This is a genomic window from Collinsella aerofaciens, assembly GCF_025289055.1.
In the GTDB taxonomy this organism is placed as follows: Bacteria; Actinomycetota; Coriobacteriia; order Coriobacteriales; family Coriobacteriaceae; genus Collinsella.
On the sequence record NZ_JAESIQ010000003.1, the window covers coordinates 1 to 42,506 of the forward strand.

At 56.3% G+C, this 42,506-nt stretch carries 37 protein-coding genes, 2 tRNA genes and 1 pseudogene (1 of these 40 running past the window's edge); 36 read left to right on the forward strand and 4 right to left on the reverse strand.

Annotated features, from left to right (window positions below):
* The first annotated feature begins 409 nt into the window (after nt 1-409).
* From JMJ97_RS01455 to JMJ97_RS01500, 10 genes are all read left to right on the forward strand, one after another.
* Entirely contained in the window at nt 410-1,000 is a 591-nt protein-coding gene (locus tag JMJ97_RS01455) for a hypothetical protein (protein ID WP_260698904.1), read from the forward strand.
* 12 nt (nt 1,001-1,012) lie between these two features.
* A complete protein-coding gene (locus tag JMJ97_RS01460) occupies nt 1,013-1,783 on the forward strand; it encodes a sugar transferase (protein ID WP_260698905.1) in 771 nt (256 codons plus the stop codon).
* On the forward strand, nt 1,784-2,890 hold the full coding sequence (locus JMJ97_RS01465) for a glycosyltransferase family 1 protein (RefSeq protein WP_260698906.1): 1,107 nt from the start codon (nt 1,784-1,786) through the stop codon (nt 2,888-2,890).
* Nucleotides 2,891-3,895 (forward strand): glycosyltransferase family 2 protein, encoded by a 1,005-nt coding sequence (locus JMJ97_RS01470; protein ID WP_260698907.1) that lies wholly within the window; start codon nt 2,891-2,893, stop codon nt 3,893-3,895.
* 179 nt (nt 3,896-4,074) lie between these two features.
* Nucleotides 4,075-5,121 (forward strand): hypothetical protein, encoded by a 1,047-nt coding sequence (locus JMJ97_RS01475; protein ID WP_260698908.1) that lies wholly within the window; start codon nt 4,075-4,077, stop codon nt 5,119-5,121.
* 10 nt (nt 5,122-5,131) lie between these two features.
* Nucleotides 5,132-6,220, forward strand: coding sequence for a polysaccharide pyruvyl transferase family protein (locus JMJ97_RS01480; protein ID WP_260698909.1), 1,089 nt, complete (start codon nt 5,132-5,134; stop codon nt 6,218-6,220).
* A gap of 4 nt (nt 6,221-6,224) precedes the next feature.
* Nucleotides 6,225-7,412: a Coenzyme F420 hydrogenase/dehydrogenase, beta subunit C-terminal domain gene (locus JMJ97_RS01485; RefSeq protein WP_260698910.1), complete on the forward strand. Its 1,188-nt coding sequence runs from the start codon at nt 6,225-6,227 to the stop codon at nt 7,410-7,412.
* Nucleotides 7,409-8,404: a glycosyltransferase family 4 protein gene (locus JMJ97_RS01490; protein ID WP_260698911.1), complete on the forward strand. Its 996-nt coding sequence runs from the start codon at nt 7,409-7,411 to the stop codon at nt 8,402-8,404. The genes JMJ97_RS01485 and JMJ97_RS01490 overlap by 4 nt, the downstream gene beginning before the upstream one ends.
* Entirely contained in the window at nt 8,405-9,829 is a 1,425-nt protein-coding gene (wzx, locus tag JMJ97_RS01495; protein WP_260698912.1) for an O-unit flippase-like protein, read from the forward strand.
* Nucleotides 9,830-9,941: 112 nt separating this feature from the next.
* The gene (locus JMJ97_RS01500; RefSeq protein ID WP_260698913.1) at nt 9,942-11,009 is read left to right on the forward strand and encodes an acyltransferase family protein; all 1,068 of its coding nucleotides are present in this window, start codon (nt 9,942-9,944) and stop codon (nt 11,007-11,009) included.
* 91 nt (nt 11,010-11,100) lie between these two features.
* On the opposite strand, the pseudogene JMJ97_RS01505 reads toward JMJ97_RS01500, so the two are convergent.
* The 3 genes and pseudogenes from JMJ97_RS01505 to JMJ97_RS01515 all read right to left on the reverse strand — a co-directional run.
* A pseudogene (locus tag JMJ97_RS01505) lies at nt 11,101-11,385 on the reverse strand (transposase); the annotation flags it as partial.
* Nucleotides 11,386-11,741: 356 nt separating this feature from the next.
* The gene (locus tag JMJ97_RS01510; RefSeq protein WP_260698914.1) at nt 11,742-12,452 is read right to left on the reverse strand and encodes a hypothetical protein; all 711 of its coding nucleotides are present in this window, start codon (nt 12,450-12,452) and stop codon (nt 11,742-11,744) included.
* A gap of 10 nt (nt 12,453-12,462) precedes the next feature.
* The gene (locus tag JMJ97_RS01515) at nt 12,463-12,642 is read right to left on the reverse strand and encodes a hypothetical protein (protein ID WP_260698915.1); all 180 of its coding nucleotides are present in this window, start codon (nt 12,640-12,642) and stop codon (nt 12,463-12,465) included.
* 453 nt (nt 12,643-13,095) lie between these two features.
* On the opposite strand from JMJ97_RS01515, the gene JMJ97_RS09645 reads away from it, so the two are divergent.
* The 13 genes from JMJ97_RS09645 (at nt 13,096) to JMJ97_RS01575 (ending at nt 25,198) form a co-directional block, all read left to right on the forward strand.
* Entirely contained in the window at nt 13,096-13,551 is a 456-nt protein-coding gene (locus JMJ97_RS09645; RefSeq protein WP_422110714.1) for a 3'-5' exonuclease, read from the forward strand.
* A 283-nt stretch (nt 13,552-13,834) separates the two neighbouring features.
* Nucleotides 13,835-15,439, forward strand: a complete 1,605-nt coding sequence (locus JMJ97_RS01520; RefSeq protein WP_260698916.1) for an AAA family ATPase — start codon at nt 13,835-13,837, stop codon at nt 15,437-15,439.
* Between the two features lie 228 nt (nt 15,440-15,667).
* Complete coding sequence (locus JMJ97_RS01525; protein WP_260698917.1) at nt 15,668-16,810, forward strand: AAA family ATPase; 1,143 nt, start codon at nt 15,668-15,670, stop codon at nt 16,808-16,810.
* A gap of 1 nt (nt 16,811) precedes the next feature.
* Nucleotides 16,812-17,477 (forward strand): RloB family protein, encoded by a 666-nt coding sequence (locus JMJ97_RS01530; RefSeq protein ID WP_260698918.1) that lies wholly within the window; start codon nt 16,812-16,814, stop codon nt 17,475-17,477.
* Between the two features lie 229 nt (nt 17,478-17,706).
* Complete coding sequence (locus tag JMJ97_RS01535) at nt 17,707-17,853, forward strand: hypothetical protein (protein ID WP_260698919.1); 147 nt, start codon at nt 17,707-17,709, stop codon at nt 17,851-17,853.
* A gap of 3 nt (nt 17,854-17,856) precedes the next feature.
* Nucleotides 17,857-18,240, forward strand: coding sequence for a hypothetical protein (locus JMJ97_RS01540; protein WP_260698920.1), 384 nt, complete (start codon nt 17,857-17,859; stop codon nt 18,238-18,240).
* Between the two features lie 147 nt (nt 18,241-18,387).
* Complete coding sequence (locus JMJ97_RS01545) at nt 18,388-18,795, forward strand: hypothetical protein (protein WP_260698921.1); 408 nt, start codon at nt 18,388-18,390, stop codon at nt 18,793-18,795.
* Between the two features lie 39 nt (nt 18,796-18,834).
* A complete protein-coding gene (locus tag JMJ97_RS01550) occupies nt 18,835-19,227 on the forward strand; it encodes a helix-turn-helix transcriptional regulator (RefSeq protein ID WP_055251172.1) in 393 nt (130 codons plus the stop codon).
* The gene (locus tag JMJ97_RS01555; RefSeq protein WP_260698922.1) at nt 19,224-19,673 is read left to right on the forward strand and encodes a hypothetical protein; all 450 of its coding nucleotides are present in this window, start codon (nt 19,224-19,226) and stop codon (nt 19,671-19,673) included. Before JMJ97_RS01550 ends, JMJ97_RS01555 begins: the two co-directional genes overlap by 4 nt.
* A gap of 230 nt (nt 19,674-19,903) precedes the next feature.
* Complete coding sequence (locus tag JMJ97_RS01560; protein ID WP_260698969.1) at nt 19,904-20,875, forward strand: LacI family DNA-binding transcriptional regulator; 972 nt, start codon at nt 19,904-19,906, stop codon at nt 20,873-20,875.
* Between the two features lie 185 nt (nt 20,876-21,060).
* Complete coding sequence (locus tag JMJ97_RS01565; RefSeq protein WP_260698923.1) at nt 21,061-22,461, forward strand: PTS transporter subunit EIIC; 1,401 nt, start codon at nt 21,061-21,063, stop codon at nt 22,459-22,461.
* Between the two features lie 106 nt (nt 22,462-22,567).
* On the forward strand, nt 22,568-24,109 hold the full coding sequence (locus tag JMJ97_RS01570; protein ID WP_260698924.1) for a glycoside hydrolase family 32 protein: 1,542 nt from the start codon (nt 22,568-22,570) through the stop codon (nt 24,107-24,109).
* A gap of 96 nt (nt 24,110-24,205) precedes the next feature.
* Nucleotides 24,206-25,198, forward strand: a complete 993-nt coding sequence (locus JMJ97_RS01575; protein ID WP_260698925.1) for a PLP-dependent transferase — start codon at nt 24,206-24,208, stop codon at nt 25,196-25,198.
* Nucleotides 25,199-25,331: 133 nt separating this feature from the next.
* On the opposite strand, the gene JMJ97_RS01580 is transcribed toward JMJ97_RS01575, so the two are convergent.
* Nucleotides 25,332-25,676: a winged helix-turn-helix domain-containing protein gene (locus JMJ97_RS01580; RefSeq protein ID WP_260698926.1), complete on the reverse strand. Its 345-nt coding sequence runs from the start codon at nt 25,674-25,676 to the stop codon at nt 25,332-25,334.
* A gap of 193 nt (nt 25,677-25,869) precedes the next feature.
* Here JMJ97_RS01580 and JMJ97_RS01585 point away from each other — a divergent pair, with 193 nt between their 5' ends.
* From JMJ97_RS01585 to JMJ97_RS01645, 13 genes are all read left to right on the forward strand, one after another.
* Nucleotides 25,870-27,381, forward strand: coding sequence for an IMP dehydrogenase (locus JMJ97_RS01585; RefSeq protein ID WP_006234046.1), 1,512 nt, complete (start codon nt 25,870-25,872; stop codon nt 27,379-27,381).
* A 373-nt stretch (nt 27,382-27,754) separates the two neighbouring features.
* Entirely contained in the window at nt 27,755-30,331 is a 2,577-nt protein-coding gene (gene leuS, locus JMJ97_RS01590) for a leucine--tRNA ligase (protein WP_260698927.1), read from the forward strand.
* Nucleotides 30,332-30,589: 258 nt separating this feature from the next.
* The gene (locus JMJ97_RS01595) at nt 30,590-31,084 is read left to right on the forward strand and encodes a ribosome maturation factor RimP (RefSeq protein ID WP_195620734.1); all 495 of its coding nucleotides are present in this window, start codon (nt 30,590-30,592) and stop codon (nt 31,082-31,084) included.
* A 1-nt stretch (nt 31,085) separates the two neighbouring features.
* Nucleotides 31,086-32,333 carry a transcription termination factor NusA gene (gene nusA / locus JMJ97_RS01600; protein ID WP_006234042.1) on the forward strand — a complete coding sequence of 416 codons (1,248 nt, stop codon included), beginning with the start codon at nt 31,086-31,088 and terminating at the stop codon, nt 32,331-32,333.
* A 91-nt stretch (nt 32,334-32,424) separates the two neighbouring features.
* The gene (gene infB / locus JMJ97_RS01605; protein WP_035138110.1) at nt 32,425-35,139 is read left to right on the forward strand and encodes a translation initiation factor IF-2; all 2,715 of its coding nucleotides are present in this window, start codon (nt 32,425-32,427) and stop codon (nt 35,137-35,139) included.
* Nucleotides 35,140-35,150: 11 nt separating this feature from the next.
* Nucleotides 35,151-35,561, forward strand: a complete 411-nt coding sequence (gene rbfA, locus JMJ97_RS01610) for a 30S ribosome-binding factor RbfA (RefSeq protein ID WP_006234038.1) — start codon at nt 35,151-35,153, stop codon at nt 35,559-35,561.
* Nucleotides 35,554-36,597: a DHH family phosphoesterase gene (locus JMJ97_RS01615; protein WP_055286380.1), complete on the forward strand. Its 1,044-nt coding sequence runs from the start codon at nt 35,554-35,556 to the stop codon at nt 36,595-36,597. The genes rbfA and JMJ97_RS01615 overlap by 8 nt, the downstream gene beginning before the upstream one ends.
* 15 nt (nt 36,598-36,612) lie before the next feature.
* Complete coding sequence (truB, locus tag JMJ97_RS01620) at nt 36,613-37,545, forward strand: tRNA pseudouridine(55) synthase TruB (RefSeq protein WP_260698928.1); 933 nt, start codon at nt 36,613-36,615, stop codon at nt 37,543-37,545.
* The gene (gene ribF / locus JMJ97_RS01625; protein ID WP_260698929.1) at nt 37,542-38,549 is read left to right on the forward strand and encodes a riboflavin biosynthesis protein RibF; all 1,008 of its coding nucleotides are present in this window, start codon (nt 37,542-37,544) and stop codon (nt 38,547-38,549) included. Before truB ends, ribF begins: the two co-directional genes overlap by 4 nt.
* Complete coding sequence (dnaG, locus tag JMJ97_RS01630) at nt 38,542-40,650, forward strand: DNA primase (RefSeq protein WP_260698930.1); 2,109 nt, start codon at nt 38,542-38,544, stop codon at nt 40,648-40,650. Before ribF ends, dnaG begins: the two co-directional genes overlap by 8 nt.
* A 110-nt stretch (nt 40,651-40,760) precedes the next feature.
* A complete protein-coding gene (gene rpoD / locus JMJ97_RS01635; protein ID WP_260698931.1) occupies nt 40,761-42,110 on the forward strand; it encodes an RNA polymerase sigma factor RpoD in 1,350 nt (449 codons plus the stop codon).
* A 235-nt stretch (nt 42,111-42,345) separates the two neighbouring features.
* Nucleotides 42,346-42,420: transfer RNA gene (locus JMJ97_RS01640), tRNA-Asn, on the forward strand.
* 33 nt (nt 42,421-42,453) lie between these two features.
* Nucleotides 42,454-42,506, forward strand: a tRNA-Asn gene (locus JMJ97_RS01645) (it continues 122 nt past the right edge of the window).

Genomic DNA, 42,506 nt, shown 5'->3' on the forward strand with positions numbered 1-42,506 from the left:
CGGCTGCATCGACAGGGCCAGGGCCGCGAGGGGCGAGGGGCCGCTGGCGGGATAGCCGGCGCGCCGGGACATGGGCCGGAGGGCCCGTTGCGCTGAGTCCGGAACGGCCGCGCAGCGGGCTGGCGGAGCATGCCGCGGCAGGGTGGGGACGCCGGCCTCCATAGCCTCTCCACCTGCGGAAACGAGGCGACGGCCAGGTGCCGGGAGCTAGTTCCGCGTTGCGCTAGCTGCGGAAACGCGGGGTCCGTTCAGGCTGTTGCGTTGAGATTGAAAATCAACCAATGGGTGCATCTCCATACCCCTCTACAAAAACCTGTACTTTTGCGACTGCGCCTAGCTGCGAGCGAGAAGTCTGTTCTTAACGCCCTTGCATCCGCGTGCGTCGCGGAGCAAGAAAAGGGGGCGAGAGATGGAGCAGACAATGCGGCGCCAAGAGCAGCTGCCGGGCGCCTTTAGCGGCGCCACCACCAACAGCCAGCACGGCCGCGTGCGCTGGTATCTGGTCCACACCCCCCATGGTAAAGAGCGCGAGACCTGCGAAAAGGTCCGCCGCATTATCCCGCACGAGCTGATGCAGGACGCTTTTGTGATGCAAAAGGAGTTCTGGTTTAAGCGGGACGGCGCCTGGTCGCTCCAAACCAAACCTATGTACAAGGAATACTTCTTCGTCGCCACGCGCGATGCCGCCATGCTCGACAAGGCTTTAGCCCAGTTGAGCTTTGGTTGTCGCATTGCCGGCAGTAGGGAGCGGGCGTACATGCCCATGCCGGACGATGCGCAGGACTGGTATCGCAGCGTGCTCGACGACGACGGCGTGGTGCGCAACAGCGTAGCCCGCATAGCAGACGGCGTGCTGCATATAGAGCAAGGGCCCTTGGTGGGGCAAGAGGCCCGTGTAAAGAAGATCGACCGTCATAAGCGCTGGTGCCTGGTAGACGTAGGCGAAGGCGACTCCGCTTTTAGGGAGCTGCTTCCGTTAGACGTGCCCAGTAAGACGTAAGGGGACGTCGCATTGGCAATTCGTTCGTATTTTGAATTCATCGATTGGGGGACCCCTGGGGACATGGACGTGGATTTGAACTTGACTACCAAAGAAGTGACTGAATGCGGTGCGTCTGTTGGGAATGCACTGGCGGTTCGGGAGATACAACCGAGCGGTACGTTGGCTTACCGTTTTTTGAAGAGATTGTTTGATTTTGTTTTCAGCCTTTGTGTGAGTATGGTGCTGTTCATTCCTGTTGCCGTTGTATGCGTGCTCATCCGCCTCGAGTCTTCGGGTAGCCCTGTGTATGCGCAGGAGCGCGTTGGCAAGGGCGGAAAGACCATCAAGATCTTTAAGCTTCGCAGCATGGTCGCCGACGCTGGCAATGTACAGAAGTATCTGAGCTCTGAGCAGCTACATCAGTGGGAAGTCGAGCGCAAGGTCGATGATGATCCTCGCATTACCAAAATCGGCCAGTTTATCCGTAAGTGCTCGATTGACGAGATACCGCAGTTCCTGAATGTGCTGAACGGTGATCTTTCCGTCATCGGACCGCGCCCAATTACAAGAGACGAACTTGAGCAGCACTTTTCTGATGAAGAAAAGGCCGAACTGCTCTCCGTTCAGCCCGGCATTACGGGCCTTTGGCAGGCGACTGACCGTAACGCTGCGACCTTCGAGAGCGGCCTGCGCCAAAAGATTGAGCTTCATTACGTGCGCAACCGATGCTTCAGCATGGACTGGAAATGCTTTACTGGCACCTTTGGCGCCATGTTCGGCAAGAAGAGGACGGGGCGTTAGATGGCTAATCCAATTCGTGTCGCACAGATAGTCGGAAAAATGAATGGCGGCGGCGTTGAGGCCGTCGTCATGAATTACTACTGTCATATTGATCGTAGCAAAGTGCAGTTTGATTTCCTTATCGATTCCGATTCGACGCTTGTTCCCCGCGAGGAGATTGAATCGCTCGGTGGCAGGGTCTTCGAGATTCCGCCCTATCAGCATGTTGTTGAATACCAGCGAGAGCTTCAGCGTCTCTTTAAGCAAGAGGGCTGGAAGATTGTCCACAGTCACATCAACGCGCTTTCGGTCTTTCCACTTCGTGCCGCGAAGAAGGCGGGCGTCCCCGTGCGTATCGCCCATAGCCATTCTACGAGTGGTAAGGGGGAGTATGCCAAGAATGCCCTGAAGGCCGTGCTGAAAACGCAATCGAATCGGTATCCAACACATCGATTTGCATGTAGTCAATTCGCTGGTGAATGGCTTTTTGGTATAGCTTCGCACTTTGAGGTCGTATACAACGCAATTGATTTGGATCGCTTCCGCTTCAATGCGGAGGCTCGCGCGCAAGCGCGAGCCGACCTGGGCCTCGTCGGCAACCAGTTTGCCATTGGGCATGTGGGGCGTTTTACTGCTCAGAAGAACCATGCGTTTTTGATCGATGTTTTTACTGAGGTCGCAAAGCGCCGCGACGATGCCGTCCTGTTGCTTGTCGGTACCGGCGAAGCCGGGGCCTCCGTAAAGGCCTTGGTGGACGAACGCGGTCTTACCGATCGCGTTAAGTTTCTGGGACAAAGAAGCGATGTCAATCGTTTGTACCAGGCGTTTGATGCGTTCGTTCTGCCAAGCCTTTACGAAGGCCTGTGCCTCGTCGGCGTCGAGGCACAGGTGTCTGGCTTACCGTGTTTGCTGAGCGATGCAATTACGCGTGAAGTGGACGTAACGGGGGAATGCAAGTTCTTGCCGATTGATAGTCCTGCCGTGTGGGCCGATGAAATCGATTCACTCTTGCCGTACTCGTATGAGGGTCGATTGTCTATCTCAAGTGGGCAATTCGCTGATTACAACATTGAGTTGCAAGGCAAGCAGCTGACTTATAAATACCTAGATCTCTACTCAAGGAATTAGATGGCAAACAGTAACTTGGTATCGGTGATTGTGCCGGTATATAACGTTAAGCCTTATCTGCGGGAGTGCTTTGATAGCATTTGCCGTCAAAGCTATCGTAACATCGAGATCATTCTTGTCGACGACGGCTCGACTGATGGTTCTGGCGAGCTTTGTGATGTTCTTGCTGCAATCGACGACCGTACCACCGTTTTGCATAAGGAAAATGGCGGTCTTTCCGACGCTCGTAATGCAGGGCTGCGTATTGCTCAGGGCGACTGGATTTCCTTCGTTGATAGCGACGACTACATTTCTCCTGTTTTTATCGAGGTTCTTTTTAACGCCTGCCGCGATACGGGATGTCAGATATCTGCTGTTCCATTTGGCAAGCCGTTCAATGATGGTGATGCTTGCCCTTTGGTGGAGTCTCTTGACCCCGTGGCGCCTGCGAAGGCACTGCCTTCGCCCGATGTCCAGCGTCTGATGTTATATCAGACGCTGGACACCGGTGCCCAGTGGCGCCTTTACGCAAAGGCGCCACTGGGCATTGACCCGTTCCCTAAGGGGCTGTATTACGAGGATCTCGCTAGCGTCTATAAGATTATTCACAAGGTCGATTCCGTTGCCGTTGTCGATTGCCGTGAGTTGTATGCATATCGCATGAGAAGTAACAGCATTATCAGGCAAGAATATCGACACATTAAAGGCGAGTCCGCATTGATAATTGCCGATCAGCTCTACCACGATATTTGTAATTGGTATCCGGACCTAAGTAAAGCCGCCGCTTCGCGCTGCTTCTCAGTTTGCAGGATGGTGTTTGCGCAGATTCCAACTAAAAATAATCATTCGAGGCAAATTCAAGATGAGGATTTGTTGTGGTCGGTGCTGTCACTACATCGAAAGGCCGTTCTTAGAGATAGGGAAGCTAGGCCGCGTGAGCGCTTTGCGGCCTTTGTTTCTTATTTCGGAAAAAGCGCATTCAGCTTGTTCTGTTGCGTGGCCCGAGGTCTTGGATTGCTTCGCTAACGCTTAACCTCAGAGCTAATTGAAACTACTCAAGGGGCTGTTTCATAAAAATGATGACTGATTTCAAGGAAAGCCTGAAGCTAAATGCTGCTGATTCATGTTATTACGCAGCCTTTACTATGTACTGTTTTTTTCATTTAATGGAGCGTACGAATTATGTGTACATGTTTGGAGTCCCGATGGACACCATTGGCAAAATCGCCAATGCACTCATGCTCATCCTGCTCCTAGTACGGTTTTTCAGTATTCGATTTTCAACTGAAGCCCTAGTTTGTTCAGGCGTCGTTTTTCTTACAACGCTAATTACTTTAGGTGTTACTAAGTCGTGGATACCCCTTTCTGTCTGCTTATTTATTATTGCTGGGAACGATATTGATGTTCGCCGGTTGACGCAGATCGTCTTGGCTGTAACTGTTCTAGTTTTTTTAATCGTTGCGTTTGGTTTGATTTCTGGATCAATCGGTTCGATTGATTCAATCCGTCCCGGCGAAACGAGGGTGCGCCATTCGCTCGGCTTTAATCAGGTAAATGCTCTCGGTGCTGTTTTGGCTCGTATTTGTACGTGTGTTGTTTATCTACGTTGGAATAAAGAACCCTTTCTTTCGGCACTTTTAACTGTTGCTTCGGTTTCTTTCCTTGAGATGGTCGCCAACTCAAGGACTGCGGAGCTGTACCTTCTGGTGCTGATTTGTTTCCAATTTTATTGTTATATTAGACGGCATTCTTTTGCTAGGGCCAGTATGTCAAGGATGTGCCTTGGCCTTATTATCGGTTCCTTTCTATTAACGATAATTTTGCTTTTTGTCTTTTCTCCTTCTAATGGCATTCTGATGGCTTTTAGTGAGTCTCTTAGCAACCGTATTTATTCAATGTGGTATCTATTTGAGCAGTATTTGATACATCCTTTCGGTAATGGGTCAATGCTTCTTGGGGCTACGGTCTGGACAGGATCCTCTTATGCCATGCTCACGATTGATAATGCTTGGGCACTTTGGCTTATCAATTACGGGTTTGTTCCTACTTCATTTTTATTAATCGGTTTAATACTACTTTATGCAAGGGCGCCCGAGGAGTATTTCGATGATGGGTCCCTCATAGTCCTTGCTCTCTATGTTGCATTATTTGGATTCTGCGAGTCGACTGCTTTGGCTGTCGACTATAACCCGCTCCTAGTTTTAATCAGCTATTCCATATTTCGGAATAGAGACACACTTTCCGTTTCTTGAGAGGGATGCAATGAAAAAAGTTTCAATTATTACTCGTCATAACGTTCTCAACTACGGGTCTGTCCTCCAGGCTTATGCTACGCAAGAAGTTGTTAAAAACCTGGGGTACGATCCTGTTGTTGTTGACTATCGGAGATGCGCTGAGACCCTTGATTCTCTTGTGAAGCGTTATTCGGAAGGTAGGTCTCTGCCTCATCGCATCTATAGGAACACGGTTTGGCGTTTGCTGTACGGTGCAGGTGAGAAGCGTTTTAAGAGCATGAGAGAGCAGTATCTGACTCTTTCTCCGCATTGTGATGAAACAAGCATCGACGCATTGCTACCTAACACAGATATCTATTTGACTGGCAGCGATCAGGTCTGGAATGAACTTGGCGATGGCTCTCTAGATCCGGTATTCTTTTGGGACGGGCTTTCTAAGGTCGAGGGAAAGAAAGTCGTATCCTACGCCGCTAGCTTTGGACGTGGTGGCGTTGTAAAGGGATATGAGTCGCAAATCGGTAGCTGGCTCAAGCGCTACGATGCCATTTCCGTCCGCGAGGATTCAGGTAAGGATATCGTTGAGAGCTACGGTCTCAAAGCCGAGCAGGTTTTGGATCCGACCCTGCTTCTCAATCGCTCCGAGTGGAACAAGATTGCCAGTGAAAAGGCTCCCGTTGAAAAGCCCTACGCCCTCGTCTATAACCTCCATCCTGATTCAGATATGCTGCAGTACGTTAAAGATAAGACCGCTGGCTCCAATCTTGAGATTGTAAGTGTTTGCCCTACGTTTAGGAGAAGGGTAGGAAAACAGGTCGTTCTTCCGCCCCTGGAGGATTTCCTTGCGCTGTTTAGGGATGCATCCTGCGTATACACGGATTCATTCCACGGCACTGCTTTTTGTATCAATCTCGGCACCCCATTTGTTGAGATCTTCCCAAAGGCTAATGCCGCGCGAAATAAATCTGTTCTTAGGCTCTTTGGCCTAGAGCATAGGGCCTGGGATACGTTCCAAGGCAATGCCTGGGACGACGATATCGATTGGCAGCATGTTGGTGAGGTTCTTGACGGGGAGCGCAGCCGCAGCCTCTCCTGGCTTGATCGCGCGTTGAAGGATTAGATGAATGCAAAGTATCTGCGAAGACAAAATGTGTGCGGGCTGCATGGCATGTGTCGATGCCTGCCCTAAAGATGCAATCGCTGTTCTCGAAAGGCGCGAGTACTATACCCCCAGTATCGATCAGAACAAATGCATTGATTGCGGTAGGTGCACGGCTGTATGCCAACAGTGCAATCCGCCTCAGGGTTCTAAACCTAGTAAATGGTTGCAAGGATGGGATTCTAACTCGGAGAGCAGGGGAACCTCCTCATCGGGTGGCTTGGCGGCCGCGATTATCCGAGGGTTTATTTCTGCCGGCGGAGTAGTTTGCTCTTGCTGCTTCCGGGACGGCCAGTTTGGGTTTGAGTTTTCTAGCTCGATCGCGGATGCCGTTAAATATAAAGGATCTAAGTACGTAAAAAGCAATCCAATTGGCTCTTACGCTCGTATAAAAAAATTGCTGGTTGAGGGTAAAGAAGTCTTATTTGTAGGATTGCCTTGCCAAGTGGCCTCTCTTAAAAACTTTGTCGGCAATAAGCTTCTTTTGAGTTTATATACGGTCGATTTGATTTGCCACGGTACTCCTTCGCCTGCGATTCTCCGTCAATTTCTGAGTGAAAATGGGATTGACATGGATCAGCTTGAGTCGATTGAGTTTCGTTCTAAAGGCAGCTTTCAGCTAAGGGAGAACGAGCGAACGATTGATTTGCCCGGTGTTTTGGATGGGTATACAGTAGCTTTCTTGGCGGGGCTGGACTATACGGAAAACTGTTATCACTGCAGGTATGCAAGCATTGAAAGAGTTTCTGATGTTACATTAGGCGATTCCTGGGGGACGAATCTTACCGAAGAAATGCGTCGGGGTGTCTCCCTGGTTTTAATCCAGAATCAAAAAGGACAGCGACTGATAGACCTTGCTGGTGCTGAGTTAATGACTGTTGATATCGAGACCGCCATTAAGAATAACGGTCAGTTGAGGAGTCCCTCCGAGAAGCCATCTTCGCGAGCGCGATTCTTCGAGGACCTTTCATGCGGTAGATCAATTACCGATGCGGTAAGAAGGTCTTTGCCCAAAAGGTATTTCAAACAATCGCTTAAACGTCTTCTAATTCGCATTGGTTTGCTCAAGCGCGCGGGGGGGGGGTACGGAATTAAGGTCTCATTAGCACCTGATTCCAACCCCTTGCATAACATTAAAGGAAGCATTCAATGAAGATTCTTCTAATTGGTGAGGTCACAGGCAATACTGGACCTTCAAATGTACATAAGTCATTAGTGGAATATTGGCCTTCTTGCGATTCGATACGGCCGCTATATTCAAAAAGCAAAATCTCCAAGCTATATGAGGCTATTTCTGAGGGTCTTAAGAGCGATGTGATTGTCTCTTGCGGCGCTGGTTGGACGGATATCATTGCGCATCGGGTGCTTTCTGCCTTTGGTAAACCTGTCATTTGCTTTAATCATGGGTACGTCCCTTTTGAGAATGAGATCAACGGTCTCGGATATAGCGATAGAACTGTCAAGGCAATCATTAAACATTTGCGTACTGCGGATTTGATCGTTGCGAATTCTTCCCTCCAGGAAAACTTTGTTAAAAAACAGCTGCCTGAATGCTCCGATAAGGTTAAGCACGTTTGCCTTGGGGTCAAAAGGTTTAAACAATGCAGCTTCGAAGGCCAACGTGAAAATATCGTTGCTGTTAGCGGGGGCACCCGTCCAATTAAGGCCAACGAAATAGTCGCGAAGGCCGTCTCGATTCTCAGAGATCGCGGTGTCGATTGCTCTTTAAGGGTGTACGGGCGACGGTACTCCGATAACTCTTCCTTAGATAATCTCATGACCTCGGCTGACGGTGAATATAGGGGCCAAGTTGCCTCCGATCAGTTTGTGAACGAGCTTCGAGATTGCTCGGTATTCGTTATGAATTCTAGGCATGAGTCCTTTGGTCTTTCTGCCCTTGATGCGATTGAGGCCGGATGCTCGCTCCTTCTTTCGACTAACTGCGGAATTGCCGAAGTGATGTCGATTCAGGGACCCGATGTCGTGGAAAACTGCGAGGACCCGATCGAGGTTGCCGATAAGATCGAGGGATTGCTTCGAGCTCCTAACTCCAAGCGGCTGTTTGATTCCATTGATTTTGATGAATGTAGCTGGACCAAAACGGCCGAGACGCTACGAAATTACTGTGCGGAGGTATTAGGGTAAATGGCCGAAAGCAAGAAAGTGACCGTCTCCAAAAGAGATGTGATTTGGAATTATGTCGGCACGATCGCGTCTATGGGCAGTAACTTTTTGCTCTTGCCGCTACTCCTATCTTTTTTATCGAGTGCTCAAATCGGTCTCTGGTATGTGTTCGTAGCCATTTCGGGTTTTGCGCAGCTGCTTGAATTCGGTTTTACTTCTACCTTATCCCGCAACATTCTTTATTGCCTGAGCGGGGCAAAGAAACTGACCAAACAAGGCTGCGACTATTCTTCTGTTGATGGAGAAGTTGACTGGCACTTGATGCGCGTCGTTCTTGATACGTCTAAAACGATATACGCTGTCTTGGGTCTCATCGCGTTATTTGTTGCGGCAACGTTGGGAACTTTCTACGTTTCTTATGTCACCGATTCTTTTTTAATTGAGGGTTCGTTGCCTGCATGGATTGTGTTTGTCGTTTCCATTTTCACTAACTTGTATTTTCTTTACTGTCTCACGTTTCTCCGTGGGCTTGGAGACGTTGCCGGTGAGAACAGGGCTAAAACGCTTGCCAGGATTGGGCAGCTTGCTATTACGGCGGTCCTTCTGTTTTGTGGCTTGAGCCTTCTCGCTGCCGCACTCGGCTTCTTGGCCTACAGCACTTTGCTGAGGTTATTTGCGATTAGGACGTTTCGGAGCCATCATGACGTCGAAGAGGGGATTAAATCCGATGCCGCAGCTGTTGCTAAGGACGAAATGCTTGACGTTCTAAAGACGGTTTCGTTTGTGGCGTGGCGCGATGGTGTCGTATCTCTAGCCTGGTATGGCGCCACGCAGGCAACATCGCTGCTTTGCTCGGCTTTCCTGGGGCTTGAACAAACTGGTACGTATTCCGTTATGTTGCAGTTCGCGACGGCGATTCACCAGATTTCAAGCGCCTATTTACGTTCATGCTTTCCCACCTTCCAGTCTGCCTATGTCAGGGATGACAAGCAGACTCAGAAGGCGGTGGTCGAACGCGGTATTTCCTGCTATGTGTGCATGTATATTGTCGCTACAGTTCTTGTAACGGCATGCCTGCCGATACTCACGCTTTTCAAGCATGATTTCATTTGCGATCCAGTTTTGTTCCTGGGTATTGCCCTCTATTACTTCCTGCTTAATCAGCACTCTCTGTTTTGCAACATTATTGTTAGCATGAACGAGATTCCGTACTTCAAAGCGTATTTGGTATCAACTGCTGCTGGAATCTGCGTAAGTTGCGTTTTGTGTGGCGCCTTTAGCTGGGGAGCCTGGGGTCTTGTAGTTGGCCAGGCAATTCCACAGCTCTGCTACAACAATTGGCATTGGCCACAATATGTTCTAAAACGTACCGGGCTTGGATATGTGCAGGCCATCCACAGCGGTCTTGATTGGTGGAAAAACAGATTGGTTGGGCAAAGAGCCTAATTGGAGAATCTGCTTTTGCATTATTTTGAGTCGATATAGATTCGAATCCTGATAGAAGAATTTTAATTTAAATCTACCTTATTGAGGGATGGCCTTTACTGGAGGGGCGCTGATGAAAAAGACCGTTTACCCATGGCTTGATCTTCTGAAGTTGATTATGGCCGTTTCGGTTGTGGCGGTTCACACTAACCCGTTGTATGGATTCGATGCGCCGTTCGCCTCAAGAGTCCTGAATGTGCTTGAAAGCATCTCGGTTCCTTTTTTCTTCATTGCATCATCCTTCCTTTGCTTTAGAGGACTCTGTGTTGCGCAATTCCAAGATCGCACCTCGACTGGTTCATGTCGCGCGAGGTCGACGATAAGTAAATTTGTATGGCTTTATTGCGCTTGGTTTATAGCATATATACCCATTGACTGTCTGGGGTATTGGCTTGACGGAACCTCGCTGCTCAAGGCTGCGGTTCTGGAGGTTCGTGGCTTTTTCTTGCTGGGAGAGGGGAGATTCTCATGGCCGCTTTGGTATCTCCTTGCTAGCGTTGTCGGCTTCATTTTGGTTTATGCCATGCTGAGAAAGGGGATGTCTTCGCGAAGAATCTTGGGAGCCTCGTTCCTGTTCCTCCTTGGGGGCTTTGGATTATCGCTGCTCCTTAAGTGGGAGGGAGCTCCGGTGGCGATCTCTTTACCCGTCAAGATCTACTCGTTAACGTTCGGAAATACGAGAAATGGCTTATTTGAAGGGTTCTTCTATATTGCTCTTGGAATGTACTTTGGAATGAATCTGGAGTCGGTTAAAAAAATTGGTGTCAGTACGATCTCGACGGCTATCGCTATCGGAGCTCTTGGTTGCGTCCTTATCTCGAGCGATCAGCATCTGCTTTTCTGTGCGCTGGTCTCCGGCGGGATAGTTTTGTTGTCTATGCGGGGGGGGGTTCAGAGCCAAGTCCCAATCTTTACCCGAATGAGGCAGGCGAGCACCGTCATATACCTCACCCATATTGTGTTCATTGCTCTATATGTATTTGAGATCTGTGGAAGTAGACAATCTGATGTGACCTCGAATAGTGATGTGAATCATTTAGCGCTGTTCTGCTTCACGGTAGTAGCTTCTCTCCTAACCTCCGCCGGCGTAATTGCGCTGTCAAAAAGAAGCAGCGTTATAAAGAAAGTCTTCGCGGTCTAATACTTTGCTGATAGCTCACAAGTGATTAATTGGAAGGTGCCGTCAAGATTCCTTCGCAAATTGATTTAGCCGTCCTCGGCCCCGTCCTCTTCTAGCCCTCCGCCTTTCCCCTCAGCTCGTCCATCCCCTCCAGCTTGGACATGTCCAAGTACCTCCTCTTGCCCCACTCGTGCTCCACTATGTACTTCAGCCTCGCCGTCACCAGCATGAGGGCCGAATTGCCGTCCGGGAAGGTCCCGACGACCCTCGTCCTCCTCCTGATCTCGTGTTTGATGCGCTCGGTCCCGTTGTTCGTCCTGATCCGGCACCAGTGCTCAGACGGGAATTCCGTGCAGGCCAGCGTTTCGGCGAACCCGTCGCGCGCCGTCCTCGCGGCAGCCCCGCAGAGCTTCGGCACACTCGGCTCGATTTCCCCGGCACCCGTGATGAGCCTTCTCGCGTAGCGGCCGCTGTGGTAGGCATCCCGGCCGCTTTCCTCTCGTAGCGCTCGGCCCCGAAAAGCCCGGATGCCTCCTCGTCGAGCATTACGTCGAGCGACCCCACGTCGGCTGATACGATGTTCGAAGACGCGGCCCGTGCCCCTTCGTCAATGACTTGTTGTTTAGCCGCTAGAAATCATATGACGGGGCGAGGGCCGTGTTCCGCTTTCGATAGTCAATTTGCGAAAGAAACTATGCGTCACCGATTTTGGTTTCTTCAGCTCCGTTTTTACGTGATCGCATTCTTTGCTCTCTAAATTCTTGCCCTTGGCGCTTTATGTGTTATTTGAAGCGGGACGCCTTTGCTCCCATAACAAATGAAAGTCACGGTCTCATCTGGGGAGTTGCATAGCTTGAAAAGCTTCGATCGCTCTATTGTTTGGTATGCATCGGCATTTAAAATTTGCATCATAAGTCTATTGAGTAGAAAAAGCGCTCCCATCGCTTTGATGACGTTGCCCTGATTGGCTTTTTCGTAATTGGCTAAGCCTCGATCTGGATCGATTGATGCTCTGGAGTGTTTGACTGTGTTGTAGTCAGCCCACCATTGGAGGCGCTTTGAGCCTGGCGCTTTTACATAGATGGTTTGTCCCTTTTTATTTGTTGCTGTGGTTTGTTGCCAGCTATCAAAGGGTTTTAATTGCATCCCATTCTTAAATTGGAGGACTTTCGTGTCTATCTCTGGGAAAGATTGGCAAAGATAGTATCCCCACTTCGAAATTGTGCATTTGTTTAGATCTGCCTCAGGAAAGAAGTGCGTCCCAATAGCTTTTGCCAGCGAGTCAACTTCACCGCAGGTAGACAAAAGCAAGGTGAGGTATTCGATTGAAAATGCCTCTGTATTCCTCTGCGAGAATGCGCAGCATCTTTCTGTCTGCAGGAGACGATCTTCAAGGGCTAAGTAGTAGGTCCAGTATGTTTGCCGGAACGATTCGAAAGTGCTAATTGGTGACTGTTCTGACATGCGCATCTCCTCATGTCGTAATTAAGGGAAAGCCTCGTGGAGGTTCGTTAATTAGTTTAAAACTATCGATGTTAAGCAAGGTATCCACTTCTTCTTTTATGTGGATCAGGCTGATGTCTGCTTGTTTGATTGCAATCGAATATTGCGTAGCATCACTGTCGATATTGCGCTTGGTTACCGGTGCCGACATAGTTCTCGCTGTCCTTTGTTGCCAACGGTTGACCTTGCTGCGCCGCCGGGTAACACATAGTCTCTTTCCCAAATCGATAACCACATAGCGGAACACGGCCCGTGCCCCGTCATATGATTTCTGGCGACTAGATAGCAAGTCATCGACAGGGGGGGGCACGGGCCGTGCCTGCGAACGTCATATTAGTTGACGAGGAGTCGCTACGCAATGACATGGGGATCTGGTGAGGAAGACCCGTCGAGGAGACGCTCGATGCACTGCGGCTTAAGTTATCTAATGCCACCTGAAGAGCTTTGATGCGCTGGCATCCAATTACGTGATTCTGATGTAAGAAATGCTCAGTCACCCTTTCATCAGAATTGATAACTGGCATAAAAGCGAGTTATTTTCTTCTTGCATGTGACTTTACCGACACATGGCTCCAGGAGATTCGAGTATGGGCGGTCCTATGCCATGTTTCTTGGAGCGCTGCGGAAACACCTTAAAAATGACTGCTTCGCGCTGGATCCGTCGGAGCGCTTCGACTATATCGTGAGCATCTTTTCCGAGGGCTCCCTGCGGCGTTTCTCCGATTACCTTGATGCGGATATCCCGATGATGACCGTACACCCCGCTAAGGGGTTCGTGTGGGACACTGTTTTCATTCCGGGCGTTACGCGTTTCGATTGGCCTGGAGTGATTTGCTCTCGGTGTGAAAGTGCTGGTATGTGCTCGCGTTCTGCGCGTGGATGCCGGATCGTGGATGCGAAGAAAAAGCCAGACGGGCTTATTGAGAAAATGGGCACGCTGTACGTCGGCGTCACGCGCCCGCAAAGCGGTATATGTCTCCGCTTCTATGCAGCGCAGGACAAATTACGGGAACTATCAGGTTGCCTGTCCCTCTTGCCTAACGTCTCTTCCGGGCATTGAGGCTGTAAACTGGACGGTCATGGATGGGGAGGGGTGATTTGTGACGGTATGGAGCGTGTTTGCTATTGGCGCGAGGTCCGGTTGCAGCTCTCACTGTGGTCTCATGGAGTGTGCCCAAGCTGCTCTTTGACTAGAACGGCTTGGGCACTAGCGTTTTGGTGGGATGCGGTGTTTGTTTAATTAGCCACTGTTGAATATTGCGAAACGGTTGCGCGGCATTGCCGATCATTTGGCACCGTGGGTTTAGTAAACTGCTATAAAAGCAGTTTGAAGTGGGGTTCTCATGATCCGAGTTCGAAAGTTGAAGTTATCGAATCATCCGGTATTGGGTAATCTGGAGTTGGACTTTACCGACTCCTCAAATAAAGCCGTTGATACTGTCATCATCGCTGGAAATAACGGCATTGGTAAAAGCAGCTTAGTCGAGCTGCTCTATCAAATCATGGCTCATAAGTATCACGACATGCCATGTTATGTTGATTCGATCGAAGTAGACTTTGACTCCAAAATACGAACATACGAGTTTTATGCCAAGGATATTAAGGGGCACGACTATCTCTATGTCAAAGATGGCTTAGGCCTCGATAATTGGGTGGGTTCGGATGAATTTGCCGAGATTTTCCCCACTTCCGCTATCTTTTCTGATGTCGATATTAATTTTAAGTCTAATCAAATAACTAGTGTAACAAGTCGAAATATTGATGAATCTGTTGAGAGTATTCGCTCGTCAAGTGATCTGCCCACTGAAATTAATCAACTGATTATTGATATTCAGGCTCTTGATGATGCTGATGTCGCTAGGGTTGCTAGGAACAATATGGAAACTGGGCTCTCGCGACTTCAAGTCCCTCAAAGGATGCCTAGGTTCACCAAAGCTTTTGATCTGATGTTTGACGACTTGAATTACGACCGTGTTGATAATCGCAACGGCCATAAAGAAATTCTCTTTAAAAAGAATGGCCATGACGTCCGTGTTGATCAACTGAGTTCTGGTGAAAAGCAGATTGTCTATCGTGGGTGCTTTATGCTGAAGGACTCGCATGCGCTCAGAGGTTCGTTTGTATTTATTGACGAGCCTGAAATTAGCCTTCATCCTTCATGGCAGGAGAAGATTCTTCACTTTTATAAATCGTTGTTTCAGGACGAAGACGGGAACCAAACTTCTCAAATTTTCTGTGTAACCCACTCGCCCTTTATTATTCATGATGAAAAAAGATACAACGACAAAGTAATTGTATTGGCCAGGAATGAATCTGGCGATGTGGTCGCACAGGCTAATCCAGAGTTTTACGGTCCTGGTACGGTTCAAGCGGTGAAGGATGCTTTTTCGGTTTCGTGGTTTGTGAACGAAGCCCCCACTGTTTATCTAGAGGGGCCTACCGATGAGCAGTATTTCAATAAAGCACTTTCTTTTGCCCATATTAATAACCACTTGCGATTTAAATGGATAGGAAAGAAGAGCTCTGATGGATCATGTGAATTCACTGGCGCACCATCGCTTAATAAAGCAGCCGCTTATTTGGATGCAAATCCTCCTTCGGTCTTCACTGCTTTCCTGTTCGATTGCGATCAAAAGATTAATGAGTGTTTAAGCAACAATGTGTTGCGAACGAAAATGAAAACTTACAAATCCAGAAAGCACTTCTTGAAGGGTATTGAAAATGCCCTGGTGCTGGAAGATGGTTTTGATACGTCAGCTTTCTATCTGGAAAAGCAAACCTTTGGAGATTATGGCGATAAAAAGGTGATCTCCGAATTTCAAAAGCAGGCCTTTTGTGATCACATCTGTTCTCTGCCCGAGGATGAACTCAGGCAGATTTTGACGCACCTAATTGAGACTATTGAGCGTATTGATGGGATGATCACAAAGGCTAAAGAGCGGAAGTAATTTAACTGATATCAAGACTGTTCGATGCCTTCGGATTACCTGTATTCCTCTATTCTAAGTGCGGTAAACTCTTGATTGATGCTATTTAAGGTCTATAATCAAATAAAAACTCTGAAATATCTTTTCAAAACAATGAAAGGAATTTTGAGGACGATGCTTTGCCAGTTTACCTTCAGGAACTATAGATCCTATCGCGACGAAACTGTGCTTTCCATGCAGGCAACATCGATGAGGGAGTTCGAGCGCTCACTCATAGAGTGCCCTGACGGGCAGAGTTTCCTTCCGGTAGCTGCGGTTTACGGGCCTAACGCTGGCGGCAAGTCTAACCTGCTCGAGGCTCTTGACTATATTCGTTCGGCGGTGGCAAGGCCGATCAGATTGTTGTCTGCCAGCACTGATGCGCCAGAAGGTAACCGATCTTCGATACCCCGTTGCTCTGCGTTCGAGTTCGATGACGTGTCGGCTGCTAAGCCCACCGAGTTCGAGCTCTACTATCGCGCGGGTGAGCATGAGTACCGCTATGCCCTGTCCGTGCATGCGGACGAGATCGTGTCCGAAGGATTGTGGCGGCGCAAATTGGGGGCGTCACGCACGGCGATGCTGTTCGAGCGCGAGGGGACAGGGGTTGAGCTTGGTCCCACGTTGCGTAAGCTCGTGACGGCTGCGAGATTCAACCCGAGCCTGCCATACCTGTCGTTTCTCTGCATCAACTTTGACGCGCCGGTGATCAAGGAGGCCGCCAGTTGGTTTCTTGATGGGGTGTTCCTGAACTACAACAGCTCCTATCTGGAGCAGATGCTCGAACAGTTGCTCGATGAGGATGACTCACTCGAGATCACGCGTTTTCTGCGTGCCGTTGACGTACGTATCGATGGCTTTAGGGTTGAGAAAGCTCCGGAATGGCGCGGCCAGCGCGTCTTCGTAAAGCATGAGGTGGACGGCAAGGGCTATGAGCTGCGCCTGTCCGAGGAGTCGGCCGGTACTCAGAAGCTCATGGGGTTGGCGTCGTTTCTGCTGGCGGCGCTCGAACGCGGCGGTACCGTCGTTGTCGACGAGCTCGACGCCAAGTTGCATCCGAAGCTCCTGCGCTACGTGATTCTGCTGTTCAAAGATCCCGAAGTCAACAAGAGCGGCGCGCAGCTTATCTTCTCGTCTCAGGACGTGTCCACTATGCGAAACGATGTTTTTCGCCGCGACGAGATATGGTTTGCCGCACGCGGCGAGGGGGAGGCGAGCCAGCTATGGTCGCTCGCCGACATCCACGAGTCAAATGGTAACTTGGTCAGCAAGAACGCGGCATTCGACAAGCAGTACCTGTCTGGCCGCTATGGTGCTGACCCGTATCTCACACGCATTGAGGAGTGGGATTAGTATGGCCGCGAAAAAGTCGAGGGACTGGCGCAGCGGCAAGCGCGAGGGACGCTCTCGCATGGTACAGATGACGCGCCATCTCGTGGTGACCGAGGGCAAGGAGACTGAGCCTCGCTACTTCGAGGGCGTGCGCGCCGCGTTGGGCGCAGCAAACGAGCGGAAGGTTGCCGTAGTCGTTAAGGGGACTGGCAAACATACGCTCGACCTACTTGACTTCGCTGTCGAACACTGTCGCTATGCTCCTGAGACGTTTGACCATGTGTGGCTTGTATTTGATAAGGATGATTTCCCTGCATCCGATTTCAATGCGATGGAGAGCAAATGCGCCGAGCTCACCGATGGATTGAGGACGTTTCATGCGCTGTGGTCGAACCCCTGCTTTGAGCTGTGGCCCCTTCTGCACCTTCGATATACGACTGCTCCCATGTCGGCCGCAGAGTGCCAGCGTGGCCTCGCTCAAGCCATGTCTAAAGACCTGGGCATTGAGTACCGCAAGAATTTGGCAGGGCTGTTCGAGGTGGTGGACGGCAAACGAGGCGAGGCGTTGCAGCGTGCTGGACGCCTCGTCACATACCATAGGGGGCTGGGTAACGGTAAACCATCCGCGCAAAACCCTGCAACCAAGGTGGGCGAGGTATTCGATGTGATTGGGCCGTATCTGGTTTGACGGTCAAGTTCGATCGGGCTTGATAGGACTGGAGATTAATGAAAGATGTTGTTTCGGGCTGCCTGCCGTCTTTAACTGGATTGACCTTTTGGGACCCGATAGGATACTAGGCCGAATCTAGCGGTATTGACGCAGTCAACCTACGGGCTCGCACGTTGCTGCTGCTAGTAGCGGATCGGGTGAGGACTGCTGCTTCTTTGGCCTGTACGCCTCCGATGGCCAGTTTGCCGTGGACGCCTCCTGGGTGGACGCGACCGGCGCCATAGCCGATGCTGCCTGCGAGAATGGCTCACTTACGTCGGCGCAGTTTGTGACGCCGATGGGCGGGGCCTTTGGTACCGCCTGTGTTATGGATGCCAGCGGGGCCGTTGCTTAGCATGTGGTAATTGAACCCACAGGCGCCCAGCCGCCGGCGGGGAAGACCCAGCCCGGTATCGATGAGCCCACCGGTGGCAATCCCACGGGGGATACAAAGCCCGGTAGCGAAGAAAAGCCCGGTGATGAGACCAAGCCCAGCGAAAACCCGCCCCTCACGCCTGATTCGTCGCCCAAGTCGGACGCCAAGCCCGCGCCCGCGTCCATCAAGACGCCTGCGACCAAGACCACCAAAAAGACCAAGCCCGCAACAACGCAAGCCGCCGCGCTCCCTAAGACCGGCCACGGTGACTGGGCGGTTGCGTGCCTTGCTTTCGTCTTCCTAGGTATGTTGTTGGTCCCCATAATAGTTCGGGCACTTCGCGGGGGGCCTTATTTGCCAATGTAGTTTCTGCCGCTTCTTTCCCACATTTCTCTGAGTTAATAATGCAGATTACTTGAACTCGGCTTGGGGCTTGCCCTGTATTTGAATTTGATTAAACTTAACTTATAAGTTAATCATATATGGTTTCATCTGAAGCGGAGGGGGTGGCCTTTGGCTAGTGACTATGAGCTTGTCGAATATGCTGATCCCGAGGGACGACTTTTTTGGGAACTAACCACCTCCCCTGAGAACTCTCAGTTTCAGAAGATGATGTCTGATCCTAAAACGAAGTTTACCGCCCGTAAAATGATCAATCAGATTTCAAAAATCTATGATTACGGGCTAAAGGATGTCACTGGAACGTCAAAGCTTCGATGTATCGAGCCTAAGATTGGGCTATACGAACTCAAGGGTTTTGATGGGGTTAATCGAGAAATGGTCTACGCGATTTGCCAAGGCGTGGACAAGATTGTTTTGCTTTTTTGGTTTAAGGGCCATCAAGGCTCGGGAAATATTTCCAAAGAAATTAAACGCGCAAAACAGTTGGCCCCGATAGCAAAGCAGCTTTTGGAGTCATAGCGTCGGCTTTTTTGCCCGCTTACGAAATGGAGACTTGTAATGGTTAAGGTCGATTTATCAGACTTTTACGCGGAAACGGAAACGAGCGAAACCCGTGCCTATGAGCACGCACTAGATATTGAGTTTATTGTTCATCGCGAGATGCAGCGCTCGGGCTTGAGTAAAAGCGAGCTGGCAAAGCGTATGGGCGTGAGTCTTCAGTCGCTTTCGAAATTGTTGAATTCTCAGCCCAACATGACGCTGAAAACAATCGCAAAGTTTGAACTTGCGTTGGGTATCAAAATCATTCCTCAGGTCATTTCCAGCTATTCGAATGAGGCGCCGTTTTCTTCGTCTAATAATTCTGTCCGAGAACAATGGTCTTCATTTAATAGCGACTGCTCAGCTAAACGATTGAACTTTGAGATGATTCCGGGAGGTTTGGCTGCATGAGCAAGGATTTCATTGCGCCTATTCAGGTTGTTCATTTGTTTATTGTCGACTCAACTTTTCATATTGAGAATGAGCCCTCCCAGAATATGGATTTAAAAGTTGACGTTAGCTATCAGGACGTCCATCTATTGAGGAACAAGGCGGGCGAGCGTGCAGACTTAAAGCTGTATGTGTGTGGCAGTCTGATTGATAGAGACGATGCAAAGGAAAAAATGCGCGCTGATGTGTCGGTCGCTATTTCGGTGTCTACAAAATTGCCGTTCGACATTTCAGACGATGAAGCGCGCCGTTATCTTCTCTCTAATGCGATTTCCATGGCGTATGGTCACGCTAAGAGCTATCTGATGGTCGTTACTGGACTTTCGCCCATGGGGGCTTTGACGCTGCCGGCAATTCTTCCTTCGGAATTGGCAGCGGACAGCGATGCGTCTTTCCAAAGTGAGTAAGCTGTTCTCGATTTGGATTTTGCATGCCACCGCTTGCAAATGTAACGAGGTGCCGAATCGGTAGTTTGACTGATTCGGAACTTATATTTCGACGTTTCAAGCTGAAGCCCTGCGATGCCCGTGCTACGACAGCTAAATTGACCGTGACGTCCTGTCTTGCGACACGCATGTAGCTTCGCACAGGTATTATGGTGAAAGCGATTTCAATGACAGGGGTGCTCGTGGTTAAGATGAAAGATGTGGCCGAGCTGGCCGGCGTTTCGAGCGCCGCCGTCTCGCGCTACCTCAACGGTGGATATATCTCGGCGGACAAGGCCGAGCGCATTAAGCAGGCAATCGAGCTGACCGGATACGTGCGATCCAGCCAGGCTCGCGCGCTGCGCACCGGTTCCACCAAGCTCATCGGCGTCATCGTGCCTAAGATCAACTCGGAATCCGTGAGCCGCATTACCGCCGGCATTGGCCAGGTGCTCGGTCGCCGTGGCTACCAGATGCTGCTTGCCAATACCGACAACGAGGCCGATCGCGAGCTCGAATACCTCGATTTATTCCAAAACCACCCGGTTGATGGCATCGTGCTGGTGGCAACTATGATCACCGACGAGCATCGCCGGGCGATTGAGTCGTGCCGCGTGCCCATCGTACTGATCGGCCAGAATGTTGAGGGCGCGGCGTGTGTCTATCACGACGATTACGAGGCTGCCTTTGAGCTCGGCCGTGCGCTTGCGGGTCGGGTGGATGGCAAGATCGCTTACATCGGAGTTACCGAAGAGGACCGCGCGGCCGGTTATGACCGCCGTCGCGGTTTTGAGGCCGGCTTGGGCGCCGTGGACGTTGTGCTTGATCCGAGCCTGATTCGCCAGGGGTCCTTTACGCTCGACTCGGGCTATCGCGCTGCGCGCGAACTTCTCTCCGTCGATTCCGATGTTTCGTTTATCGCGTGCGCGACCGACACTATGGCGGCCGGCGCCCTGCGCGCTTTTGACGAGCTGCGCGGCGTGGGCGAGGGCGTGCGTCGCGTGAGCGGTTTTGGCGACAACGCGTTTTTGCGCGCGCTGACGGGCGGCATTCCCACTGTGCATTACGGCTACCTGACCAGTGGCGTCGAGGCCACCAGCATGCTGCTCGACACGCTCGATGGCGTAGAGGGGGAGCGCGGTCTAAAGTCGCTCAAGCTCGGCCATCAGCTCATGAATGTCTAGGCCTTGGACGCGTCTGCCTGCCTTTGAGTCCCCCGTTTTTTGTCCCAAAACTACCATTCGCCGGCTTTTTCCTACCGTTCACCCTACTATGAAAACGATTACAGACATATGAAACTGAAAACGATTACAGTGTAAGTGTCAAAGATGGCCGGGTGCAGATGCTCCCGTTGGAGGAAAGGGAAGTCATGGACTACCGCAAATCAGCCCAAGAGGTGCTCGACAACATCGGTGGCGCCGACAACGTTGTTTCGGCCGCACACTGCGCCACGCGTCTGCGTCTGGTGATTGCCGACAACGCGAAGGTCGACAAGGAGGCCCTCGAGAATATCGACGGCGCCAAGGGCGTCTTTGAGGCCCAGGGCCAGCTCCAGATTATTTTTGGCACCGGCACCGTCAACAAGGTCTACGAAGAGTTCATTGCGCTCAGCGGCGTCGAGGCTGCCACCAAGGCCGAGGTCAAGGAGGCCGCGGCACAGCAGCAGAACATCTTTATGCGTGCCATTAAGGTGCTCGGCGACGTCTTTGTCCCCATCATCCCCGCTATCGTGGCTTCGGGTCTGCTGCTGGGCATTATGAGCGCCCTCAACTTTATGGCCTCCAACGGCTTTATCGCGCTCGACACTAATAACTTTATTTACAAGATTGCCGACCTGGTCTCGGGCACGTCCTTTGGCATTCTGCAGATCCTGATCGGCTACTCCGCCGCCAAGGCCTTTGGCGCCAACCCGTATCTGGGTGCCGTCGTCGGCGGTGCGTTCATTAACTCCTCGCTGCAGAGCGCCTACACGGTTGCCTCCGAGGGCGTGCAGACCATGGTTACCGTCATTCCCGGTGTGTACAGCTTTGAGTGGGTCGGCTATCAGGGCCATGTGATCCCCATCGTTATCGCCTGTGCCATTCTGGCCTTCCTCGAGAAGCGCCTGCACAAGATCGTTCCCGAGATGTTCGACCTCTTTGTGACCCCGCTCGTCTCGGTGTTCGTGACCGTACTCGTGACGCTCGTTGCCGTCGGCCCCATCTTCGTGTGGGCCGAGAATGCCATCCTCGGTCTGATCCAGGCCCTGCTGACCCTGCCCTTCGGAATCGGTTCCTTTATCGTTGGCCTGTTCTATGCCCCCACGGTCGTTACCGGTATCCACCAGATGTACACCGCCATCGACCTGGGCCAGCTCGCCCAGTACGGCGTGACCTACTGGCTGCCCATCGCCAGCGCTGCTAACATCGCTCAGGGTGGCGCCGCGCTCGCCGTTGCCTTTAAGACCCGCGATGCCAAGATCAAGGGCCTGGCACTTCCTTCGGCTCTCTCCGCCTTCATGGGCATTACCGAGCCTGCCATCTTCGGCGTGAACCTTCGCTTCTTTAAGCCCTTCATCGCCGGCTGCATCGGCGGCGGTTGCGGTGCCCTGGTCTGCGCGCTCACCTCGCTTGCCGCCTCCGGCACGGGCGTTACCGGCATCTTCGGTATCCTGCTGTGCCTGGCCCAGCCCGTGCAGTACGCAATCATGTTCGCGGTTGCCGCGGTCGTGTCCTTTGCCATCTCGTTTGTCCTGTACAAGGACGAGCCCAAGGCTTCCGAGCAGGCCTAAGAGCTTTTGATTGAGGGATGCCCGCGGGTTGTATGCTCGCGGGCGTTTCCCGTATCTGGTGCCGATCTCTGGTGCCTTGTTACTTTGGATCCGTTAGGACTTTGATATGTCTAATGCACTTGGTCGCGACCTTGCAAAGCTGGTTGCCGCTGTTGACGCTGCCGCCTCTGAGTGCGGTCATGGCGCGTATGGCCAGCACTTCCATATTATGCCGCCGGCGGGTTGGCTCAACGACCCCAACGGTCTCTGCCAGGTGGGTGGCGTGTTTCACGCGTACTTCCAGTATGCTCCGTTTGATGTGAACGGTGGCGTAAAGATGTGGGGCCATGCCACAAGCCGCGACCTTATGAACTGGGATTATGTTGGCGCCCCGCTGCTGCCCGACGAGCCGTTCGATTGTCATGGCGTGTATTCGGGCTCCGCGCTTGCCGAGGACGGCCGCATTCGCGTACTGTACACAGGCAACGTTAAACTCTCCGATGCAGACGGCACGTACGACTACGTCAATACCGGCCGCCGCGCCGATACTGTTTATGTCGAGAGCGTTGATGGCCTTGCCGGTCGGGAGTTCAGCCAAAAGCGCGTGGTGCTGGCGTCCGATGATTATCCCGAGGATTTGACCTGCCACGTGCGTGACCCCAAGGTGTGGCGCGATGATGACGGGCGTTACCACATGGTGCTGGGCGCGCGTCGTCGCGTTGACGGTCCTCATGTCGAGAGCCGTTTTTGTGACATGCACGGCGAGGGTGCCGGGCGCGATGCGGGCGAGATCCTGGTGTACGGCTCGGCCGATATGCTGAGTTGGGAGCTCGAGAGCCGCGTGTCTACGCCCGAGCGTTTTGGCTTTATGTGGGAGTGCCCGGGATACCTTGAGCTCGAGGCGGATGGCGGTGTACCGGCAAGGTTTCTGTCCTTCTCTCCCCAGGGGCTCGAGGGCGGTCGTTGGGACCGCGGCAACGTATACGCTGCTGGCTACATGCCTGTAACGGGCGACATTACCGGTGATAATGACGCTTATGAGCTGGGCGAGTTCCGCCTATGGGATGCTGGTTTTGACTTCTATGCTCCGCAGGAGTTTACGTCCGAGGATGGTCGCCACATTCTGATCGGCTGGATGGGCATGCCCGATGAGCCGACCTATGGCAACGACCCCACTGTGGTGTGCGGCTGGCAGCACTGCATGACGGTGCCGCGCGAGCTTACAGCCGGTGACGGCGGCGTGGTGCTGCAGCAGCCGGCGCGCGAGATCGAGCGCCATTATGCCTCGGTGCGTGTGGGGGAGGGCTCGTTGGAGGTTGCCGGCGATACCTGCTTTGACGTTGTTGTTGACGGTGTAGACGGCGCGTTTACCGCGACCGTTGATGGCGAGCTGAAGCTGGCGTTTGTGCCCGCCGAGGGCGAGCTGTCCGCGCGCTTTGAGATGCGATTTACCGATGAGGGTCGCGCTTCTGCCGGCTGCGGTCGCACCGTGCGTTGGGAGCCCGTCGACGAGGTTCGTAACGTGCGCATTGTCGGCGATATCTCGTCGGTCGAGGTGTTTGTGAACGATGGCGCACTCGTGTTCTCGACGCGCATCTATCCCGAGGCCTATGGCGTGACCGTTGACGCCCCGGGTGCGAGCGTGACCTATCATACGCTCATCATCTAGGCGATTCGTCGCATATCGGCGCTATACTGCAGCCGTTACCCACGATGCGGGAAACATCCGCATCGTGGGTTTTTGTTAATGAAGGGAGGTTGCCGTATGGGCGTACAGCAGCTAGAAGAGGCCTGGGCTGCAAGGACTGGCGCGCGTGAGGCGCGGTTGCTTGTGGCCTCGCATGTGCCAGCAGCGCTGTCGCAGCTGGGGATTGTGCGTCCCGGTGACCGCCTGGTGGTCTTTGCGGACGACTTTGCCGATGCGTTTGCGAGCGGATTTGACGGCTGCGATGTTGTGATGGTGGGGGAGCCGTCTGTCGAGGCGTTTGCTGCGGCGTCCGGTGGCTTTGCCGGCTCGTTTGACGCTGAGGGTCCGCACCTGTGGTGGCTCGTCAACTCCATCGGCGGGTTTGGTCTGCGTGTGCCTGATCTTTGTGCGCTGGGTCGGGCGGCGCGTGAGGCCCATGCGCTGCTGGTTGTGGACAACACCGTGGCGTCAGCTTTTGGCTGCGATTCGCTGCGGCTGGGTTCTGCGCTGTCGCTCGAGGCGCTCGATCGCGTATGCGCCGGTGATGCTCCGCGCAAGTTGGTTGCCGTATCGGTCGCGCGCTCGCAGCTCAAGCGCCATCGTGTGGATGCCGCGGCCGAGTGCGCGCATGCCCTGCTTGAGGGCTGTGGCTTGGCCAAGTTTGAATTGACTGCTGACGAGGCCGGTGTGCTGGAGCGGGGACTGGACTCGCTCGACGTCCGTATGCAGGCGCATTTCGACCGCGCCCGTGCGCTGGCCGAGTATCTGGCCGCTAACGAGATGGTGTGCAACGTGCGCTATCCCGGACTGAGCTCGCATCCCGACCATGCGGTTGCGACAGGAATCCTCGAGCACGGCTTTGGCCCGGCAGTTGAGTTTGACCTTATCGAGCGCAGTGCGGGTGATTTCTTCGATGCTTTGCCGGGGGAGTTTCGTACATCGCCCGCCGGCGGCGCAACGACGCGCCTCTCGGCCCCGCGCGGCAAGCAGGGGAGCACCATCCGCCTCTTCGCCGGCAGCGACGACCCCTTGATCGTGGCCGCCACCCTAGATAATGCCCTCCGCAACTAGCTAAATCATCCTCGACTACATAAGTTGCGGTGAAATAGGGAATGATTTTCGGCTTTAACCGCATAAACAGTCCCTATTTCACCGCAACTTATGAGAAGGGGTTGTGTGGCTAAAAAGCCCCGTCCCAAATTGGCTACTCTTTGATACTTGCGATGAGGGCGTCGGCTTTGGTGGCAATGACCTTGTTGATGTCGGCCTGCAGCTCCTCGTAGACCGCTATGGCTCGCTCGCCGGCGGGGGTGAGGGTGGATCCGCGGGCGCCGTCGCGCTCGATGAGCTTGCAGCCCAGCTGACCTTCAGCCTCGTTCACAATGCGCCATGCCTTGGAATAGGCCATGCCCATGCTCTTGGCGGCGCGGTTGAGCGAGTGCTCGCGGGCAATGCCCTGCAGCAGCAAGACGCAGCCGTGGCCGAACACGCCCGGCAAATCCTTGTCGCACGCTTGAATGACCAACTTTGCCGTCGTCTTGTACTCCATGTGCTCCACGTCTCCCCGCTAAAGTGTTTGCTGGGCAAACGCAAAGCCTGCGTCAAACCCTCGTGTGCTCTTCTTAAATCATGCATTGTAGCAGTCAAAGTGCGTTAAGATACTTCCCCAGTATTGGGCGCCCAAGGTTGGGCTGGGTCCTACGAGGCCTGCAGCCGACCGGTCGCATGGAAAAAGGAGAAACATGGCTACGTTCTTTCCCGGTGAGTCCCACACGTTTTCGGAGTATCTGCTGGTCCCTGGTTACTCGTCCTCGCAGTGCATCCCCAACAACGTCTCTCTTAAGACGCCGCTGACCCGCTTTAAGCGCGGTGAGAAGCCGGCAATCACCCTGAACATCCCCATGGTTTCCGCCATCATGCAGTCCGTCTCGGGCGTCGACATGGGTGTCGCGCTCGCTACCGAGGGTGGCCTGTCCTTCATTTACGGTTCCCAGAGCGCCGAGTCCGAGGCCGCCATGGTCAAGGCCGTCAAGGATCACAAGGCCGGTTTCGTTCAGTCCGATTCCACGCTGACCCCCGACATGACCATGGAGCAGGTCATCGAGCTCAAGGAGAAGACCGGTCACTCCACCATGCCGGTTACTGATGACGGCACTCCCAAGGGTAAGCTCCTGGGCATCGTCACCAGCCGTGACTATCGCCCCAGTCGCGATGACCACCAGACGAAGGTCTCCGAGTTCATGACCCCGCGTGAGCAGCTCATCGTGGGCGACAAGAACATCAGCCTCAAGGTTGCCAACGACGTCATCTGGGACAACAAGCTCAACGCCCTGCCCATCGTCGACGATAACGATCACCTCATGGGCATTGTGTTCCGCAAGGACTACGACAGCCACAAGACTAACCCCAACGAGCTGCTCGATAACGACAAGCGCTACATGGTCGGCGCCGGTATCAACACCCGCGACTATGCCGAGCGCGTGCCGCTGCTCATCGAGGCTGGTGCCGATGTCCTGTGCATCGACTCTTCCGAGGGCTTCAGCGAGTGGCAGAAGCGCACCATCGAGTGGATCCGCGCCAACTATGGCGAGGACGTCAAGGTTGGTGCCGGTAACGTCGTCGACGCCGAGGGCTTCCGCTTTCTGGCCGACTGCGGTGCCGACTTCATCAAGGTCGGTATCGGCGGCGGTTCCATCTGCATCACCCGCGAGACCAAGGGTATCGGCCGTGGCCAGGCCACCGCGCTGATCGACGTCTGCCGCGCCCGTGACGAGTACTACGAGGAGACCGGTGTCTACGTGCCCGTTTGCTCCGATGGTGGCATTGTCTACGACTACCACATGACGCTTGCCCTTGCCATGGGTGCCGACTTTATGATGCTGGGTCGCTACTTCGCCCGCTTCGACGAGAGCCCGACCGAGCGCGTCAACGTCAACGGCCAGTACATGAAGGAGTACTGGGGCGAGGGTTCTGCGCGTGCTCGCAACTGGCAGCGCTACGACTTGGGCGGCGCCGCGAAGCTCAGCTTCGTCGAGGGCGTCGACTCCTACGTTCCCTACGCCGGTTCCCTCAAGGACGGCGTGGGCGGTACGCTCTACAAGGTCAAGTCCACGATGTGCAACTGCGGCGCCCTCTCGATCCCCGAGCTCCAGGAAAAGGCACGCCTGACCCTGGTAAGCTCCACCTCCATCGTCGAAGGCGGCGCTCACGACGTTGTCGTCAAGGACTCCCAGCAAAGCGTCAGCTACCGCTAAGCGGCTTTCCCAAGCACCGCACCTTGCCGTTCAAACCGTCGCTCGCGTACCAAAGTACGCGTCGCTCCTCTTTCACGGCAATCTGCGGCACTTGGAAAACCCGACCATGCTTGGGCGGGTAACAATTAGCGGTTGATTCACAACCACGTTATTTAGATAAAGCGAGATGCCTGCAAGTCGCAGGCATCTCGCTTGTTGTATTTGCTATCATCATGCGAGTTAACGATGTGGCGGGGCGTTCTTACCTTTGCTCGCTGCAAGTTCCGCACGAGCCGAAGAGCACTTAATGTGCTCTTCGTGCGAGCAGGACTGTCCGCAGCAGCGAGTAAAGGTAAGAACGCCCCGCCCCAACCCAGCTAACAAAGGAGCTGATATGTGCGATTGCACAGATCATAAGGACGAGATCCCTGTCTACGACGCGCAGGCCATTGAGTCCAGGTGGATGAAGGCCTGGGAGGACTCCAACCTCTTTGCCGTCGACACCGACGACAGCAAGCCTAAAAAGTATGTGCTCGAGATGTTCCCGTATCCGTCGGGCGACCTGCACATGGGCCACGCGCGCAACTATACCATCGGCGATGCCATGGCCCGTCAGGCCCGCATGCGCGGCTTTGACGTGCTGCATCCCATCGGCTTTGACGCCTTTGGCCTGCCTGCCGAGAACGCCGCCATCAAGCACAATACGCAGGCTGCCGCCTGGACGTATAAGAATATGGACCAGGCGCTCGCCACGATGAAGCGCATGGGCTTCTCCTACGATCTGGATCGCATGGTCAAGACCTGCAGCCCCGACTACTACCGCTGGGGTCAGTGGATCTTTGAGAAGCTGTGGGAAAAGGGCCTGGTCTACCGCAAAAAGAACCCGGTCAACTGGTGTCCTAACTGCAAGACCGTTCTGGCCAACGAGCAGGTCACCGAGGGCAAGTGCTGGCGCTGCGGCACCGAGCCCGAGAAGCGCGACCTTGAGCAGTGGTACTTCAAGATCACCGAGTACTCCCAGGAGCTGCTCGACGACCTGGAGAAGCTCCCCGGCTGGCCCGAGCGCGTCAAGCAGATGCAGGCCAACTGGATCGGTCGCTCCGAGGGTGCCGAGGTCGACTTTACCCTGTGCGACCAGGATGGCGAGCCCATTGAGGGCGACGAGGGCAAGATCACCGTCTTTACCACGCGTGCCGACACCCTCTTTGGCGTCTCCTTTTTTGTCCTGGCTCCCGAGTACGCTCGTCTGCACGAGCTCGTCGAGGGCACGGAGTATGAGGAGGCCGTCACCAAGATCGTCGAGGACTCCAAGCATATCTCTGCCGTCGAGCGTGCCCAGGGCACCCTCGAGAAGCACGGTGCCTTTACCGGCCGCTACGTGGTAAACCCCGTCAACGGCGAGAAGGTCCCCGTGTGGGTTGCCGATTATGTCGTTGCCGACTATGGAACCGGCGCCGTCATGGCCGTTCCCTGTGGTGACCAGCGCGACTTTGAGTTTGCCCGCAAGTACGACCTGCCGATCGTGCCGATCATCCTGGACGATGACGATCGCGCTGCCGTCGAGGCCACCGGCGAGACCATCGATACCTTCCATGCCGAGACCGTCGACTGGGATTGCGCCCACGCTGCCGAGGGCACGCTTGTCCAGTCCGGCAAGTACACCGGCATGCGCGGCGGTAAGCACTCCGAGGGCGAGGCTGCCATCGTGGCCGACCTCGAGGCCATGGGCTGCGGCCGTCGCAAGGTCGAGTTCCGCCTGCGCGACTGGCTCATCAGCCGTCAACGCTATTGGGGCAACCCCATCCCGGCCATCCACTGCGAGCACTGCGGCATCGTGCCCGTGCCTGAGGATCAGCTGCCGGTGACGCTGCCCGAGAACCTGGACCTGGGCGCCGGCGAGACCCTCGCCGAGTGCAAGGACTTCTACGAGACCACCTGCCCGGTCTGCGGCCGCCCGGCTAAGCGCGAGACCGATACCATGGACACGTTCACCTGCTCCAGCTGGTATTACCTGCGCTATACCGACCCGCACAACACCGAGCTGCCCTTCTCCCGCGAGGCAGCCGACCGTTGGATGCCCGTCGATAACTACATCGGTGGCATCGAGCACGCCATTCTGCACCTGCTCTACAGCCGCTTCTTTACCAAGGCGCTGCGCGACCTGGGTCTGCTGAGTGTTGACGAGCCCTTCACCAACCTGCTGTGCCAGGGCATGGTCAAGGACGAGAACGGCGACACCATGTCCAAGTCCAAAGGCAACGTCGTGCCCCCGAGCTCGGTTATCGAGCCCTACGGCGCCGACACCATGCGTCTGGCGATCCTGTTTATCGCCCCGCCCGAGAAGGACTTCGACTGGGATCCCAAGGCCGTCGAGGGCGCCAACCGCTTTATCAAGCGCGCCTGGCGTATCGTGTGGCAGCTCGTCCAGTCGGGTGACGCCAACGTGGCCTTCGACAAGTCCGTGCTCGGCGAGACCGCGATGAAGCTCTACCGTGAGCGTCACCGCACCATCGCCAAGTGCACCGAGGACTTCGATCGCGGCCAGTTCAACACCGCGATCTCGGCCGTCATGGAGCTCGTCAACGCGGCGAGCGCCTACCTCAACGCCACCGAGGGTGCTGACCGCGACAAGGCCCTGTGCTACGGCGTGGCCAAGGACATCGTGAGCGTCCTGGCGCCCATCTGCCCGTTCTGGGCCGACGAGCTGTGGCACGAGGCGCTCGGCTGCGAGGGCAACGCTTACACCGCCGCCTGGCCCGAGTTCGACCTGGCCGAGTCCATCGAGGACACGGTGCAGATCGTCGTCCAGGTACTCGGCAAGGTCCGTGGCCGCATCGACGTGGCCCGCGATGCCTCCAACGAGGAAATGCAGGCTGCCGCCGAGACCGCCGTCGCCAAGTGGCTCGACGGCAAGACGGTCGTCAAGGCCATCTGCGTGCCCGGCAAGCTGGTCAACCTGGTGGTCAAGTAAGCATTGCGCGCTTAACTGACGCATAAAAGACGAGGGGCGATCCGATTGGGTCGTCCCTCGTTTTTCATGTACCTGCCCTGATGTCTGCGGTCAATTGTCCTATTCTTGTGGAGAAGCTGTGCGCACGCTGACCTGCAGATTCGTACTGTGCTTGCACGTTTCCGCAGCTATTGGTATAGTTTGCTTGCAAATGAAGTTGTAATTGAAAGAAGTGGGGTTTCGGCCCCGCTTCTTTTTTGTATGGATGGAGGTGCCGCAATGGTCAAGACCAAGACCGAGCAGGCGATTATCGACGCGCTCGAGGCCGTCGCTCCCCAGCACGATATCGACATCGTCGACGTCGAGCTCGTGGGTGCCACCAAGGCCCCCTGCGTGCGCGTGCGTATCGAGGGTGCCGAGGGTCAGAGTCTTTCGCTCAACGACGTCACGGCCAACACCAAGTGGGTCGGCGATGTGATTGAGGAGCTCGACCCCATCTCTTCGAGCTATACGCTCGAGGTGTCGAGCCCGGGTATGGCGCGCCCGCTGCGCCGCCCGTGCGACTTTGCCCGCTTTGTGGGCGAGAACTGCGAGCTCACCTCCACCGCCACCGAGGGCCGTCGCAAGTACGCCGGCAAGATTGCCGCCGCCACCGAGGCGAACGTGACCCTCGAGCTCGAGGACGGCGAGTCCGTTACCCTCGATTTCTCTGATGTTAAAAAGTGCAAGTTGAAGCCCACCTACGACTTCAAGCCCGCGAAGGAAGGAAAGTAAGATGGCAGCATCCGACATGATGTCCGCCCTGATGGAGCTTTGCCAGGAGAAGCACATCGACCAGCTCTACCTGATCGACCGCCTGGAGCAGTCGCTCGCCAAGAGCTATGCCGAGATCCTGCATCTTGAGTGGGGCGCCAAGGTGACCATTGACCGCACCACCGGCAAGATCTACGTCTACCGCCTGGAGCCGATCGACGATTCCATGGACGAGGAGGGCAACTTCACCGAGTTTGAGGAGATCGACGTCACCCCCAAGAACACGAGCCGCATCGCCGCCCAGCACGCCAAGGCCGAGATCAACGCCATCGTGCGCAACTCCGCCCGCGAGCAGATCTACGAGGAGTTCTCCGGCCGCATCGGTGACCTCATCAGCGGTACCGTGCTGCAGTCCACGCCCGACTTCACGATCGTCAAGATTCGCGAGGGCGTCGAGGCCGAGCTGCCGCACTTCGACCAGCGCCGTTACGAGAACGAGCGCAACGAGCGTCCGATGGGCGAGCGCTACCTGCACAACCAGCACATCAAGGCCGTGATCATCGACGTTCGCGACCCCAACTCCAACCTGCAGCCGGTTCGTGGCGAGCACAGCCGTCCGCCGATTGTCATCTCCCGTACCCACCCCGAGCTCATGCGTCGTCTGTTTGAGCAGGAGGTGCCCGAGATCTATGAGGGCACCGTCCAGATCAAGTCGATCGCCCGCGAGCCCGGCCAGCGCTCCAAGGTCGCCGTCCACTCGCTCGACGACCGTCTGGATCCCGTGGGCGCCTGCGTCGGCCCCAAGGGCAGCCGTGTTCGCGCTGTCGTGGGCGAGCTCCGTGGCGAGCGCGTCGACGTCATCCTGTGGGATGCCGATCCTGCCGTCTACGTCGCCAATGCCCTGTCGCCTGCTAAGGTCACCCGCGTCCTCATCGACGAGGAGAAGGCCTACGCCGGCGTCATCGTGCCCGACGACCAGTTGTCCCTCGCCATCGGCAAGGAGGGCCAGAACGCCCGCCTCGCCGCGCGCCTGACCGGCTGGCACATCGACATCAAGTCCGAGACGCTTGCCGCCGACATCCTCAAGAACGTTCCCGTTCACGAGGAGCCCGCCGCCGACCTGATCGGTGACGAGGAGGACGAGGACGTCCGCCGCTGCGAGTACGTGTCCGAGGACGGCATCCAGTGCCGCAACCAGGCTCGTCCCGGCTCCCGTTTCTGCGGTGTCCACGACACCGACGCCTTCGATGATGCGGAGGACCTGATCTAGCGCGCGGTTGCGCCGGGCGGGTCCCGGCGCGTCTCCCACGCTCGTTCAGTCTCTAGGCACCCAAGGTGCCAGAAAGGGTAGGTGAAGTCATATGGCAAAAGTCCGTGTGTCCACCCTGGCCAAAGAGTTCGGCATGACCTCCAAGGAACTGATGGGTCATCTCGCCGATATGAAGATTCCCGCTAAGTCCGCTTCCTCCACCTTGGAGGACGCTTATGTCGCTATGGTCCGCAAGCAGCTCGCCTCGGTGATCGAGGCCCGCGCCCAGGAAGTCGAGGCCGCCAAGCAGGCCGAGGAGCAGGCAGCTGCCGCCGAGGAGGCCGCTCGCGCCGCTGAGGCCGAGCGCGAGCGCATCGCCGCCGAGAAGGCCCGCGAGGAGGAGCGTCGCCAGTTCGCCGCAGCCCAGGCTGCCGAGGAGGCTGCCCGCGCCGAGGCCGAGGCCAAGAAGAAGGCCGAGCAGGAGCGCCTTGCCCGCGAGAAGGAGGAGGCTGCCCGCGAGGCCCAGCGCCGCGCCGTTCCCGCTTCCGACTCCGGTTCGCGTTTCCGTTCGCTGCTCGACCAGATCGCCGCACAGGAGACCGTGCTCAAGGAGAAGAAGGACGCCGAGGACAAGGCCAAGGCCGAGCGCGCCGCCGAGCGCGGTAACCGTCGTGGCGGCAACAACGACCGCCGCGGTGGCCGTCGTAACGATCGCAACGCTTCCGACAACAACTCCGAGCGTAACGCCTCCGAGAGCCGTCCGCACAGCCATCGCACCAACGCCAGCAACAACGTCGCCGCCGGCATGGACTTCCCCAACCCCGATAAGCAGGGCAAGGGCAAGAAGCGTAAGGGCGGTCACAACAACGAAGAGGACCACTACAGCCGCATGGCTCGCGAGGCCGAAGAGTACAGCCGCGAGAAGGTGCTCGAGGAGGCTCGTGCTGCCGTCGAGGAGGCCTCTCGTGAGTCCACCGGTCGCCGCAAGAAGCGCAAGGAGAAGCGCGAGCGCGAGGCTGCCAAGGCTCAGGAGGAGCGCAAGATAGAGGAGGCGCTGGCCCAGGGCGTGAACCCCGAGGACCTCGACGCCATCAAGGTCTCCCAGGGCGTTACCGTCCAGGAGCTTGCCGAGGCGCTCGACGTTCCGGCCAACGACATCATCAAGCGCCTGTTCCTGCTGGGTACGCCGCTCACCATGACGCAGTCCATGTCCGACGACCTCGTCGAGCTCGTTGCCGACGACCTGGGCCGTCAGATCAAGATCATCACCCCCGAGGAGGAGAACACCTTCTCGTTCTACGACGATCCCGCCGACCTTAAGCCGCGTGCCCCGGTCGTCACCGTCATGGGCCACGTCGACCACGGCAAGACGTCGCTGCTCGATGCCATCCGTCACACCGGCGTTGCTGCCGGCGAGGCGGGCGGCATTACGCAGGCCATTGGCGCTTCGCAGGTCATGATCAACGACCGCAAGATCACCTTCATCGATACCCCGGGTCACGCTACCTTTACGGCCATGCGTGCCCGTGGCGCCAAGGTGACCGACATCGTCATCCTGATCGTCGCCGCCGACGACGGCGTCATGCCCCAGACGGTCGAGTCGATCAACCACGCCAAGGCCGCCGGCGTACCCATCGTCGTCGCCGTCAACAAGATCGATAAGCCGGGCGCCAACCCCGACCGTGTGCGTCAGGAGCTCACCGAGTACGGAGTCATCCCCGAGGAGTGGGGCGGACAGAACATGTTCGTCAACATCTCGGCTAAGCAGAAGATCGGTATCGACGAACTTCTGGAGACCGTGCTGCTCCAGGCCGACGTGCTCGAGCTCAAGGCCAACCCGGACACCTTTGCCTCCGGCAACGTCCTCGAGGCCAAGCTCGACAAGGGCCGCGGCTCGGTTGCTACCGTGCTCGTGACCCGCGGTACCCTGCACGTGGGCGATACGCTGGTCGCCGGCCTTACCTACGGCCGCGTCCGCGCCATGCTCGACCCCAAGGGCCGCGCCGTCACCGAGGCCGGTCCCTCCGACGCCGTCGAGATTCTGGGCCTGCAGTCCGTGCCCAACGCCGGCGACGAGTTCCGCGTGTTCGAGGACGAGCGCGAGGCTCGCGCCCTTGCCGACGAGCGTTCGCTCAAGGCCCGTATCGAGGAGCAGAGCCGCGTCAAGCACGTCACGCTCGAGAACCTCTTCGAGACCATTGCCGACGCCGAGGTCAAGGAGCTCAACCTGATCATCAAGGCCGACGTCCAGGGTTCCATCGAGGCCCTTCAGGACTCGCTCGACAAGATGGATCAGTCCGAGGTCCGCATCAACACGATCCACTCCGCCGTTGGCGCCATCAACGAGACCGACGTCGTCCTGGCCGACGCCTCCAACGCCATCATCATCGGATTTGGCGTCCGTCCCGACGGTAAGGCCCGCTCCGCCGCCGAGCGCGAGGGCGTCGAGATCCGTTGCTACGACGTCATCTACAAGTGCCTCGAGGAGCTCGACGCCGCCCGTATCGGCATGCTCAAGCCCACCGAGGTCGAGGTCGCCACGGGTACCGCGACCGTCCTGGACACCTTCAAGGTGCCCAAAGTCGGTATCGCCGCCGGTGTCCGCGTCGAAGAGGGCGAGATCGCCGCGACCGATTCCGTGCGCCTGGTGCGCGACGGCATCGTGGTCTTCAACGGCAAGATCGCCTCGATGCGCCACTACAAGGACGAGGCCAAGAGCCTCAAGAGCGGTTCCGAGGGCGGCATTGGCCTGGAGAACTTCCAGGACATCAAGCCCGGCGACCAGATCGAGGGTTACCGCATCGACCAGGTTGCCCGTACCGAGTAGGGGGTAGCGCTATGAAGCAAACGCAGGCAACCCGCCGTCTGGGCGAGCAGCTTCGCGAGAAGCTCGGTTATATCCTGCTCTTTGAGGTTTCCGATCCGCGTCTCGACCTGGTTACTTTGACCGCGGTCGAGGTCGCGGTGGACCGTTCCTTCGCGCGCGTGTACGTGTCGTGCGATGCGAGCCGCTACGACGAGGTCATGGAGGCGCTCGCAAGCGCCAAGGGCCGTATTCGCAGCCTGTTGGCTCGCTCGCTCGATTGGCGTGTCACGCCCGAGCTCGATTTTCGCATCGATCGCTCGACCGATGAGGCCGAGCGCATCACGCGTGCGCTGGAAAACGTTCCCGCCACGCTTGCGATCGAAAAGGACGAGGACGGCTATCCGATAGCGGATGCCGCCCAGGAGGCAGCTTTAGATGACTAATTCCGCCGACCTCGCCTCGTGCGAGTCTGCAGATATTCAGCGACGCATCCTCGAGCTCATCGAGGGTGCGTCCTCCATTGCGATTTCGGGACATACTTCTCCCGATGGCGATGCCTTGGGCTCCGTATTGGGTCTGGGCCTTTCGCTCATGAAGTTTTTCCCCAACAAGGACATTGCGCTGCTGCTGGCAGATGATGACCCGGTTCCGCGTATCTACCGCTTTATGGAAGGCTCCGATCGCCTGGTGCCGGCATCTGCGTACGCCGGTAATCCTGACCTGTTCATCTCGGTGGACGTACCGGTCGTCGAGCGCCTCAATAATTCTGCCGAGGTGCTTCGTCGCTCCAAGCATGTGGTGTGCTTCGATCACCATCCGGCGCGCGAGGAGTTTGCCGAGCTCAGTCTGAGGCGCGTCGATGCCGCGGCTTGCGCCATGATCATCGACCGTTTCTTGGACAATTGCGGCATTGTCGCACGTGATGGCGTTGCGACCTGCCTGCTGTGTGGCTTGGTTACCGATACCGGCCGTTTTCAGTACCAAAACGCCGATGCCGCCGCGTTCCATGCGGCCTCGCGCCTGGTGGCGCACGGTGCCGATCCGGCGCGCGTTGCGCTCGAGGTCTACCAGAGCATGCGCGTTGAGTTTTTGCACCTCAAGTCCATTGTCATGGGCCGCATTAAGACGGTCGCGCATGGGCGCGTGGCGTATAGTTATGCCTACCAGAGCGACCTTGAGGCCTGCGGCGTCACCTCGGATGAATGTGACGGTCTGGTCGATGTGGTGCGTTCGGTGATGGGCGTCGAGGTCTGCCTGTTCTTAAAGGGCATCGACGGCGATACCAAGGTGCGCGGCAACCTGCGCTCCAAGGGTGACCTCGATGTGTCCGAGATCGCTGCCAACTTTGGCGGTGGCGGGCATCATGCCGCCGCCGGCTTTTCCAACAACGGAACAATTCGCGAGACGCTCGCCGTGGCACTTCCCATGCTGGCCGAGCTGGTGGGGGAGGATCCCGCTTCGGTGACCGTCGAGCTTTAACTTTTTGGATGGTACATGGCTCGTCGTACGCCTTCTCAACTGAATATGCTGCTCGCCGTCGATAAGCCGGTGGGCTGCACGTCCCACGATGTGGTCTCGCAATGCCGACGCGCCCTCCATGAGCGGCGCGTCGGCCATGCCGGCACGCTCGACCCCATGGCATCCGGCGTCATGGTGGTGGGCGTGGGCCAGGCTACTCGTCTGCTGGGCATGCTAACCCTCGATACCAAAAGCTATGTCGCCGACATCTCGTTTGGCGCCGAGACCAATACCGATGATGCGGAGGGCGAGGCGGTCCGCACGGTGGCTGTTGCCAACGAGCTCCGCGATCCTGCCTATGCTCGTGAGCGCTTGGCCGCCATGCTGGGCCCGCAGATGCAGGTGCCGCCGGCGTTTTCTGCTATCTCGGTCAATGGCGTTCGCGCCTACAAGTCTGCTCGCGAGGGCAATGCGGTGGACCTACCTCCGCGCCCCGTCGAGGTCTATGCCGCCGACCTGATCGCCGTGGGCGGCGAAGGTGATACGTGTGTGTGGACCGTGGCGTTCTCGGTGAGCAAGGGCACCTATATCCGTGCGCTCGCTCGCGACCTGGGCCGCGCTTGCGATAGCGCCGCGCATATTTCCGCGCTGCGCCGCACGGCTTCCGGTGTTGTTTCCATTGGCGCTTGTCATGCGGTCGAGGAGCTTTCTCCCGAGTCCGCGGCTGGCTTTGCCCTGGATCCCATTGCGGCCCTGGGCGCCACACGTGTTGACTTGCCGGGCAATCTTGCCGACGACCTGCTCTGCGGCCGACGCATTCCCGTTGAGCGTGCGCTTGCCGATTTCGATTCCTCGAAGGCGCCGTTTGCGTTGGTGCTCGATGGGGGACTCAAGGCGCTCGCCCGCATTGAGGGCGGCCGCTTTGTCATGGAGCACGTGTTTCCGCAGGCAATCGGCGGTGTTCGATGATGTTGTCCGCTCGCGAGCTCGCGCGTGTCTTTTTCGCGGGCGAGTCGGACGAGGCTCGCATCGTTGCTGCCGATACGTTTGATGAGTGTGAGCACTTGGGTGCCGCTTCAATCGCCATTGGCGTGTTCGACGGCGTTCACCGTGGACACCAGGAACTCATCGAAGCGCTTGTCCGTGATGCCCGTGCCCATGGCTGTAAGGCGGTCGTGGTTACCTTCGATCCCGACCCGGACGTTGTGGTGAGCCCTTCGCCCGCTCAAAAATTGATGACGACGGCCGACCGTCTGCATGCCTTGGCTCAAACCGGGGTCGATGCGGTGGTGGCCGTTCCCTTTACGCCTGAGGTTGCGGCGCTTGACCATGTTGATTTTCTCTCGCTGGTGTCGCGCCTGGTCGACATTCGATCGATTCGCGTTGGCAGTGACTTTAGGCTGGGTCGTGGCGGTGCTTCTGGTGTTGCCGAGATGCGCTCCTGGGGTTCCGAGCACGGCGTTGACGTGTATGGTCACGACCTGCTTTGCGAGGGCGGTGAGGCCATTTGCGCCACCCGCATTCGTCATGAGCTGGGACAGGGCCATGTGGAGCTTGCTGCTGGGTTACTCGGCCGTCCGTATATGGTGCGTGGCGGTGTTATTCGCGGCCGTCACGAGGGTTCTGGCATGGGCTTTCCCACGGCAAACTTGCAGGTTCCCGACGGCATTCAGGTGCCAGCCGATGGCGTGTATGAGGGTCTGGTGCTGGTCGATGACACCGCGTGGCCCGCTGCTGTGAACGTCGGCCTGCCGCCAACGTATGCTGACGATGCGGCATCTGCGCATCTCGAGGCTAATTTAATTGGTTATACGGGCGACCTGTACGGCGCTTCCGTTTCGCTGGCGTTTACGCGCTGGCTGCGTCCCTCGCGTGTGTTCGATTCGCTGGATGAGTTGATCGCGACCGTCGAGGGTAATATCGAGGATATTCGTCACAACTTGGGCGATCAGGGGGTGAGCATCCGTGATTAGCGATGAGGAAAAAGACCAGGTACGCGCTGCGTCTGACCTGGTTGCCATCGTGCAGGAAACGGTCGAGCTCAAGCCTCGCGGCCATGAGTTTTGGGGATGCTGCCCCTTCCATGGCGAGAAGACGCCGTCCTTCCACATTATCCCCGCCACGCAGGTGTGGCATTGCTTTGGTTGCGGCGAGGGTGGCGACGTTTTCACGTATATCATGAAGCGCGAGAACCTGAGCTTTCCCGAGTCAATCCGTTACTTGGCCGATCGCGCGGGTATTGAGCTGCATGACACCGGAGATCGCCGCGAGCGCGGCACCAAGCGTGCCCGCATCTACGATCTGTGCGCCGAGACCGCCCAGTTCTACCACACCATGCTCATGCGCGGTAAGGACGGCCGTCCGCGCGAGTACTTTGCCAGCCGCGGCATGGGCGGCGACGTCTGCCGCCGCTACTGCCTGGGCTTTGCACCGGGCCGTAACGCGCTGGTGTCGCACCTGTCCCAGGCGGGTTTTACCCCGCAGGAGATGATCGACGCCAACGTTGCCGTGAGTCGCGGGCGCGGGCAGCTTGCCGACCGCTTTTACGACCGCGTGATGTTCCCTATCTTTGACGAGCAGGGTCACAACATTGCCTTTGGCGGTCGCATTATGGGCGACGGCCAGCCTAAGTATCTCAACACCGCCGAGACGAGCGTGTTTCATAAAAAGCGAAACCTCTACGGCTTTAATTGGGCCAAGGAGTTTATCGTCGCGCAGGATACCGCCATCGTGGTAGAGGGCTATACCGATTGCATCGCCTGCTGGGAGGCGGGGATTAAAAACGTTGTCGCCACGCTGGGCACCGCCCTCACGGAGCATCACGTCAAGACGCTCACTCGCTTTGCCAAGCGCATCGTGTATATGTTCGATGGTGACGCCGCCGGCCAAAAGGCCGCTCGCCGTGCGATTCAGTTTATCGAGCAGGATTCTATGGACCTGCGCTGCGTGGTGCTGCCCGACGGCAACGATCCCATGGAGTTCATCACCGCGCATGGTGGCGAGGCATTGCAGGCGCGCATCGATGCCTCCGAGCCCCTCATGGACTTTGTGTACCGTTCGCTGCAGGAGTCGAGCGACATCACCACGCCGGGCGGTCGCGCCAAGGCGCTGGAGGATGCGCTGACGCTTATCTATCCGTTGCGCGACAGCTATATGATTGACACGTACTTTATCCAGATTGCCGACCTGCTGGGTTTGGATCTGGAGACGGTGCGCGCGAGCTCGGGCCGTGTGTTTCGCGATGTCGCCAAGCGCGAGGATGCGGAACGACGTCGTGAGCAGAACTATGAGCGCCAGCGGGCACAGGCTGAGCGGTCCGGTAGCGCGGGCGGTCGGGCATCGGGTTCTCGCGATGCCGGTCGCGGTGCTTGGGCATCGGGCGCGACGCCGCCGGTGTCCGCACCGGTCGAAGAAGAGCCGTACGACTACGTCCCGCTCGATGCCTACGGTGCCGCGCCCGTGGAGGTCGTCGACGACCTGCCGCCGATCGATGTGCCTGATGATATGGGCGCTGTGCCTGTGGCTGACGGTTCGGGCGCACCGGCTGCGGCGGCGCCGATGGTTCTTACCGATCTAGAGCGCAAGTCCTTGGCAGGGGAGCGCGAGCTGCTGACCATGCTCACGAGCTACCCCGACCTGTTCCGCACGTATGCCGACCGCATCTGCTCCATCGAGTGGGTTGACCCACGTCACGAGTCCATCGCGTGGGCCGTTCTGGCAACGCCGCCGGGAACCGATCCTGCAGCCTGCATGGATGCGGCACGCTCGGTGTGTCCCGAGGCGGCAACGCTTGTGAGTGCCGGGCGCATCTCGGCGACGAGCAAGCACCCCACCGAGACGAACATCGTGTTTATGCTCGATACGCTCGAGCTCTACACCATCAAGCGCCGCATGCGTGCCGCACAGGCCAAGCTGCGACAGGACCGTTCGCTCGATGATGAGGCCCGTCGCGCGCTGACCGTGCAGGCCGCGCAGGATTCGCAGCGTCAACGCGAGCTGCAAAAGTCGATCGGCGGCGTGGCGGACCCGTTCCGTTTGATTGGTTTGGAGACCGCAGGAACCGAACAGGCCTAGATGTTGTGGTCAACCAGCGTATTCTCGCCTATATCCAGTCCTCTTTTTGGGTATAGACGTCAATGTGTGTGCTAAAGTATTGAGTCCTGTGGACTATGAAGGGAGAATCTGTGCCAAAAAAGACTGAGAGCACGGGTACTGGGCTGGAATCCTACGTTGCAAAGCTTATGGGCAACGGCTCAAACAGGACTTCGGTAACCGAGGACGAGATTCAGGTCGCCCTGAAGGATATCGATGTTTCTGACGAGCAGCTCACCGCGGTGTATTCCGCGCTGCGCAACAGCGGCATCCAGATTATCTCCGCGAGCGGTAACGACGACGCCCCCATGGACGTCGACGATGACGATACCGATACCGATACCGGCGATTTCGATGACGACGACGAGCACGATTCCGGCTCGCTCGACGATCACGAGCTCAAGATGGCCCGTCAGGCCGACGCCGAGATGGGTTCTTCCAAGAGCAAGAAGAAGCGCACCGTGCGCACGTCCCGTTCACGCTCCCGCGTGCGTGGCATCGATGCCTCCACGGTGATGCTGACCGGCGATCCGGTTCGTATGTACCTCAAGGAGATCGGCAAGGTCGACCTGCTGACCGCCTCCGAAGAGGTCGATCTGGCCATGAAGATCGAGGCCGGTCTCGAGGCCACCGAGAAGCTCGAGGCTGCCGATGCTGGTGAGCTCGAACTCACGCGTGCCGAGATGCGTCGTCTTACGCGCATTGAGAACGTGGGCCTCGAAGCCAAGCAGGCGCTCATCAGCGCAAACCTGCGTCTGGTCGTCTCCATCGCCAAGCGCTATGTCGGTCGCGGCATGCTTTTCCTTGACCTGATCCAGGAGGGCAACCTCGGTCTGATCCGCGCCGTCGAGAAGTTCGACTACCAGAAGGGCTTTAAGTTCTCCACGTACGCCACGTGGTGGATCCGTCAGGCCATTACGCGCGCTATCGCCGACCAGGCCCGTACCATCCGTATCCCCGTGCACATGGTTGAGACCATCAATAAGCTCGTCCGCGTGCAGCGCCAGCTCCTTCAGGACCTGGGCCGCGACCCGACCCCCGAGGAGATCGGTGCCGAGATGGACATGAGCGCCGACCGCGTCCGCGAGATCCAGAAGATCTCGCAGGAGCCCGTGTCGCTCGAGACCCCGATCGGCGAGGAAGAGGATTCCCAGCTGGGCGACTTCATCGAGGACTCCCAGGCTATCGTCCCGCCCGATGCGGCCAGCTTCTCCATGCTGCAGGAGCAGCTCACCCAGGTGCTCGACTCGCTTGCCGATCGTGAGCGCAAGGTTATCGAGCTGCGCTTTGGCCTTGTCGACGGGCATCCCCGTACACTCGAGGAAGTCGGCCGCGAGTTTGGTGTCACGCGTGAGCGCATCCGCCAGATCGAGTCCAAGACTCTGGCCAAGCTCCGCCACCCCAGCCGCTCGAGCAAGCTGAAAGACTATATTGAGTCTTAACCTCGCAAGCAAGAAGCGCCCTCAAGCACATTCGCTTGGGGGCGCTTTCATGTAGTCGTTGGGGACGTTCTTGAATGACTAGTCGTTTAAGAACGTCCCCAATGACTAGGTCCTTGAATGACTAGTCGTTTAAGAACGTCCCCAATGATTAGGTCGGAAAATTTCTTAAAAAAGTTCTTGCCCTGAGCTGATTCGTCCGTATAATAAACTTCGTTGCTTGAGAGCACGCACCTATTCCTCGGTAGCTCAATGGTAGAGCACGCGGCTGTTAACCGCGCTGTTGTAGGTTCGAGTCCTACCCGGGGAGCCAGAATTTTTCAGCCCTTTCTGTTGGGCTTTAAATTCCTCGGTAGCTCAATGGTAGAGCACGCGGCTGTTAACCGCGCTGTTGTAGGT

Coding starts and splice junctions, on each gene's coding strand:
- JMJ97_RS01455 (WP_260698904.1), top strand. CDS start 410: ATGGAGCAGACAATGCGGCGCCAAGAGCAGCTGCCGGGCGCCTTTAGC.
- JMJ97_RS01465 (WP_260698906.1), top strand. CDS start 1,784: ATGGCTAATCCAATTCGTGTCGCACAGATAGTCGGAAAAATGAATGGC.
- JMJ97_RS01470 (WP_260698907.1), top strand. CDS start 2,891: ATGGCAAACAGTAACTTGGTATCGGTGATTGTGCCGGTATATAACGTT.
- JMJ97_RS01475 (WP_260698908.1), top strand. CDS start 4,075: ATGGACACCATTGGCAAAATCGCCAATGCACTCATGCTCATCCTGCTC.
- JMJ97_RS01480 (WP_260698909.1), top strand. CDS start 5,132: ATGAAAAAAGTTTCAATTATTACTCGTCATAACGTTCTCAACTACGGG.
- JMJ97_RS01485 (WP_260698910.1), top strand. CDS start 6,225: ATGCAAAGTATCTGCGAAGACAAAATGTGTGCGGGCTGCATGGCATGT.
- JMJ97_RS01490 (WP_260698911.1), top strand. CDS start 7,409: ATGAAGATTCTTCTAATTGGTGAGGTCACAGGCAATACTGGACCTTCA.
- wzx (WP_260698912.1), top strand. CDS start 8,405: ATGGCCGAAAGCAAGAAAGTGACCGTCTCCAAAAGAGATGTGATTTGG.
- JMJ97_RS01500 (WP_260698913.1), top strand. CDS start 9,942: ATGAAAAAGACCGTTTACCCATGGCTTGATCTTCTGAAGTTGATTATG.
- JMJ97_RS01510 (WP_260698914.1), bottom strand. CDS start 12,452: ATGTCAGAACAGTCACCAATTAGCACTTTCGAATCGTTCCGGCAAACA.
- JMJ97_RS01515 (WP_260698915.1), bottom strand. CDS start 12,642: ATGTCGGCACCGGTAACCAAGCGCAATATCGACAGTGATGCTACGCAA.
- JMJ97_RS09645 (WP_422110714.1), top strand. CDS start 13,096: ATGTTTCTTGGAGCGCTGCGGAAACACCTTAAAAATGACTGCTTCGCG.
- JMJ97_RS01520 (WP_260698916.1), top strand. CDS start 13,835: ATGATCCGAGTTCGAAAGTTGAAGTTATCGAATCATCCGGTATTGGGT.
- JMJ97_RS01525 (WP_260698917.1), top strand. CDS start 15,668: ATGAGGGAGTTCGAGCGCTCACTCATAGAGTGCCCTGACGGGCAGAGT.
- JMJ97_RS01530 (WP_260698918.1), top strand. CDS start 16,812: ATGGCCGCGAAAAAGTCGAGGGACTGGCGCAGCGGCAAGCGCGAGGGA.
- JMJ97_RS01550 (WP_055251172.1), top strand. CDS start 18,835: ATGGTTAAGGTCGATTTATCAGACTTTTACGCGGAAACGGAAACGAGC.
- JMJ97_RS01555 (WP_260698922.1), top strand. CDS start 19,224: ATGAGCAAGGATTTCATTGCGCCTATTCAGGTTGTTCATTTGTTTATT.
- JMJ97_RS01560 (WP_260698969.1), top strand. CDS start 19,904: ATGAAAGATGTGGCCGAGCTGGCCGGCGTTTCGAGCGCCGCCGTCTCG.
- JMJ97_RS01565 (WP_260698923.1), top strand. CDS start 21,061: ATGGACTACCGCAAATCAGCCCAAGAGGTGCTCGACAACATCGGTGGC.
- JMJ97_RS01570 (WP_260698924.1), top strand. CDS start 22,568: ATGTCTAATGCACTTGGTCGCGACCTTGCAAAGCTGGTTGCCGCTGTT.
- JMJ97_RS01575 (WP_260698925.1), top strand. CDS start 24,206: ATGGGCGTACAGCAGCTAGAAGAGGCCTGGGCTGCAAGGACTGGCGCG.
- JMJ97_RS01580 (WP_260698926.1), bottom strand. CDS start 25,676: ATGGAGTACAAGACGACGGCAAAGTTGGTCATTCAAGCGTGCGACAAG.
- JMJ97_RS01585 (WP_006234046.1), top strand. CDS start 25,870: ATGGCTACGTTCTTTCCCGGTGAGTCCCACACGTTTTCGGAGTATCTG.
- leuS (WP_260698927.1), top strand. CDS start 27,755: ATGTGCGATTGCACAGATCATAAGGACGAGATCCCTGTCTACGACGCG.
- JMJ97_RS01595 (WP_195620734.1), top strand. CDS start 30,590: ATGGTCAAGACCAAGACCGAGCAGGCGATTATCGACGCGCTCGAGGCC.
- nusA (WP_006234042.1), top strand. CDS start 31,086: ATGGCAGCATCCGACATGATGTCCGCCCTGATGGAGCTTTGCCAGGAG.
- infB (WP_035138110.1), top strand. CDS start 32,425: ATGGCAAAAGTCCGTGTGTCCACCCTGGCCAAAGAGTTCGGCATGACC.
- rbfA (WP_006234038.1), top strand. CDS start 35,151: ATGAAGCAAACGCAGGCAACCCGCCGTCTGGGCGAGCAGCTTCGCGAG.
- JMJ97_RS01615 (WP_055286380.1), top strand. CDS start 35,554: ATGACTAATTCCGCCGACCTCGCCTCGTGCGAGTCTGCAGATATTCAG.
- truB (WP_260698928.1), top strand. CDS start 36,613: ATGGCTCGTCGTACGCCTTCTCAACTGAATATGCTGCTCGCCGTCGAT.
- ribF (WP_260698929.1), top strand. CDS start 37,542: ATGATGTTGTCCGCTCGCGAGCTCGCGCGTGTCTTTTTCGCGGGCGAG.